Annotated in this window: 57 protein-coding genes and 1 tRNA gene (1 of these 58 cut by a window edge); 51 read left to right on the top strand and 7 right to left on the bottom strand. The window is 44.8% G+C overall.

The window, feature by feature from the left end:
* The 11 genes from B3L97_RS08505 to B3L97_RS08455 form a co-directional block, all read left to right on the top strand.
* On the top strand, window positions 1–1,792 hold the 3' portion of the coding sequence (locus tag B3L97_RS08505) for a DUF5693 family protein (protein WP_286934829.1). Its footprint begins 128 nt before the window's first position; 1,792 of the gene's 1,920 nt are visible here — the last part of the coding sequence; its start codon lies off the left edge, out of view; it ends in the stop codon at window positions 1,790–1,792.
* Window positions 1,789–2,808 carry a polysaccharide pyruvyl transferase CsaB gene (csaB, locus tag B3L97_RS08500; RefSeq protein WP_286934828.1) on the top strand — a complete coding sequence of 340 codons (1,020 nt, stop codon included), beginning with the start codon at window positions 1,789–1,791 and terminating at the stop codon, window positions 2,806–2,808. The genes B3L97_RS08505 and csaB overlap by 4 nt, the downstream gene beginning before the upstream one ends.
* Window positions 2,792–3,634, top strand: coding sequence for a transketolase (locus tag B3L97_RS08495; protein WP_286934827.1), 843 nt, complete (start codon window positions 2,792–2,794; stop codon window positions 3,632–3,634). The genes csaB and B3L97_RS08495 overlap by 17 nt, the downstream gene beginning before the upstream one ends.
* A complete protein-coding gene (locus tag B3L97_RS08490) occupies window positions 3,631–4,584 on the top strand; it encodes a transketolase family protein (RefSeq protein WP_286934826.1) in 954 nt (317 codons plus the stop codon). The genes B3L97_RS08495 and B3L97_RS08490 overlap by 4 nt, the downstream gene beginning before the upstream one ends.
* Window positions 4,585–4,586: 2 nt before the next feature.
* The gene (locus tag B3L97_RS08485; RefSeq protein ID WP_024821801.1) at window positions 4,587–5,282 is read left to right on the top strand and encodes a cell division ATP-binding protein FtsE; all 696 of its coding nucleotides are present in this window, start codon (window positions 4,587–4,589) and stop codon (window positions 5,280–5,282) included.
* Window positions 5,269–6,153 carry a cell division protein FtsX gene (locus B3L97_RS08480; protein WP_286934825.1) on the top strand — a complete coding sequence of 295 codons (885 nt, stop codon included), beginning with the start codon at window positions 5,269–5,271 and terminating at the stop codon, window positions 6,151–6,153. The genes B3L97_RS08485 and B3L97_RS08480 overlap by 14 nt, the downstream gene beginning before the upstream one ends.
* A gap of 99 nt (window positions 6,154–6,252) precedes the next feature.
* Window positions 6,253–7,479, top strand: coding sequence for a murein hydrolase activator EnvC family protein (locus B3L97_RS08475; protein WP_286847325.1), 1,227 nt, complete (start codon window positions 6,253–6,255; stop codon window positions 7,477–7,479).
* Window positions 7,480–7,518: 39 nt separating this feature from the next.
* Window positions 7,519–8,727 carry a S41 family peptidase gene (locus B3L97_RS08470; RefSeq protein WP_024821804.1) on the top strand — a complete coding sequence of 403 codons (1,209 nt, stop codon included), beginning with the start codon at window positions 7,519–7,521 and terminating at the stop codon, window positions 8,725–8,727.
* 13 nt (window positions 8,728–8,740) lie between these two features.
* A complete protein-coding gene (locus B3L97_RS08465; protein WP_286847329.1) occupies window positions 8,741–9,640 on the top strand; it encodes a divergent polysaccharide deacetylase family protein in 900 nt (299 codons plus the stop codon).
* 13 nt (window positions 9,641–9,653) lie between these two features.
* The gene (locus B3L97_RS08460; RefSeq protein ID WP_286934824.1) at window positions 9,654–10,940 is read left to right on the top strand and encodes an adenylosuccinate synthase; all 1,287 of its coding nucleotides are present in this window, start codon (window positions 9,654–9,656) and stop codon (window positions 10,938–10,940) included.
* Window positions 10,941–10,958: 18 nt separating this feature from the next.
* Entirely contained in the window at window positions 10,959–11,408 is a 450-nt protein-coding gene (locus B3L97_RS08455) for a GNAT family N-acetyltransferase (protein WP_286847334.1), read from the top strand.
* A gap of 217 nt (window positions 11,409–11,625) precedes the next feature.
* On the opposite strand, the gene B3L97_RS08450 is transcribed toward B3L97_RS08455, so the two are convergent.
* Window positions 11,626–11,700 (bottom strand) — tRNA-Val (locus B3L97_RS08450).
* Window positions 11,701–11,808: 108 nt separating this feature from the next.
* Between B3L97_RS08450 and B3L97_RS08445 the strand changes: the two genes are divergently transcribed.
* Together B3L97_RS08445 and B3L97_RS08440 are read left to right on the top strand one after the other, a co-directional pair.
* Window positions 11,809–12,252: a hypothetical protein gene (locus B3L97_RS08445; protein WP_286934823.1), complete on the top strand. Its 444-nt coding sequence runs from the start codon at window positions 11,809–11,811 to the stop codon at window positions 12,250–12,252.
* A gap of 71 nt (window positions 12,253–12,323) precedes the next feature.
* Window positions 12,324–13,949 (top strand): carbon starvation CstA family protein, encoded by a 1,626-nt coding sequence (locus tag B3L97_RS08440; protein WP_286934822.1) that lies wholly within the window; start codon window positions 12,324–12,326, stop codon window positions 13,947–13,949.
* A 65-nt stretch (window positions 13,950–14,014) separates the two neighbouring features.
* On the opposite strand, the gene B3L97_RS08435 is transcribed toward B3L97_RS08440, so the two are convergent.
* Entirely contained in the window at window positions 14,015–14,188 is a 174-nt protein-coding gene (locus B3L97_RS08435) for a hydrogenase expression protein HypA/HybF (RefSeq protein WP_024821810.1), read from the bottom strand.
* A 137-nt stretch (window positions 14,189–14,325) separates the two neighbouring features.
* On the opposite strand from B3L97_RS08435, the gene B3L97_RS08430 reads away from it, so the two are divergent.
* Genes B3L97_RS08430 through B3L97_RS08420 form a run of 3 tightly spaced genes read left to right on the top strand, consistent with a single transcriptional unit; the run spans window position 14,326 to window position 17,535 of the window.
* On the top strand, window positions 14,326–16,065 hold the full coding sequence (locus B3L97_RS08430) for a 2-oxoacid:acceptor oxidoreductase subunit alpha (RefSeq protein ID WP_286934821.1): 1,740 nt from the start codon (window positions 14,326–14,328) through the stop codon (window positions 16,063–16,065).
* Window positions 16,065–16,925, top strand: a complete 861-nt coding sequence (locus tag B3L97_RS08425; RefSeq protein ID WP_286847342.1) for a thiamine pyrophosphate-dependent enzyme — start codon at window positions 16,065–16,067, stop codon at window positions 16,923–16,925. Before B3L97_RS08430 ends, B3L97_RS08425 begins: the two co-directional genes overlap by 1 nt.
* Before the next feature lie 31 nt (window positions 16,926–16,956).
* Complete coding sequence (locus B3L97_RS08420; protein WP_286934820.1) at window positions 16,957–17,535, top strand: redoxin domain-containing protein; 579 nt, start codon at window positions 16,957–16,959, stop codon at window positions 17,533–17,535.
* Between the two features lie 32 nt (window positions 17,536–17,567).
* Here the strand turns inward: B3L97_RS08420 and B3L97_RS08415 are convergent, their stop codons facing one another.
* The 4 genes from B3L97_RS08415 to B3L97_RS08400 all read right to left on the bottom strand — a co-directional run bounded on the left by B3L97_RS08415 (window position 17,568) and on the right by B3L97_RS08400 (window position 20,794).
* Window positions 17,568–18,323, bottom strand: a complete 756-nt coding sequence (locus B3L97_RS08415; RefSeq protein ID WP_286934819.1) for a hypothetical protein — start codon at window positions 18,321–18,323, stop codon at window positions 17,568–17,570.
* Window positions 18,324–18,346: 23 nt separating this feature from the next.
* Window positions 18,347–18,838 (bottom strand): 2-amino-4-hydroxy-6-hydroxymethyldihydropteridine diphosphokinase, encoded by a 492-nt coding sequence (gene folK / locus B3L97_RS08410; protein WP_286847495.1) that lies wholly within the window; start codon window positions 18,836–18,838, stop codon window positions 18,347–18,349.
* A complete protein-coding gene (folP, locus tag B3L97_RS08405) occupies window positions 18,838–20,055 on the bottom strand; it encodes a dihydropteroate synthase (RefSeq protein ID WP_286934818.1) in 1,218 nt (405 codons plus the stop codon). Before folP ends, folK begins: the two co-directional genes overlap by 1 nt.
* A gap of 88 nt (window positions 20,056–20,143) precedes the next feature.
* Complete coding sequence (locus tag B3L97_RS08400) at window positions 20,144–20,794, bottom strand: histidine phosphatase family protein (protein WP_286847348.1); 651 nt, start codon at window positions 20,792–20,794, stop codon at window positions 20,144–20,146.
* A gap of 190 nt (window positions 20,795–20,984) precedes the next feature.
* On the opposite strand from B3L97_RS08400, the gene hrcA reads away from it, so the two are divergent.
* The 31 genes from hrcA to B3L97_RS08245 all read left to right on the top strand — a co-directional run bounded on the left by hrcA (window position 20,985) and on the right by B3L97_RS08245 (window position 52,357).
* Window positions 20,985–22,001 (top strand): heat-inducible transcriptional repressor HrcA, encoded by a 1,017-nt coding sequence (hrcA, locus tag B3L97_RS08395; protein WP_024821818.1) that lies wholly within the window; start codon window positions 20,985–20,987, stop codon window positions 21,999–22,001.
* Between the two features lie 19 nt (window positions 22,002–22,020).
* Window positions 22,021–22,671: a nucleotide exchange factor GrpE gene (locus tag B3L97_RS08390; RefSeq protein ID WP_024821819.1), complete on the top strand. Its 651-nt coding sequence runs from the start codon at window positions 22,021–22,023 to the stop codon at window positions 22,669–22,671.
* A 44-nt stretch (window positions 22,672–22,715) separates the two neighbouring features.
* Window positions 22,716–24,545, top strand: coding sequence for a molecular chaperone DnaK (gene dnaK / locus B3L97_RS08385; RefSeq protein ID WP_024821820.1), 1,830 nt, complete (start codon window positions 22,716–22,718; stop codon window positions 24,543–24,545).
* A gap of 13 nt (window positions 24,546–24,558) precedes the next feature.
* Window positions 24,559–25,701: a molecular chaperone DnaJ gene (gene dnaJ, locus B3L97_RS08380; protein ID WP_024821821.1), complete on the top strand. Its 1,143-nt coding sequence runs from the start codon at window positions 24,559–24,561 to the stop codon at window positions 25,699–25,701.
* A gap of 107 nt (window positions 25,702–25,808) precedes the next feature.
* Window positions 25,809–26,675 (top strand): 50S ribosomal protein L11 methyltransferase, encoded by an 867-nt coding sequence (locus B3L97_RS08375; protein ID WP_024821822.1) that lies wholly within the window; start codon window positions 25,809–25,811, stop codon window positions 26,673–26,675.
* A complete protein-coding gene (gene mtaB / locus B3L97_RS08370) occupies window positions 26,672–27,973 on the top strand; it encodes a tRNA (N(6)-L-threonylcarbamoyladenosine(37)-C(2))-methylthiotransferase MtaB (protein WP_286934817.1) in 1,302 nt (433 codons plus the stop codon). Before B3L97_RS08375 ends, mtaB begins: the two co-directional genes overlap by 4 nt.
* Window positions 27,974–28,064: 91 nt before the next feature.
* Window positions 28,065–29,627, top strand: a complete 1,563-nt coding sequence (locus tag B3L97_RS08365; protein ID WP_024821824.1) for an Hsp70 family protein — start codon at window positions 28,065–28,067, stop codon at window positions 29,625–29,627.
* Complete coding sequence (locus tag B3L97_RS08360; protein WP_286934816.1) at window positions 29,624–30,592, top strand: J domain-containing protein; 969 nt, start codon at window positions 29,624–29,626, stop codon at window positions 30,590–30,592. The genes B3L97_RS08365 and B3L97_RS08360 overlap by 4 nt, the downstream gene beginning before the upstream one ends.
* A gap of 29 nt (window positions 30,593–30,621) precedes the next feature.
* Window positions 30,622–30,963 (top strand): histidine triad nucleotide-binding protein, encoded by a 342-nt coding sequence (locus tag B3L97_RS08355; RefSeq protein ID WP_024821826.1) that lies wholly within the window; start codon window positions 30,622–30,624, stop codon window positions 30,961–30,963.
* Window positions 30,964–30,997: 34 nt separating this feature from the next.
* Window positions 30,998–31,186 carry a 30S ribosomal protein S21 gene (gene rpsU / locus B3L97_RS08350; protein ID WP_084043861.1) on the top strand — a complete coding sequence of 63 codons (189 nt, stop codon included), beginning with the start codon at window positions 30,998–31,000 and terminating at the stop codon, window positions 31,184–31,186.
* Window positions 31,187–31,192: 6 nt separating this feature from the next.
* Window positions 31,193–31,657 (top strand): GatB/YqeY domain-containing protein, encoded by a 465-nt coding sequence (locus B3L97_RS08345; RefSeq protein ID WP_024821827.1) that lies wholly within the window; start codon window positions 31,193–31,195, stop codon window positions 31,655–31,657.
* A 67-nt stretch (window positions 31,658–31,724) separates the two neighbouring features.
* A complete protein-coding gene (gene nrdR / locus B3L97_RS08340; protein WP_024821828.1) occupies window positions 31,725–32,189 on the top strand; it encodes a transcriptional regulator NrdR in 465 nt (154 codons plus the stop codon).
* Window positions 32,190–32,354: 165 nt separating this feature from the next.
* The gene (locus tag B3L97_RS08335; protein WP_024821829.1) at window positions 32,355–33,488 is read left to right on the top strand and encodes an ABC transporter substrate-binding protein; all 1,134 of its coding nucleotides are present in this window, start codon (window positions 32,355–32,357) and stop codon (window positions 33,486–33,488) included.
* A gap of 98 nt (window positions 33,489–33,586) precedes the next feature.
* The gene (locus tag B3L97_RS08330) at window positions 33,587–34,480 is read left to right on the top strand and encodes a branched-chain amino acid ABC transporter permease (RefSeq protein WP_024821830.1); all 894 of its coding nucleotides are present in this window, start codon (window positions 33,587–33,589) and stop codon (window positions 34,478–34,480) included.
* Window positions 34,480–35,526, top strand: coding sequence for a branched-chain amino acid ABC transporter permease (locus tag B3L97_RS08325; protein WP_024821831.1), 1,047 nt, complete (start codon window positions 34,480–34,482; stop codon window positions 35,524–35,526). Before B3L97_RS08330 ends, B3L97_RS08325 begins: the two co-directional genes overlap by 1 nt.
* Entirely contained in the window at window positions 35,523–36,314 is a 792-nt protein-coding gene (locus tag B3L97_RS08320; protein WP_024821832.1) for an ABC transporter ATP-binding protein, read from the top strand. The genes B3L97_RS08325 and B3L97_RS08320 overlap by 4 nt, the downstream gene beginning before the upstream one ends.
* Window positions 36,307–37,026 (top strand): ABC transporter ATP-binding protein, encoded by a 720-nt coding sequence (locus tag B3L97_RS08315; protein ID WP_286934815.1) that lies wholly within the window; start codon window positions 36,307–36,309, stop codon window positions 37,024–37,026. The genes B3L97_RS08320 and B3L97_RS08315 overlap by 8 nt, the downstream gene beginning before the upstream one ends.
* A gap of 122 nt (window positions 37,027–37,148) precedes the next feature.
* Complete coding sequence (gene pgsA / locus B3L97_RS08310) at window positions 37,149–37,718, top strand: CDP-diacylglycerol--glycerol-3-phosphate 3-phosphatidyltransferase (protein WP_286934814.1); 570 nt, start codon at window positions 37,149–37,151, stop codon at window positions 37,716–37,718.
* A gap of 24 nt (window positions 37,719–37,742) precedes the next feature.
* Window positions 37,743–38,966 carry a M20 family metallo-hydrolase gene (locus B3L97_RS08305; RefSeq protein WP_286934812.1) on the top strand — a complete coding sequence of 408 codons (1,224 nt, stop codon included), beginning with the start codon at window positions 37,743–37,745 and terminating at the stop codon, window positions 38,964–38,966.
* Between the two features lie 134 nt (window positions 38,967–39,100).
* Window positions 39,101–41,779: a preprotein translocase subunit SecA gene (gene secA, locus B3L97_RS08300; protein ID WP_286934810.1), complete on the top strand. Its 2,679-nt coding sequence runs from the start codon at window positions 39,101–39,103 to the stop codon at window positions 41,777–41,779.
* Window positions 41,780–41,797: 18 nt separating this feature from the next.
* A complete protein-coding gene (locus tag B3L97_RS08295) occupies window positions 41,798–43,624 on the top strand; it encodes a hypothetical protein (protein WP_286934809.1) in 1,827 nt (608 codons plus the stop codon).
* A 19-nt stretch (window positions 43,625–43,643) separates the two neighbouring features.
* Entirely contained in the window at window positions 43,644–45,320 is a 1,677-nt protein-coding gene (gene argS / locus B3L97_RS08290) for an arginine--tRNA ligase (protein WP_286934808.1), read from the top strand.
* Window positions 45,321–45,326: 6 nt separating this feature from the next.
* Entirely contained in the window at window positions 45,327–45,632 is a 306-nt protein-coding gene (locus B3L97_RS08285) for an FtsB family cell division protein (protein WP_024821839.1), read from the top strand.
* Between the two features lie 76 nt (window positions 45,633–45,708).
* The gene (rpsF, locus tag B3L97_RS08280) at window positions 45,709–45,993 is read left to right on the top strand and encodes a 30S ribosomal protein S6 (protein WP_024821840.1); all 285 of its coding nucleotides are present in this window, start codon (window positions 45,709–45,711) and stop codon (window positions 45,991–45,993) included.
* A gap of 12 nt (window positions 45,994–46,005) precedes the next feature.
* Window positions 46,006–46,497: a single-stranded DNA-binding protein gene (locus B3L97_RS08275; protein ID WP_024821841.1), complete on the top strand. Its 492-nt coding sequence runs from the start codon at window positions 46,006–46,008 to the stop codon at window positions 46,495–46,497.
* A gap of 15 nt (window positions 46,498–46,512) precedes the next feature.
* Window positions 46,513–46,785 carry a 30S ribosomal protein S18 gene (gene rpsR / locus B3L97_RS08270; RefSeq protein WP_024821842.1) on the top strand — a complete coding sequence of 91 codons (273 nt, stop codon included), beginning with the start codon at window positions 46,513–46,515 and terminating at the stop codon, window positions 46,783–46,785.
* 101 nt (window positions 46,786–46,886) lie between these two features.
* Entirely contained in the window at window positions 46,887–47,840 is a 954-nt protein-coding gene (locus tag B3L97_RS08265; RefSeq protein ID WP_286847387.1) for a YybS family protein, read from the top strand.
* Between the two features lie 2 nt (window positions 47,841–47,842).
* The gene (rplI, locus tag B3L97_RS08260) at window positions 47,843–48,289 is read left to right on the top strand and encodes a 50S ribosomal protein L9 (RefSeq protein ID WP_024821844.1); all 447 of its coding nucleotides are present in this window, start codon (window positions 47,843–47,845) and stop codon (window positions 48,287–48,289) included.
* A 2-nt stretch (window positions 48,290–48,291) separates the two neighbouring features.
* Window positions 48,292–49,644: a replicative DNA helicase gene (dnaB, locus tag B3L97_RS08255; protein WP_024821845.1), complete on the top strand. Its 1,353-nt coding sequence runs from the start codon at window positions 48,292–48,294 to the stop codon at window positions 49,642–49,644.
* A gap of 39 nt (window positions 49,645–49,683) precedes the next feature.
* Entirely contained in the window at window positions 49,684–50,616 is a 933-nt protein-coding gene (locus tag B3L97_RS08250) for a ParB/RepB/Spo0J family partition protein (RefSeq protein ID WP_024821846.1), read from the top strand.
* A 91-nt stretch (window positions 50,617–50,707) separates the two neighbouring features.
* On the top strand, window positions 50,708–52,357 hold the full coding sequence (locus B3L97_RS08245; RefSeq protein ID WP_286934806.1) for an O-antigen ligase family protein: 1,650 nt from the start codon (window positions 50,708–50,710) through the stop codon (window positions 52,355–52,357).
* A gap of 32 nt (window positions 52,358–52,389) precedes the next feature.
* Here B3L97_RS08245 and B3L97_RS08240 read toward each other — a convergent pair whose 3' ends face one another.
* Window positions 52,390–54,504: a glutamine synthetase III gene (locus B3L97_RS08240; RefSeq protein ID WP_286847394.1), complete on the bottom strand. Its 2,115-nt coding sequence runs from the start codon at window positions 54,502–54,504 to the stop codon at window positions 52,390–52,392.
* Between the two features lie 335 nt (window positions 54,505–54,839).
* On the opposite strand from B3L97_RS08240, the gene queD reads away from it, so the two are divergent.
* From queD to B3L97_RS08220, 4 genes are all read left to right on the top strand, one after another.
* On the top strand, window positions 54,840–55,208 hold the full coding sequence (gene queD, locus B3L97_RS08235; protein WP_024821849.1) for a 6-carboxytetrahydropterin synthase QueD: 369 nt from the start codon (window positions 54,840–54,842) through the stop codon (window positions 55,206–55,208).
* Window positions 55,201–55,974 carry a GTP cyclohydrolase FolE2 gene (gene folE2, locus B3L97_RS08230; protein ID WP_286934804.1) on the top strand — a complete coding sequence of 258 codons (774 nt, stop codon included), beginning with the start codon at window positions 55,201–55,203 and terminating at the stop codon, window positions 55,972–55,974. The genes queD and folE2 overlap by 8 nt, the downstream gene beginning before the upstream one ends.
* 39 nt (window positions 55,975–56,013) lie before the next feature.
* A complete protein-coding gene (locus B3L97_RS08225) occupies window positions 56,014–57,006 on the top strand; it encodes a 2-hydroxyacid dehydrogenase (protein ID WP_286934803.1) in 993 nt (330 codons plus the stop codon).
* The coding region (locus B3L97_RS08220; protein WP_286934802.1) for a hypothetical protein at window positions 56,996–57,671 on the top strand (676 nt) is incomplete at its 3' end. The genes B3L97_RS08225 and B3L97_RS08220, both read left to right, overlap by 11 nt.

Raw genomic sequence — 57,671 nt, 5'->3', positions numbered from 1 at the left:
TCGAGATGTCCTTTCTTTGGCTTCTAAAGGTCGCCAGACCCCGGAGGCAGTTTTTAATCGCTTAACTAATGCGGGAGTGTCTGGCTTAATAGTGGCGGAAATGACAGGTAAAGATCTGTCTGCAGGACTTGTTCCTCTTTATTACGGAACAGTGGCGGATCTCCCTGACTCTTTAGGAGAGGGACTGGATGAGCCGTATGGTTCGGCAACTATTTGGCTTGCTAAAGGTATGAAGGGGATAGAGTGGTACGATACGGCCCTTCAAACTCGTTTCCCAGATAGCCGACGATATCAGAAAGAAAATGGCATTCTTTATGTTCTCCCTCATACTATAGACGAGTTGCTGGAGACTGGTGTTGTGCCTGATTTTGCGGGACTCCTCTTTGCTCTCTCCGCAGGGATTCCTGTTATGTACCGCGTAGCGCCGGTTGCTGTGAGTGATACTGAAAACGAGATGGCTTTGCTTGAGGCTCTTCTCGATGATTTCCCTTCGGTAATTCGTTGTGTATCTCCTTCGGGTCTTTTTGCTGCTGGATATCCAGATATGCGTCCTTTAGCGAATGTATTGAAGGAGGCAGGGATTCCTGTGGCTATGGTGGAGTTTTCTCGGCAACTTGGGGCCCAACAGTTAAACTGGCTCCTGTATCCGGATCTTTTACCTCTCCATAGCGTAACAACAGAAGAGATGATCAGCAGGAATATTTCTCGATACACGCTGTATGAACGGATGGTTCGGGCAGCTAAAGAGCGGGGGGTTCGATTGCTTCTCATGAGGCCGACCCTCTATGAAGCTTCTTCCGATCCATTAGGCGATTTTGAGAAAGAAGTACAAAGCCTCTCTCAGGGGCTTTCCGAGCGGGGGATAGTTGTCCAATGGCCGGAAACATTTTCAGGTTGGAAGATGTCGTTTCTAGGAGCCGTTGGATGTGCTTTGATATTCCTTCTTCTTGTCGCTCGTTTAGCAGATCGTTTTCTCTTGCTAAACCTCTCTTTCTTAGGTAGTGTGCAGAGCGTTGCTTTTATAGTTATCGGGGCCTTTCTTGGCGTAGGGATGTGGAAAATATCCTTTGCTGCACGCTTGGTAGGTGCCTTAACTGCTGTCTTTTTAGCTGTGGAAGCTACTCTTATTGCTTTGGAAGAATGGAAGAAGCCCCTTCGCGGGATATTGGGAGGATTTATCGTTGCTGTTATAGGAGGTCTTGCTTTAGCGGCTCTTTTCAGTTTCCCTGTCTTTATGCTGCGGTTACGGGCCTTTTCTGGAGTGAAGGCTACTCTTTTTTTGCCGCCTCTCATTGTCTTGCTCTATGATTTAAGAAGAAGAGTGCATCCCGAATCTTTAGGACAAGTACTGGCAAGGCCTCCTCTATGGGGCGAGCTCTTCTTAATAGGTGTTTTGCTTGTAGGGGCAGCAGTGACCCTTTTGCGAAGTGGAAATGCTCAATTTGTTCCTGGGTGGGAAGTGACATTGCGAGACACTCTTGAGCGTCTTCTTGTAGCTCGCCCAAGAAACAAGGAGCTCTTTGCTGGGTATCCAGCCCTTTTGTTCTGGTATTATTTTAAACGTCGTAATTTATGGGAGCGATATCGGGAGATTTTCAGACTCGGGGCTACCTTGGCTTTTTGTTCCCTTGTAAACAGTTTTTGTCATTTCCATACGCCACTTTATTTTATTTTATGGCGTCAATTTAATGGATGGTGGACTGGCATTCTCCTTGGGGCTATTTTACTTGCGCTCTTTCATTGGGTGTGCATCCCCTTCTGGAAGCGTTGGCGAGGAGTGATTATGGATTGAGTCGGCAATACGCTGTAGCATTAGCTGGATATTATGGATTTGGGAACCTTGGAGACGAGCTTTTAGCTGCGTCTATGGTTGCTCATCTCGAAAATATAGGCATTGCTAGAGAGCGTATCGTTGTTCTATCGGCAGATCCAGAGAATACCTCTGCTACGCTTTGTGTTCCGTCTGTAAATCGTTGGGATATTTTAGATGTTTTTAATGTGTTTCGTAAAAGTTATTCCTTGGTTTTTGGAGGGGGAGGGCTATTCCAGGATTCCACAAGCCTTCGTTCCTGTTTTTATTATTGGGGCCTTCTGAAGTTAGCTCGGTTAGCAAAATGTCGAACAGGAGTTTTTGCCCAATCTATAGGCCCTTTCCGTACGCGAGTTGGACAATGGCTGGCTCATAATGCCATAGCCGGGTGTTCTATGCGTACTGTTCGTGATAAGAGATCCTTAGAGATTCTTCAAGACTGGAGGCTTACTGCTCAACTTGTTCCTGATCCTGTTATGGGGCTTTCAGTGTCTTTTGAGAGAGAAAAAACTGATGCTTTGCTCGTCAATATCCGCCCATGGCCTGGGCTTTTACCAGAAAAGACAGCTCAGGTTGCCGCTCGCTGGGCAGCAGAGAATAATCTTCCAGTGATAGGCGTGGCTTTGGCGCCTGAGGACTTGAACGTAATAAACTCTTTTGTTTCGCGAGGAATATTGTCGTGTAAAGAAGTGCATTTAGTACGTTCATGGCAAGATGTGCAGAAGGTTTGGAGCCTTGGTAATATAGCTATAGGTATGCGTCTCCATTTCTGTATGTTGTCGCTTCTTTTCGGTTGCTCTACTTTAGCTGTTCCTTATGACCCTAAAGTGGAAGCTTTTGCTTCTCAATGGGGAATGGCTATTTTTAATGGAGAAGACATCCCTTCTTTTCCATGGCCTGTTGTGGATCGTCATTCTGTTGAAGCAGCGACAAAAGAGAGTTGTCAATCAGTAGAAAAAGCTTGGGAGGAGTTGAAGCGTAGTGCCAGTTCTATCTGAACATGAAGAGACTTTGCTCAAAGAAGCTGCTGCTTCTATCCGTAAAGATGTGGTGCGTATGATAGGAGTCGCCCGTTCCGGTCATCTGGCATCTTCTCTTTCTATAGTTGAGATTATGGCGTGGTTATACTGGCATATCCTTAATGTGAAACCAGAAGATCCTATGTGGGCGGAAAGAGATCGTCTGGTTTTGAGTAAAGGGCATGGATGTCCTGCTCTTTATGCGGCTTTGGCGAATCGTGGTTTCTTTGACCGCGAGGAATTATGGAATTATAGACGGTTAGGAACTATGTTGCAGGGTCATCCTTTAGTAAACCGAACGCCAGGGATTGATGCATCCAGTGGATCTCTTGGCATGGGGCTCGGAGTAGCTAATGGAATAGCTCTTGGGTTGAGAATGAGAGGTCTGGATAGCCGAGTTTTTTGCATTACAGGCGATGGGGAATTGCAAGAAGGAGCCATATGGGAGTCAGCCATGACCTCAACTCATTATAAACTCAGTCAGCTTACAGTTATTGTAGACCGAAATAATACCCAGATGGAAGGCTCTGTAGATCAGATAATGTCTATTGAACCTCTGAAAGACAAGTTCATTGCTTTTGGTTGGCAGGTAGCAGAGGCTGACGGTCATGATTTTCAAAGTCTGGAAAGAGCCTTCGTAAAGAAAAATGCAGAAAAGCCCTTGGCTATTATTGCACGGACTGTTATAGGTAAGGGGGTTTCTTTTCTAGAAGGACAAAGATATAAAGCCTCTATGGTTCTGACTCGAGATCTAGTAGATAAAGCTCTGAGAGAATTAGATTCAGGAGGGGCTCTCTTGCTATGAATAATATAACAATGAAAAGCACGCGCGATGCCTATGGGGAAGCTTTAATCGAACTCAATACTGTATATAATGATCTTGTAGTTGTGGATGGGGATGTAGGGTCGTCCACACGAAGTGCTTCTTTTAAAAAAGCAAACCCAAAACGATATGTGGATGTGGGGATTGCAGAGCAGGATATGGTCCTTACGGCAGCAGGTCTTGCGTTGGCTGGTTTTAGAGTATATGTCTCATCTCTTGCTTCTTTTTTGGTAGGGCGAGCTTACGACGAGATACGAGAGACTATTGCTATCCCGGGACTGCCTGTAAAACTTATTGCTACTCATAGCGGAGTTACCGTTGGAGAAGATGGGGCTACTCATCAAATGCTTGAGGATATAGCACTTATGAGGGTATTGCCTGGTTTAGGAGTTCTTGCTCCTGCGGATTTTTATTCGGCTCGGGCTATCATTAAGATGGCGGCAGAGGTTAAACGCCCTATATATATTCGTTTAGGGCGTTCAAAGTTACCGTTGCTGTATAAGGAAGATGACGTGGATTTTTCGTTGGGTGGCGGTAGGGTTTTAAAAGAGGGGACTGAAGTAACCATCTGTGCTTGTGGTATTATGGTGCACGAAGCTCTTAAAGCCGCGCGCATTTTGGCCCAACAGGACCTTTGCGCAGAAGTCATAGATTGTTACAGCATCAGTCCCTTACCTGCTCAACAGATTCTAGAATCTATACATCGTACTGGTTGCTGTGTAGTGGCGGAAGAACATCTGGCTCATGGTGGATTGGGTGAGGCTATAGCTGGACTTGTGTGTCGCAGCTACCCTGTTCCTGTAAAGTTTGTAGCTGTAGATGACAAATTCGGACAGAGTGGGACGTCCGAAGAGCTACAGGAATATTATAGCCTTACGTCAAGTCAGATTGTCAGTGCAGCCGTGCAGGTGTGGACGATGCGCAGGAGGTAGCAATGGATATACGCCTGGCAGGAGTCTCTAAATACTTTCATCCCGACATTGTAGCCTTGGAAGATGCTTATCTTTCCATAGCACAAGGGGAGTTTGTCTACTTTGTAGGAACTACTGGCTCGGGGAAAACAACGCTAATGCGTCTCATTACCCGCGAGCTTATCCCAAGTAGAGGACAGATCACAGTAGGGGATAAGAACTTGCGAAAAATTCGCAACTCTCAGCTCCCTTATTTCCGGAGAAATATAGGGGTAGTCTTTCAAGATTTCAAACTCCTTCCTAATTTGACGGCATGGGAGAATGTTGCTTTTGTGCTCGAATCTATGGGTATGCCTTCCCGTATGGTAAAAGGTCGTACCGATGAAGTTATAGATCAGGTGGGGTTGTGGAGACGACGTTTTCTGTACCCCCCTCAGCTTTCAGGGGGAGAACAGCAACGGGTAGCTATTGCACGTGCCATGGCTAATTCGCCCTCTATTTTTATAGCTGACGAGCCGACTGGAAATCTCGATTTACATACGGCGGAAGACATTATGCGCCTCCTTCTATCTCTGAATGCTGCAGGAGCCACTGTTATTATGGCTACCCACGATCAATATCTGGTAGATGCCTATCGACAGAGGGTTATAGAGCTCCATGAGGGCAGGATAGTTCGAGACGAAGAAAAAGGAGGGTATCTCATCGATGGCGAGCTTTAAATATACCTTACGTGATACCTTCAGGTTGATTTTCCGCCATTGGGGATTGAGCCTTCTTACTCTTATTACCGCTTCTGCTGTCATATATCTCCTCGGCATGTCCAGCCTTTTCTCTCTTAATGTAAGGGCCATGGTTTCCCGTGTTGAAAGCGAACTCGTTGTTCAGGCGTACTTAAAAGATGACAGTAAAATCCAGGAAACGGTGAATCAGATAAAAAAAATCCCTTATGCAGCTCATGTGGTTTCTGTGTCTCCTGACGAGGCGCTAGAAAGATTGCGAGCCAAACTAGGCACTAAGGCGCGAGCTGTTACGTTGCTTGGCGAAAACCCTCTCCCTTGGAGTATAGAGATCAAGGTTAAACGAGCGGGGGATGTGGCTCCTTTGGTAAGGGAGATCACGTCTATGCCAGAAGTGGATGAGCTTGTTTATGCTGGGAAACTGGCTGAAAAACTTTCTCGGATTTCTTTTTTAGTTTCGAAAATTTCCGTTGTCGTTCTGGGATTGGCTCTTGTTATTAGTGCTTTAGTGGTTTATAACACCATTCGTATATCTTTATATTCTCGAAAAGAAGAAATACAAGTGATGCTTTTAGTAGGAGCCACGAGAACCTATATTTCTCTTCCATTTGTGTTACAGGGGATGATTCTTGGTTCTATGGGAGCCTTGCTGGCAGTGCTTGCTGTCGCTGGTTCCTATTTTTCTGCTCAGGAGGCAATATTGACAACCCTTCCCTTTATCCACCTGGTTTCTAACCATGATTTTTTGTTGCGTTTTTATCTCCTGCTCGTCGGGATTGGAACAACTCTTGGGTGGATTTGCAGTTGGTTTGCAGTCAGTCGTTTCGTTCGGGAGGCTGGGAAACCTCTTTAGTCTGGAGGGATTAGAAGCTTCGACAGGGGGTGCGATTACAGCTGGTTGCTTGGCAGGGAAACCCCTTTAAATGGAGAGATCGGAAGGGAGGATGTACAATTGAGGAGCTTCACAAAAAGGTGCTTATTAGGTATCCTTCTAGCGGTTTCCTGTTTTTTCTCCTTCCCTTCTTTGTGTGCATGGTCGGCTCCAGATGTTGCGGAGTTAGACCAGCAGATTGCGGCCGAAGAGAATCGCATAAAAATAATAGAGCGTCAAACAGCTCACTATGAGCAGCTTATTAAAAAAACTGGGCAAAGGGAACAAGGGGTTTTATCTCAAATTACCCAGTATGACCAGCAAAAACAGAAAGCTGAACGAGAAATAAAGCTTTTGGAACTCAAACAAGCCAGGGCTCAGAACAGAATTAAGGAATTACAAGGAAATATTAAAAAGACTGATGCCCAAATAGAGGAAATAAAAGGGTATCTTAGGGATCGTTTTGTCGCTATTTATAAATATGGTGGCATGGCAGAGCTAGACCTTCTCCTCACTGCTTCTACGGCACATGAAGCAATGGCCACGTCCTTGTTACTAGGGAAAATAGCTCGTGAAGATGAGCGCATGGTTGACTCTCTTTCGGAGAGTAGAGAGAAACTGGAAGCTGCGAAAAAAGAATTAGAAGAACAGAGAGCTCTTTTAGTAGCCCAGGAAAAGAAACTCCGGTCTGAGCGAGAAAAGTACAAGGCAGAAATAAAAAAACGGAACGACCTGTTAGCTTCATTACGAAAAGAAAAGGCTCTTCATGAAAAAGCTGCTCGGGAATTGCAACAAGCTCAGGAAGAGATAGGGAACACCATTAAAAATCTTATGAGAAAGAAACAGGAAATTATTGCTCGTGAAAGAGAAAATCGAGATAAAAATAAATCTCATTTTGGCAATATAACGTACATGCCCTCAGGAGGGCGGTTAGGATGGCCGGTACGAGGAGAGATTTCTCAATCTTTTGGGAAACGAGTACATCCTGTTTTTAAAACTACGAGTATGCATACAGGTATAGATATTCGAGCTTCAGGAGGGACCCCGGTCCAAGCAGCTGGGCCAGGAGAGATTTTGTATGTAGGGTGGCTTAGGGGATATGGACAGGTTGTTATTATCGATCATGGAAACTTACTCAGCACTGTCTATGCACATCTTGCTAATGCGACAGTAGAAGAGGGACAAGGGGTTTCTCGTGGTCAGGTGATAGGGCATGTAGGAAATACTGGCGTTACTACAGGGTATCATCTTCATTTTGAAGTACGAGTTAACGGAGATGCGCGGGATCCTATGCGTTATTTGCGGTAAAAAAGACATGGCGAAGGGAAAAGGAGCACAGGTTTGAGCATGTGGAAAAAATCAAGGGGCGTTCTGTTTGGGCTAATACTAGGAGTTGTTTTAACAGGTGCATTTCTGGGGGCTGGTGGTGCCTCAGAAATAGAGGATATTGTTCGTTTTGTCCCATTTAAATTGGAGAACCTGTGGCTCATGAAGCAGGCAAGGGCCATTATAGAAACCTATCAGGTGGATAGCGGAGAGAAACCTGTGGAAGAGACGAAGCTCGTCTATGGGGCCATGAAAGGTTTTGTACAAGCGTATGGAGATCCATATACTCGTTTTGTCGACCCAGAAGAACTCAAAGAAGAAGAAATAGAAATGGAAGGCGAGTATGGTGGATTGGGTATCTATCTAGGTCACAGAGACGGTAAAACTCTTGTTATCAGCCCTATAGAGGGAACACCAGCTGATCGTGTCGGTCTTAAGCCTGGAGATGAGATCGTTAAAATTGGCGATGAAGTGATTATAGGTTGGGAATCACAGCAGGTTGTTAAAAAATTGAGAGGACCGGCGGGAACGTCAGTAACTATTTGGGTACGCCGAGATAAAGAAGATAAACTTTTGCGCTTCGATATTCAAAGAGAGAATATAAAGCTTTTTTCTGTTCGTTCTGAAATGATCGATAAAGATACAGGCTATATCCGTATCTCTCAGTTCAAGCAGAAAACTGGAGAGGAAGTAAAAAACGCCATTATTGATCTAGAGCAGAAGGGCGCAAAGGGACTTATAGTGGATTTGCGCAATAATGGCGGAGGCCTTTTAAGTGCGGCTGTCGATGTGAGTGACCTCTTCTTGGATGGAGGGCTCGTAGTCAGCATGGAAGGGCGGGTAGATCGTGCGAATGACAAACTTTATGCAAAGCCGGGGCAACAAACAACCCTTCCCCTCGTAGTGTTGATAAATGAGGGGAGTGCCAGTGCCTCCGAAATTGTGGCTGGAGCCTTAATGGATCGGCAAAGAGCTATTCTCGTAGGGAAAAAGAGTTTTGGAAAGGGATCAGTGCAAACGCTCTTTAATCTCTCAGATGGGTCTGGTCTCTACGTGACTATCGCTAGATATCATACTCCATCGGGTGTTACTATAGATCATGTAGGATTAACTCCGCAACTTACTGTGGAGGGGGAGTATAACCCTGATCGTAAAAAAGATCCTCAGTTAAAACGAGCTATAGAAGAGCTTGCTAAAATTGAAAAAGGAACATCTTCTTTTTTGAAATGATTTGGAGGCCAGTATGACTAAAAAGAGAGTAAAGAGGAGGCCCAAGGGGCTCTTCTTACTCCTGTTCGGTGGGATAGCGTTGAGTGTTGCTATTTTAGCGATGGTGGGGAGGAGCACTCCACAACAGGAACATGTGGAGGTTTCTCGAGAGCCATACCCTGAAATAGTCTGTGAGGAACAAAAGGATCGAAGTACTCCTCCCCACCATACAACTCAACCTGAACCTGAGCCCCAAGCTGAGTCGTGCCCCCTTTTAGCCATTGTCATTGATGACTTTGGTTATTCTTACTCTTTAGCTCAAAAAGTAGCTGCTATTGATTTGCCTGTAACATGGGCTATAATTCCCTACCGGCCCCATAGTCAGGAGACAGTGAAGCTTGCTGTATCCAAAGGGGTTCCTTATCTTGTACACATGCCTATGGAAGCTATTATAGATAAGGGGAAAGGGGATTTTCTCATAGGAGTGTCTATGTCGGCTCCTGCGGTTAAAAAGGCAGTGCAGGATGTTTTCCAAGCTTTCCCTGAAGCTGTGGGGATGAATAACCATAGAGGATCTAAAGCTACTAGTGACCCACATGTTATGGAAGCTGTAATGGAAGCCTTAGTGCCTTTAGGAAAAGTCTTTATAGATAGTCGAACATCAGCGGCGTCTGTTGCATATAAGACTGCTTTAAAATTTCAGGTTCCAACAGCCTACAACTCGGTTTTTCTCGATCATGAAAAAGATATAAGGTTTATGAGAGAGCAGTTCAATCGAGCAGTAACTATAGCGAAACGAAGGGGATGGGTTGTGGCTATTTGTCATAATAGACCTGATACTATCCCTTTTTTACAAGAGCTTCACGATTCTGAAATAAACGATGTAAAATTTGTGACCGTTCCAGAGTTACTTGGTGTTCAAACGGCACGATGAGGAGGCCTTGAAAGTGAAAGGACGAGTAGAGATTATTATAGGAGCCCAATGGGGGGACGAAGGGAAAGGAAGAGTGGTAGATGCCCTTGGGAATCGGGTTGAAGTTTTTGCCCGATATCAAGGTGGTGCCAACGCTGGGCATACAGTTATAGTTGAGGGAGAGAAATATGTCTTCCATCTCTTGCCTTCCGGAATGCTTTATCCCTGTAAGCTTTGTGCCATAGGAAACGGCGTGGTTGTTGATCCAGAACAGCTTCTACAGGAGCTTTTCACTCTCCAGGAGCAAGGAAAAGACAGGGCTCGACTTATTATTAGCGGGTCTGCTCATGTTGTTATGCCTTATCATAAAATTCTCGATAAAGCTGAGGAACAGTTCCGTGGAAAAGGTAAAAAAATTGGTACCACAGGTAGGGGTATCGGCCCTTGTTATGTAGATAAATTTAATAGATGTGGTATTCGTATAGAAGATCTTCTAGACGCTGATGTTCTTCGAGACAAGCTCTCTTTCAACCTTGATGCTAAAAACCTCTTGCTAACGAAAGTTTATGGAACTGAACCAGTAGCTTTTGATGAAGTCTATAGCAAAGCTTTAGCGTGGGGGCAGAGTTTAGCTCCTTATGTAGCAGATGTCTCTTTAGCTCTGCATGAAGCTATTACATCGGGGAAGGGTGTTTTGCTGGAAGGGGCTCAGGGAACCCTTCTGGATGTGGATCATGGGACGTATCCTTTTGTAACGAGCTCCTCTCCTATTGCTGCTGGCGGATGTGTAGGTCTTGGTGTTGGACCGTCAGATGTGGACCGAGTTATTGGGGTAGTAAAAGCTTATTGTACTCGAGTTGGAGAAGGCCCCTTTACTACGGAAGATTTAGGTAATGAAGGGACTCGGCTGAGAGAGCGAGGAGGAGAGTTTGGTGCTACTACCGGACGCCCGAGACGATGTGGTTGGCTCGATATGGTAGCACTGAGATATGCAGCAAGAGTCAATGGCATGGGAGCTATAGCTTTAACGAAGCTTGATGTTCTTACAGGATTCGACAAAATTAAAGTCTGCACAGAGTATGAGATAGAAGGTAAAAAATACGAACATTTCATGACCAATACCGCGTTACTTGAGAAGGCTGAACCAGTGTACACTCTCATGGATGGCTGGAAAGAAGATATTTCTAAGTGCAGGTCTTTTGATGAACTTCCTGTGGCTGCCCAGAAATACGTAGAGTATATAGAGAAAGAGGCTCAGGTTCCAGTGCAGCTTATAGGAGTAGGTCCTGACAGAGATCAGACAATAATTAGGGGGTTGTAAGCGCTGTCCACACTTCTCGTGGATATACATTTTTGCTCCGTTAATGATTGTGATGAAATATATGAGCTTGAAAGAAAAAAAGGTGGACCTTTTTGGCCTCAAAATATAATATATGAAGATCTTTCCAGCGGGCTGTCTGTATATATGGCAGCTCGCTGGAAAAATCTTATGGTTGCGTTTCTTGTCCTCTCGCGGGAAAAGAATTTTTTTGTACTTACCAACCTCTATGTGGCTACCTCTTTCCGGCGAAAGGGAATAGCTTCTCAGCTTATTCTTTCATCTGGCGAGTTTTGTGTTCATGAAGGATATAATTGTTTAAGACTTCATGTTCGAGAAGATAATGGACCAGCACGTAGACTCTATGAAAATTTAGGTTTTTCCCTTATAGGAACAATAAAAAATTATTACGAAGATACGGGCACAGCTTTCTATATGGAAAAACGCCTGCCATTTCTCACCTCGTCTTAAAAAGTTATAGTTTTCTTATGAGGAAAGATTAGAGTTATAATTTTAATATGAATTATGGAGGGTCCCTTGGTGACGTTATTCATAAAAATGCCCTCTTTTTTTACATTCAAGAGAGCAAATGCCAGCCTTTAGGCTATGAAAAAAGAGCGTTTTATGACTCCTTCCCAATAACAAAAAGGCTTTCAGGGAAGAGCCCTGAAAGCCAGTAACCATCATATGGTGGGCGACACAGGGTTCGAACCTGTGACCTCTTCCGTGTGAAGGAAGCGCTCTTCCACTGAGCTAGTCACCCATAACAAGGGGTATTATAGCTTCCCCAAAGAATTATTTCAACCCTGTGAAATTCCTTTTCTAATGTGTAATGTGTGTTGTATAATATTTTACACAGGGGTGATATTGTATGGTTGACCTGTCTATTATAGGCAAAGCTTCAGATTTATGGACCTATTGGGGTTTTGAAAGCTGGTCCTTCGACCATATGCAAGGAGTATCACGCCGGGTCACTTTCGTTAAGGATAGCATTCTTGGCGAAATAGGCCGTTATTATGCTTATGACTTTGTTATTTGGATTCATAATGGTTGCACCGATGCTGAATATATCTTCGCAAATTGGGAACCTCTCCCCGATGTTATGACACAACGTTTTGTCTTCTTAGAACCTTTTCCCTCCTTTGATAAAAAAATCAAAACTTTTTTTTGGGGTTTTAAAGGGTATTTGGAGCTTTATTCTTATACTCCGCTTGCTCCTTGGAATTCTAAAATCAAAGACCTTGCTCCTCTGGTGAATAAAGCTCAAGAGTTAGAGGGTTCTTTGTGCCAAGGGGGTGATGATATTAAAAAATAAAATAGTTTTCCCAGCTTTTATATATCTATTGGATCTATAGGAGAGTCATATTTTAATAGGAGGTGAAAGAAATGTTGGCAATGTTGTTCCTTGTTGCAATAGCCTTTTTTGCAATAGTCTATCGCGTTCATGGCCGCTATATGGCTCGTATTTATGCCCTTGATGATAGTAACCCGACCCCCGCTGAAACTATGTACGACGGAATAGACTATTGTCCTGCCCATCCAGCAGTACTCTTAGGGCACCATTTTGCTTCCATCGCTGGAGCCGGTCCCATTGTAGGCCCTATTGCTGCGGCGAGTATGTTTGGTTGGTTGCCTGCGTATCTTTGGTGTCTTCTCGGCTCTTCTTTTTTGGGTGGTCCACATGATATGGGGGCTCTTGTGGCATCTATGCGACACGATGGCAAGTCTGTTGGAGAGGTGGTAGACCACTGGGTAGGAAGGCGTGGAAAGCTTTTTTTTCTCATGTTTACCATCCTGACTTTAATTTTAGTCGTAGCGGTTTTCCTTCAATTATCAGCGAATACTTTTGAAGCTGACACGGCAGTGGCATTTTCAAGTACTCTTTATATATTTCTTGCCGTTATCTTTGGAGTGCTGGTTTATAAATATAACACGCCTCTTTGGCTCATGACAGTTATTATGGTTCCTATCGTCATTGGTGCTTGCTGGTATGGGAACTATGCAGACTGGGTTGCTCGATATTTTGTTTACTCGATGCCTACGTGGCGATGGCTCTTGGCAATTTATATTCTCTTTGCTTCTGTCTTGCCGGTATGGTTGTTGCTGCAACCGAGAGACTATCTAGCGTCCTACTTTCTTTATTTTGCAGTTATTGTTGGTGCTATTGGCATGATACTCGGCGGTAAGTTCGAAGTACAGCTTCCGGCTTTTAAGGGGTTTGTTGCAGGAGACCAGTTTTTATGGCCTATGCTTTTTGTTATTGTGGCATGTGGTGCCATTTCGGGATTCCACTCACTTGTAGGAAGCGGAACGACATCAAAGCAGCTTCGACGAGAGACAGATAGTACCCTTGTTGGGTATGGCTCCATGCTTCTGGAGGGTATAGTTGCGGTTATTGCCATTGGCACCATTATGATTAGCGGAAAAATCCTTCCTGGAGGGCCAGTTGTAACATATGCTCAGGGATTTGGGCAATTTGCCGGGCTTCTCGGGATCGATCCAAAGCTTGGGGCTTCCCTTGGCGGTTTGGCAATTAATACCTTCCTTCTCACATCCTTAGATACAGCTACCCGTCTGACCCGCTACCAAATTCAGGAAATTACGAACATGAAGGTAGACAAGTATACTGCTACCATTATAACTATAGCGGCAGCTATGGCTTTGCTTCTTGTAAAAACAGTTGGACCCGACGGCAAACCCGTTCCGGCATGGGCTGCGATTTGGCCTATGTTTGGTGCTGCAAACCAGCTTGTTGCGGCGTTGGCCCTTTTGGCAGTGGGGGTTTGGGTTACGAAGGGACTTAAGAAGAACAACAAATTCCTTATGGCCCCCATGTGGTTTATGTTGGCTACTACAGTAGCAGCCCTACTCTTTATGATCAAAGAAAAACTTACGGGAGTTCCTAACTATCTGTTGGTTGGTATCTCTATTGTCCTTCTTCTCTTTGCACTGTTGATGGTGAAGGAGTCTTTCCACGCCTTGAAAGTAAAAACTGAAGAGGAATATAAATAGTTTATGTTTGTAGATGTTGACTCTTTAGCAAGAAGGCCGGAGCATTTTTTCTCCGGCCTTTCTTTTTAAGATTGAGGTCCTCCGACACTGAAGGATTTGCTATTCCACGATTTCCCTCTTTTAAGCTCGCCTTCAATTTTAGAGAGGTAACGACTTCCGCAAAAAGGACATCGTAGAATAATATCTTTTACCTCCAGTTCAAACTCCTTTTTACACTCAATACACTGAAACGTAGCCACGCATATACACCTCCGTCTAGATATATCATGATGGCATTTACTATTATAATATATTTTTTATTTTTATGTCCTATTTGTTTTAAAAAAACACTTTGTATAATAAAATAAAAACAACAAAGAGAGAAAGGAGGAATTGCATGTCTTCCCTGTTGCGTGTATCTGGAAAGGATGTCTCATTGGTTCTTTGTGGAGCAGCTGGACAAGGTGTTCAAACAGTAGAAGAATTGCTTGTGAAGGCTATTCGTCATCTTGGCTATAGCGTTTTTGCAAGTCGTGAATATATGTCTAGAGTCCGTGGCGGAAACAATTCCACTGAAATACGTTTTTCCCCCTGGCCTGTTCGAGCTTTTGTTGATCGTATCGATGTCCTCGTGCCTTTAAACGAGGGAATTCGAGAGAATGTAAGAAGGCGGATCTCTTCTCAAACTCTTATTATTGGTGATAGAAATGTTTTTCACACCGAAGGAGAAGAGTTGGGAGGACGTTACTTTAACGTAGAGTTTTTAAAGATAGCGAGTGAGATAGGCGGAGTTGTTTTTGCTAACTTTGTTGCAGCAGGGATGCTTCTGGGTATGGTAGGCGGAGGACTGGAGATAGGATATTCCTTTTGCGGCGAAAAATTTGCCCCCAAGGGGCAATTAATAGTCGATAAAAATAAAGAGGCTCTAGATAGAGGATTTAAGATTGGGCAGACTCTCACAGAAGGTACATTGCCCTTTATATGTGGGGATAGTAAAGGTCGGCCCCTTCACCGCAGTGTTTTGAGTGGAACAGAAGCTCTATCTTTAGGAGCTTTGGCTGGAGGATGTACGTTTATTGCAGCGTACCCCATGTCACCTGCTACAGGAGTTTTATCTTTTATGGCCCAATGTGCTTCTCAGCTAGGAGTAGTGGTAGAGCAGACAGAAGATGAGCTTGCTGCCATTAATATGGCACTTGGAGCTGGTTACGCTGGAGCGCGTGCGATGGTTACAACCTCTGGTGGTGGTTTTGATCTCATGACAGAAGGGGTAAGTCTTGCTGGTATTATGGAAGTTCCTGTAGTAATCCACGTGGGGCAGCGGCCTGGTCCAGCTACTGGAATGGCCACACGTACAGAGCAGGGAGATTTACATGCGGCTCTATATGGAGGTCATGGGGAATTTCCTCGCGCTGTTTTCGCTCCGGCTACACTGGAAGAAGCCGTTCGCATTGGAGCAAAATCTTTTTATATTGCGGAAAAATACCACATTCCAGTTATTATCTTGACAGATCAATACTTCCTTAACTCTTATTATGACATGACTATTCCTGATCTAGAGTCCCTCTCTTTCCCTTCCATGATTGTTGAATCAGAAAAAGATTATTGTCGATATAAATTTTCTTCCAACGGAATCTCTCCTCGCAGTGTTCCTGGCAATGGGAAAGGGCTTATAGGGGCCGACAGTCATGAACATGACGAAGAAAGTCATGTGTATGAAGACTTTGACCTTCGTAAATGTATGGTTGATAAACGTTTCAGAAAACTTGCGTTAATGAGATGTGAAGCTGAAGAACCTTTATTTGTCGGGGCACAAGACTATAGGATCCTTATTATTGGCTGGGGTTCTACATTCCACATACTTGAGGAAGCGTTGGAATTTATAGGACATTCCCAAGTAGCATTAATGCATTTCCAACAACTGTATCCCTTGCCCGCCTCTTTGGGCGAGCGCTTAGAACAGGCACAGAATATTATAGTAGTGGAAGGGAATAAAACCGGACAGTTTGCTCATTTACTCAGGCAAGAAACAGGCAGGAAAGTGGACTCTATTATTACTAATTACAATGGCCTTCAATTTTCAGTAGAGCAGGTAGTGAGAGAATTAGCTGCTTGCCTTAATGAGGGGGTATATTGATGAATTCTGGAATATTCGATCTAGCAAACGCTGATTTGGCTTGGTGTCCCGGTTGTGGCGATTTTCAAATTCTTGAAGCATTGAAGAGAGCTTTGGAGGAACTAGGATGGACCCCTCTAGATGTAGTCGTGGTGTCTGGTATAGGGCAGGCAGCTAAAACTCCTCATTTTATGAAGTGTCATTTTTTTAATGGACTTCATGGTCGAGCTCTTTCCAATGCCACAGGCATAAAAGCCGCAAATCCTTCTCTCAATGTAGTAGCGATAGGGGGAGATGGAGATATGTATGGAGAAGGTGGAAACCATTTTATCCATACGATCAGGCGTAATCCAGATATTACTAATTTGGTCTATAACAATATGGTGTATGGTCTTACCAAAGGGCAAGCGTCACCTACGAGCTTTAGGGGGTTTAGAACTTCAGTTCACGTTGACGGGGTGATGTCTGAGCCTTTCCCGCCACTGGCGGCTGCTATTGTTTTTGGAGCTACTTTTGTAGCTAGAGCTTTTTCCGGGGATGTTGAAAAAACTGCGAATCTCATAAAACAGGCAATCCTTCATAAAGGGTATGCCCTTGTAGATATTTTTCAGCCGTGTGTGTCTTTCAATCGTGTTAACACGTATAAATGGTATAAAGAAAATACGTATTATCTCGATGAACACTATAATCCAGAAGATCGAACAGCTGCTATTGCCCTAGCTTTGAAAACAGAAAGATTCCCTTTGGGAGTGCTCTATAAAACAGAGAGTCGACCTACTTTCGAGGAAACACTAGGAGCCTATCGCTACGATAAAACTCCCCTTTATAAAAGAAAACGAAAAATTCAAGATATTGAAACTTGTATTGAATCTATGACATAATAGGTTATCTTGTTATGGGGGAGGGGATGTGATGGGAGGGCTTATTCAATTAGGGTATGAAGGACCTGATTTCTGTTTGAAGGATCAAAAGGGAAATTCCGTTACACTCTCCACGTTAAAGGGGCATAATGTATTGCTTTCTTTCCATCCGCTGGCGTGGACTCATATTTGTCAGGCACAGGTTAACACCATTGACGCTCATCTAGGTCTTTTTGAGCGACTTAATACAATTCCTCTTGCCATTAGCGTAGATTCTGCCGCAACGAAGAGAGCATGGGGCGAAGCTATTGGAATTAAAAAGCTCCAGCTTCTTTCCGACTTTTGGCCTCATGGTTCTATTGCTCGTCAGTATGGGGTTTTTCGCGAAAAAGATGGTTTTGCATCCCGAGCAAGTATTCTTTTAAATGAAAAATTGGAAGTTATTTTCGCTAAAGAATATGAGCTCGACCAGATTCCAGAACTTCGAGAAGTTATTTTTATCCTAAGAGACTATACAAAATCAGAAATCCCCAACTTGGAGATAGAAATACAACGTTGTCTCAAAGATGCGGCAGGGCGTACTGTTTGCATGGAAGACAGTCGGGCGAAAGGTATAGACGCCACTAATTAAAAAGGCTAATCCCCCGTAAGTTATTTGGGGGATTAGTCTTGCCAGTTGATATTTAAAATTTTCTTCCAACAGAAATTGATAATGGCTTCTCGAGAGGGAGCTTGTCCCTTCCCCATTTTATCGAAATCTTCCTGAAGTTTTCCATAGGCGTTCTTTATAGTCTCGTCTTCTTCTGCCTTTTGAACTAATTCCGCAACAGGTTGTAACTGGCGATATACCTCAGGTATAAGGACAAAGTTAGGACCATCCATAGTGAGTCCCACCGTATAAATAAAAGAAAGAAGGGACTCTGATTCTCTTTTGGTGCTGCTTATATCTATATAGGCAGGGAGATTTGGAGACACATATAGAAAAACATCAGGGGGAGTGGATATATTTAGAGGCAGAGTATCCCATCGAGATGGTCCAGCTGGCGTTACGGCTAGCCAGGCACGAGGAGTTTCTGTGAGCGCTGTAACCCAGAGATAATACTTTTTTGTGGTTTCTGGATCATTAAAAGAAAGTCGCCATATGAGATCTGGCCTTAAATCTTTATCGGCAAATGGTAAATGCCACGTATTTTCTGTAATACGCTTCCCCTCTAATACTTTTAGCGGGTGAAGACCGGCTGGAGAACGCAGCCAAGCTTCTTTTATAACTCCATCATTGCTCTGAGTAGTCAAGGTAAGTGGATGTCCTGGCGCGGCATAAACCTGAAGAGAGCCTGTGGCTCCCTGCAAGGGGGCAGGAAGTATTGCTGTAATTGCGACGAAAACTATTATGAAAATGCGGATCTTCTTCAGCGTCATAAGGTCCATCACCTCCTATGATTTTATAAGCTGGATATTTTTATTAACGTTTTATCCTTATCTTTTAGAGTTTCTACTAAAGAGCTTATAGTTACCCTAAGCTGTGGGTGAACCCAATTTGCAGCTATTTGGTTCAGTGGAACTAAAACGAAAGATCTGCGGTGCATTTCAGGATGAGGAATACGAAGTCTTTTATCATCAATGCACTCACCATTTTCCAACAACAACAAATCGATGTCGATTTCCCGAGGCCCCCATCGCCACCTTTCAATCCTTCCCATGTCTTTTTCTATCTGTTTAACGAGGTCAAGAAGAGCAAAAGCGCCCATAGAAGTTTCTACGAGAATGCAGGCATTAAGGAAACGAGTTTGTTCAACCTCCCCTAAAGGAGCTGTTTCAAAAATGTCACTTTTCGCAACGACGTGGACACCTTTACTATCTAAAATTTGCACGGCTTTCCGCAGATTATTCATGCGGTCCCCCACATTACTACCAAGAGCCAGTGCAACACGCATCACATCCCTGCCTCCCTTATAGCCTTAATGATGGTAATCACATCGTGAGTTGCTTTTACATCGTGAACTCGTACAAGTTCCACTGCTTCTTTGGCGCAGTAAGCAGAAACGGCTAAAGTTCCATAGAGACGGGACGCAGTGTCTTCTGTTTCAAGCAGAGTTCGTATAAAGCCTTTTCTGGAATGACCGATCAAAATAGGACGCCCAAGACTCCTATATGATTGGATAAACTTTAATACCCGCATATTATCTTCGAGCCTTTTCCCAAAACCGATCCCTGGATCAATAATAATTCTGTCAGGAGCGACTCCTGCTTCTGCTAGCATATGAAGGCGCTGGTGAAAATAGTCGATAGACTCTCCAATTACATCGCAGTATACAGGGTTGTTTTGCATGGTTTTAGGTATTCCTTGTATATGGGAGAGCACATAGACAAGATCGGTTTGAACAGTTGCTGAGAACATATCTTGGTCAAGTGTAAAACCAGACACATCATTTATTATATCAGCGCCACAATCCGACGCTATTCGGGCTGTCTCCCCTCTATATGTATCGACAGAAATAACAGCGTCTTGAAACTCCTTCCTAACGGCGGAGAGGGCGGGTATAAGACGATCTTGCTCTTCCTTGGCAGAAATGGGATCTGAGCCGGGGCGGGTGGATTCCGCTCCTATGTCGAGAATATCAGCTCCTGCCTCTAACATTTGACGGGCTCGTTTTACAGCTTCATCTGCTGTAGAAAGTCGACTTTCGCTATAAAAAGAATCGGGGGTTATGTTGAGAATCCCCATTACTTTTGTTTCACCACCGCCAAGAGACAGGGTTCGATGACGAGGCAAGGAGAGATTCCAAGAGCGTTGTGCCATAGCTTTGAATGTGTTGCTGAGTTCTTCACGTAATTGGTCAAGGCCCCAGCAAGAGAGGGCTTTCAGTTTCAAAAGCAGCGCTTTATATTGGCCCTCTGTCCCCAGAAGAAGCACATCGCTTTTTTCGGTTCGCCCGTCAATAACATTTTTATGGACGATAGCATCACCGCCACGAGCCAAGAGTTCCTGCTTTACATAGGCTGCTGCCCGAAAATCTACTTGGGAAACCCAAATGGGCAAAATTTCTCGCTTTGGCAAAAAATATGCAGCCGAGCGGGGATCTGCTCCAATTTTATGTATGAGAGATACGAGCTCGCTATTGGAATGAACGTGCACAGAATATATAGTCACTTGTATTATCCCTTTCTTAGATACCTAATGAAATGATATAAGAGCACAAAGATAATAAGACCTCTCTGTTAGGAGGTCAAGAAAGAGACTAAATCCATTCAGTGGAGACTTTTTTCAAGTGAGCAGTTTGGTTCAGAGAGAAGAGGCCGTATCCTCTTTGATAGTCATATGTCAAGATGCTATAGGATGCGGTGTCCATATGGGTTTTCCAGAAGTAGGGTTCAGGAATATTGAGACAGCCGGCTATAAGGGGTTTCAGCACAGTACGATGAGAAACAACGACTATAGTGTCTCCGTAATGTTTTTCAACCAGTTCTTTAAGAGCACGTAATGCCCTGCCTTGCACTTCTTGTAAGGTTTCTGCTCCGGAAAGGCGCAACTTTTCTGGATAGGTGAGCCATGTTTCCCAGTCACTCGGGTACTCTAGAGCGATTTCTTTTTTAAGGCGCCCTTCCCAAAAACTGAAATTAATATTGTTTAGGCCTTCGCATTCAAAAAGATGTTTATGGCTACATGCTCTGGCGATGGCTGTAGCCGTTTGTTTGGCTCGTAGCAGAGGGCTTGTATAAATAAAGTCGGGAACCATGGGGGCGATGGCTTTGCCTAAATCTTCTGCCTGTTCCAGCCCCCTTTCGTTGAGAGGATAGTCCACACGGCCGCGAAATCTCTCTTCTCGATTACCTTGACATTCACCGTGTCTAGCTAAAATTATAGTCGTGTGTTCTCGATCAGTAGCCATGATTCTCACTCTTCTTTCTCTTGTATCATATTAATGAATGTTATCATTATATATCAGAGAAATAATGAAATAAAAAGATTGACCAGTCTTGACAATAATTCTAAGGATTGATAATCTACCTTCTGTAAATGGATAGATTAGCACTCAACAAGAGAGAGTGCTAATACATTGAAAAAAGGAGGGGAGGTTCGTGCTTACCGAACGGCAACTAGAGATCGTTTTAGCCGTTGTGTATGAATATATTCAGACTGGGGAACCGGCAGGATCTCGTACTATTGCCCGTAAGTATTTAAAAGGTTGCAGTGCGGCTACGATACGTAATGAAATGTACGATCTTGAGCTGATGGGCTATTTCTATCAACCTCACACATCGGCAGGACGCCTTCCCACATCAAGGGCTTACCGACTTTATGTCGATTCTATTCTACATCGAAGAAGAGTCCCTCCGGTTGGATTTGAGTATTGGAAAGATGGCATTCGAGAACAGAAGCAAGGCATCGAATCTCTTTTATCCTATGTCTCCCAACTTCTGGGGCGGGTAACAAACTATGTGGGTGTTGCTGCTATATCCTCCCTTCATGAAGTGGAAATTCAACATGTGGATTTTGTTCGTCTTGGCGGAAATACGGTTCTTGTAATTATGGTACTTAAAGGCGGCCTTGTTCACCATAATATAGTGGCTTTGCCATGTGATTTATCTCAGGATTCCCTTGAGGAGTTGGCTCGTCGTATCAATATGATATGTGTTGGACATCCGTGGTCAGAAGTGCGGGAAGTCCTCTATTCTTATGTTATAGAGGGCCTTGAAAGATTTTCTGATGCGTGTTCAGAAGCCATTATACAAATAGACGGGATGTTGCAGAAGTATAACTATAGGCTATTTACAGGGGGGGCGCAGCATATCCTCAACCTCCCTGATTTTCAAGATATAAGTAAACTTCAGGCTGTTCTCTCGCTGCTGGAAGAGGAATCTTCTCTGGCAGAGGTTGTAGATCGTTGTTCTCTTGAACGCGGCGTTAATATTTCCATTGGAGATGAAAACCCGGAAGAGGAAATGCAAGAGTGTTCCATATTGATGGTTCCTTCAAGAAAGCGCGGTCGAAGAACAGTTTTAGGTGTAATTGGACCGATGAGAATGGATTATGAAAAAACGATTTCCATTCTCGAAGCCATGATGGCAGATCTGGAAGAAGAAAACGTCGATTAATATAAGGAGGTTCGATTCCATGGCCCGAGAAGAACAGGAAATGTGTCGTGAAACGAACTGTCAGCAGGGACAGGAAGCTCCACCTGAGGGGAAAATGGAGGAAGCAGGGCAGGAGGTTCTTGAGGTGCTGATTCAGGAAAAAAAGGAATTGGAAAAGGTTATAGAAGAAGTAAAAAAAGAAAACGAGATCCTTCGTACCGCTGCTGCATCTGCTCGTGCAGATTTTTATAACTATAAAAATAGAGTGGAACGAGAACGTGAAAGGTATATCCGCCTCGCGGAAGAAGATTTGGTAATGCAGCTGCTACCAGTTCTAGATAATCTCGACAGAGCTTTGGCACAACCTGACAATACAGAAGAACAGAATATTCGAGAAGGAGTATCTATGGTCCGGCGGCAGTTTTTGTCGGTGTTAGAGAAAGTGGGAGTCTCAGAAATACTGGCTGAAGGAGAGCCTTTTTCTCCAAGTTTTCATGAAGCAGTAGGTATAGAGCCAGTGGAAGAACCGGAAAAAGATGGCATCGTGGTTTTTGAACTACAACGGGGCTATAAAATGGCAGATAAGGTTATTCGCCCATCTCGAGTAAAGGTTGGAAAATACGTAGAACCCCAAAAAGCTCAAGAGTGTGAAAAAGATATTGTAAACGAAGACGATCAGTCTAAGGCATAGAAATATCTTAAATTGATTCTTTTTATTTTATAGAGGTGATAGGAATGTCAAAGGTAGTTGGTATAGACCTCGGAACAACAAATAGCTGTATAGCTGTTAAAGAGGGAGATAACGTAACTATTATTCCCAATGCGGAGGGAGCTCGGACGACTCCTTCTGTCGTGGCTTTTACAAAAGATGGAGAGCGTCTTGTAGGACAGCTTGCGAAACGACAAGCCATAGTTAATGCTGACCATACGATTATGTCTATCAAAAGAGATATGGGGTCTGAGGAAACAGTAAAAATTGACGGTAAAGCATATACACCCCAAGAAATATCGGCCATGGTTCTACAGAAACTTAAAAGAGACGCAGAAGATTATTTAGGCGAGCCAGTAACAAAAGCAGTTATTACCGTGCCCGCCTACTTTACCGATGCTCAGCGTCAAGCTACGAAAGATGCAGGAACTATTGCTGGTCTTGAAGTTCTTCGTATTATTAATGAGCCTACTGCAGCGTGTTTAGCCTATGGTGATAATAAACAGGGAGAGAGTAAAATTCTTGTTTTTGACCTTGGCGGGGGAACTTTTGATGTTTCCATTCTTGACGTAGGCGAAGGAGTATACGAAGTTCTCGCTACTTCTGGTGATAACCGCCTTGGCGGTGATGATTGGGATAATCGCATAGTGGAATGGATGGTAGCAGAGTTTAAAAAGACTGAAGGTATTGATCTCAATAATGATCGGATGGCTTTGCAGCGTTTACGTGAAGCGGCAGAGAAGGCGAAGATTGAATTGACATCTATGCCGGAAACCACTATCTCTCTTCCATTCATCACAGCTAATGAAACTGGACCTAAACATTTGGAAATGTCCTTGTCACGGGCTAAGTTTGAAGAGCTGACAAGAGATCTAATGACTCGCGTAGAAGGGCCTGTAAAACGCGCATTAAGTGATTCGGGGCTTTCTACGAACGAAATTAACAAGGTGTTGTTGGTCGGTGGCTCATCCCGTATGCCTATGGTTCAGAAAAAAATTCAGGAGCTTCTGGGGAAAGAGCCTTCTAAGGGGATCAATCCTGATGAATGTGTAGCTGCTGGAGCAGCTCTGCAGGGAGCAATTCTTTCTGGAGATCATAAAGATATTGTTCTAGTGGATGTAACCCCCCTATCTCTTGGAATTGAGACTTTAGGTGGTGTCTTTACAAAAATAATAGAGAGAAATACGGCTATTCCTGTTTCTCGAAGCCAGGTTTTCTCTACTGCCTCTGATAATCAGAACCAGGTGGAAATAGTAGTTTTACAGGGAGAGCGGCCTATGGCCGCAGATAACGTGAAGTTAGGCAGCTTTACGCTTGATGGAATTCCGCCAGCACCTCGCGGTATTCCCCAGATTGAAGTTACGTTTAATATAGACGTTAATGGAATTTTAAATGTTTCCGCTAAAGATAAGGGTACAGGGAAAGAGCAGAAGGTTACGATTCAGTCGTCCAGGCTCTCTGATGATGAGATTGAAAAAATGAAAAAACAGGCTGAAGAGCACGAGAAAGACGATCTTCAGCGTAGAGATGCGGCTGAAGTGAAGAACGAATCCGATGGTGTTGTCTATCAGGCTGAAAAGCTGATGAAAGACCATGGAGATAAAATGTCAGCTGAGGAAAAGGGAACAATCAACTCTGCCGTTGATAATTTAAAGAAAGCTATTGAAGGTGACGATACAGAGAAAATGAAAGCCGCCAAAGATGCTCTCCTCAAAGAAGTTCAGGAATTTTCGGCACGACTTTATAGCCAGGCCGAATCTGCTGATTCAACGAGTGGGCAGCAGAGTGAAAATTCTCATAGCCAAGAAACAGGGGAAACAGTTGACGCTGAATTCAGCGATCATGGTCAGGCGTAAGGAGTGATCTGAGGTGCCATCTCCCGGCGCGCAGGAAGATTTTTACGAGATACTTGGCGTTCCCCGGGATGCCTCTGCAGCTGATATAAAAAAGGCCTATCGGCGGCTTGTTCGTAAGTACCATCCCGATGCGAACCCTGGGAATATGGAGGCCGAAGAAAAGTTCAAGAAAATTAATGCGGCCTATGAAGTGTTGAGTGACTCGCAAAAGCGGGCACAGTACGATCAGTTTGGAACAGTAGGAGACATGCCTCCAGGCGGGGGTCCCTTTGAGGGCTTCGGCGGGATGGGCGATATGTTTGGAGATATTTTTGAGAATATCTTTGGTGGGGGAATGGGGCGGCGAAGGGCTGACCCTCGAGCCCCTCGCCGTGGTGCAGATCTTGAAATGGCTCTTTCCATTTCTTTGGAAGATGCAGCTCGCGGCATCGAGCCGGAAGTGGAAATACCTCGATGGGAGAATTGTAGCCGTTGTGGCGGCTCTGGAGCAGAACCTGGAACAACTCCGGAAACATGCTCTCGTTGTGGTGGCACTGGGCAAATAGAGACGCGCCAGCAGACGCCTTTTGGTCAATTTGTATCCGTTACTACGTGTCCTCAGTGCGGTGGATCTGGACAGTTTATCAAACAAAAATGCAGCCAGTGTGGCGGTCAGGGACGGCAGAAAGTTCCCCACCGTCTGAAAGTTCGCATACCAGCTGGCGTAGATACAGGCACAAGGCTGCGTATTCATGGAGAAGGCGAAGTTGGCTTTAATGGAGGTCCTCCAGGGGATCTTTTCCTTGTAATTCAGGTGAAAGACCATCCTGTTTTCAAAAGAGACGAGGGGGATCTCCATCGGAAGACAGTGCTAGCCTTTCCTATGGCTGCTCTTGGGGGCTCAATTGAGGTTGAGACGCTCATTGATGGAGTGGAGAAACTTGAAATTCCAGCAGGGACTCAGCCAGGTAAGGTTTTTAGACTTCGGGGTAAAGGGATGCCCAGGCTTCGAGGTGGACGAGGAAGAGGGGATTTATTTGTTCATGTAACGATCGATATTCCCACTCGTTTAACTGAAAAGCAGCGGGCTCTCATTGAAGGATTAGCGAAAGAGATGGAATTAGATGTTAAGGATGAGGGGCTCTTCTCTAAATTCAGAAACATCTTTGGTTCTTGAGGTATAGCTGTAAAATCCTTCCATACGTGATAGACTCGACGTCAATCGGGGAGGCTTGAAGCCTCCCCGATTTTTCACAGGATTTTTCTAAAAGAGGAGGACACATCATGACCAAGGGAGATAGCTTTTGGTGGTACATTACCCTTGAAGCTACATTAGAGCTTGAAGAAGTGTTGTCTTCACTTGCCGATCTTTCTGGAGGTATTGGTTCTGAAGAGCATGAGAGTTCTGGCAGCGTCAGAATGAGGATTTATTACCGCACCTTCCAAGATTTAGGCTATTGGCTTGAAGAGTTGAATAGATACTTAGGTTCATGGCCAGGGGTATCTGTTGTAGATATGGGAAAAATAGAGAACAGACAATGGCATACAGAGTGGAAAGAGGCTTTTCCTCCTCTCCCTGTGGGGGAGCGGTTTGTGGTTTTAGCTCCATGGCATAGAGGAAGCGAACCTCAGGATAGAATCCCTCTCTATATATATCCAGGCTCCGCTTTTGGTACTGGATATCATGAAAGCACGCAAATAGCGTTGTCCCTCCTTGAGAAATATATGCGGCCTGATTTTGATGTAGCAGATATTGGCACAGGGTCTGGCATCCTTTTTATTGGAGCTGTTCGGCTTGGTGCCCGTCATGTCTATGCTCGAGATTTGGATCCGGCGGTGCTGGATGAGGTCTTGAATAATATGGAACTTAATGGCGTCTATAAAGAGGATGTAGACTTGCAGGAGGGGGATCTCCTTAAGGGGTTTCATGAAACAGTGGATATCCTTATGGCTAATATAGTTATTGAGCCTCTTCTCACAATGCTTCCAAGCGTACCTGCCGCATTGAAAGAGGATGGGATAGCTATCTTTTCCGGTTTATTACTGAAGGAAAAGGAAACCTTCATAAAAGCGTTGAAAGAAATAGGTCTTGAGATTATTGACGATGTAGCTTGCAATGATTGGTGGGGGGTAGCAGTAACGAAAAAATGAAGAGATCGTTAATAAACAAGCGAATAGTCATAATAGCCATGGGGTGCAGAACAAATCAGTCTGAAGCCGATGCCCTAGCATCTATGCTCGAGGCTTTTGGCGCTCATATTGTCTCTTCGCCTCCTTATGATGGAGCTATTCTGGTTTCTTGTACTGTTACTTCTATGGCAGATAAAAAGAGCCGCCAGTTTGCAAGACGGTTGCGACGTGAATCGAAAGATGCTGTTATAGTGGCGTGCGGATGTTGGGCTCAGAAAGTGCCTTCTCAGATAGCTCAAGGCCTTGGTGTGGATATTCTTGTTGGCACGAGACAAAAAGCGAGTATCCCGACCCTTATGGAGGAAGCCTTCGAGAAGAAAAATAATATCTTTACTGATTTACGCAGTGATGTTCTTTACGATTCCTCGTGGGATCCTCTTTTTCAAAGGCATCCTCTCTTGCATACTCGGGCTTTCGTCAAAGTACAAGACGGATGCAATCATTTTTGTTCGTATTGCATCATCCCTTTCGTGCGAGGCAAACCAGTGAGCCGTCCATGGCAGGATGTACTGAATGAGGTCCATTCTATAGTGGATTCAGGATGTTCAGAGGTAGTCCTTACTGGTGTCCACCTTGGCTTATATGGTACTTATGGCGAAATTTCTCTGGGAGAGCTTGTCCGTCGGATTGGTTCTGTTCCAGGTGTTCGTCGGATACGCTTCGGGTCTCTTGAACCTTTCGGTATTGATGACACCTTGTTATCTGCCCTTGCTGAGACTCCTCAATTTTGTCCTCATTTGCACCTTCCGTTACAGAGTGGGGATGATGATGTTCTCGAAAGGATGGGAAGAGGCTATACTGTCTCCGATTTTATGGCGTCTGTAAAAAGGATCCGCTCTTTTCTGGGCGAGCGAGTTCATATCAGTACTGATATCCTTGTAGGATTTCCTGGAGAAAGCGACAGGGCTTTTCGTAATACCCTCCGTATAATGGACGAGATAGGTTTGGGGAAAGTACATGTCTTCCCTTACTCTATTCGACAGGGAACGCGAGCTGCATCTTTTAAGGAGCAAATTCCTCGGGAGATTGCTCAGGAACGAGTTCATCAAACCATAACAAAAGGTGAGGAATTGTTGAAATCTTATTGTAGCCAATGGCTGGGAAAAGATATCCCAATTCTTGTGGAAGAAGTGTCGGATGGCAGATCTACTGGCCTTACTCCCTTTTTTGTAAAAGTAGAAACTGCCCAAAAATTTTCTATAGGAGATATTGTGACAGTTCGCCCTTTCTCCTACGCTTCCGAATCTCTTCGAGCATAACTCTTACTCTCTGAAAATAAGATGTTTGGCTGGTATAATAAACTATGTAATATGAAATATATTGTTGTTTTTTGGAAGGCGGTCTGTAGGTATGAAGTATCCGATGCTTGGAATAGACCTTGGCACCCGTTATGCCATGACAGCCTGTAATATTGATGGGAATGTGGAGGTTTTGCCTAGCCGGTGGGGGATGAAACGCACCCCTTCAGTGGTTTCCTGGAGTCCCTCTGGTTGGGTTGCCGGCGAAGAGGCGGCGCGAAGAGAGATAGCCCATCCTGAGGTAACCTTTTGGGATATGAAACGGCAAATAAGCCGACAAGGAAAAATTCGCTGTGGTTGGCGTTGTTTTGCGCCAGAAGAAGTTTTGGTCCCTTTACTTGTTTTATTGCGAGAAGATGCGGAAGCGGTTCTGAACCGTTTTGTAACTGCATGCGTTCTAACCGTCCCTTCTGCTTTTAGCTTTGCGGAACGCCAGGCGATTGCTCGTGCTGCCTATTCTGCAGGGTTTGAGTCTTTGCGTATCATTAACGAACCTACAGCAGCAGCTTTTGCATATGGGAAAGAAGGAGTTTCTCTCGTTGTAGATTTTGGAGCTGGAACTGTAGATGTTTCAGTTGTAGAAATGGAAAAGGGAGTTTGGCAAGTGTTGGAAAGCGTTGGAGATTCTACTATCGGTGGCCGAGAAATTGATTTTTTGATGGCCCGGCTTTTAGAAAAACGACTTCTTTTGAGCACAGAGGCGCTTCCTGCAGATGATAGCATGTGGCGTTATCTTTTAGGAGAGGCTGAAAACATAAAAATAGCCCTCTCTTCATGTTCAAACTATACGTGGCAACCAACGCAGGCCCTTTCTCGTTCCTCTCATTCTATAAATATATCTCGTCATGAGTTCGAAGAGCTCATTCGCCCCATGGTCCTTCAGGTGGCTACAATAGTTTTCCAGCTTTGGGAAAAATATACTCCAAGTCATTTGCTGCTTGTTGGGGGAAGTAGTCGCATCCCTTTTTTCCGATCTGTTTTAGAGTCGAAAGTGGCTCATCCAGAGTATGTGAGTCAATGCCCAGACGAAGCTATCGCCATGGGAGCAGCTCTTTTTGGCTCGGCAACAGAAGGACGTTTCCTTATAGATGTTCTCTCTCAAAGTTTGGGGATAGTTTCTGCGGAGGGGAATTTTGTTCCTGTTTTGGAAAAAGGCCTTCCTTTGCCATGTAGAGCTACCCGCCATTTTGTTAGCGTTGGAAATGGACGTATAGATTTGGAAATAGTGCAGGGTGAAGCCGAGAGCCCTGGATGGATGGTTCTGAATCGAGTTTTTGTCGATTCTCTCAAAAAAGGTGAAGAAGTGGATCTTTACTTCTCTGTAGATTCTGGAGGACTCCTTTCTATACAGCTGAGACGAGAGTCTGGAGAGTTGTTCGATATCCCTCCCTTCTCTGTGGATGAGTGTCTGGCACATAGTGAAGAAAATCCTCCCGAACTTAAAGAAATAGAGAAACGATTGGCTAGATTGGCCCTCCCCCTATCAGCCTCGCAGCAGAGTAGGTTGATGGCTCTTGTCGGATCGGCTGGAGCGCTGGTGGAGCAGAGTTGTTACGGAGAAGCGGTGGAGCTATTGTCTCACCTAGCTGACAATATGGAGAGGATCTCTTTATGATGGACGCGTCTATTCGGCTCGAGGAGAGTCTCGCTGTTCTTGGTCTCATGTCTGGGGCTTCAATGAAAGATATCCGCTCTGCTTTTCGACAATTGGCCAGAACTTGCCATCCAGACATAGCTGGACCTCAGGCAGCGCCTCAATTTGAAAAAATCACAGCGGCTTATATGTTTCTTAAATCTAAGGAATCTGATGTAGCTACGCTGAGACAGGGAGGAGGGGCCTGGAAACAGGGCAGGGCGCGCAATACGCAGCAACAACCTGAGAGAGAGACAGCTCAGAACACAAAAAACTCCGAACGAATCCGTCAGCTGCGGTTAGAAAAAATTCTTGTGGACACGGAACTAAAGATGGCTCATTTGCTTGAACGTGCACAGGAAGTTGATGGTAAAACAGATCTTGTGAGATCGCAGCAAAGACTTCTAAGTACTCATCCTGCAGTGCGTCGTTTAGCGGCGGGATTTTTGATAAAATATTTCGATCAGCCTGGCGTAGCAGAAAGTTTTGTCAACATGGCGGATAGATATCCAGAAGACGAAGATTCTTTGACACTGATTTTTGAAGGGATATTTTATCAGCCGGTACTTCTGACTTTTGCTGAAGCTGTTTCAGCTAAAGCCTGTCAGGTTTCTGAAAAAGCGGCTTTATCATATTTACGATGGATAGGCAATGTGCCTTGTAGAGAATCTCTTTTACAGCGGTTTCTCTCCCATCCTTCTGTAGAAGTTATAGTGAAAGCACTCAGCCGCTGGCCTTATAATGGAGAAGCTCCTGATGAAATCAGCGTATTACGATTGTTGAGAAGCGATGATGAAAGGATCTTGGTGCCACTCTTACAAATTTTAAAGAGAAAAGGATGTCCCGAATGGGCAATGGGAAGGGTTTGCCTTTTGGCTCGTTCTCATAATGCTCCAGCTGTACGAGTTTGGGCGGGGTCTATTGTCCGGAAGAAAAATCTGGTATAGAATAGCCTGAAGTTGAGAGGTGGGTTGTAGTGGACAGGAGTTGCATTTTTTGCAAGATTATTGAGAAATCAGTTAAAGCGGATGTTGTTTACGAAGATGCCCATGTTCTTGCGTTTAGGGATTTAAATCCTCAAGCTCCTGTACATGTGTTAATTGTTCCTAAACAGCATATCAGCTCTGCGGCTATGGTTAAAGAAGATGGGATGTGGGGCCATCTTATGGGGGCTGTAACTCTAGTAGCTAGAAGCCTTGGGCTTGAGGACAATGGTTATAGATTAGTAATCAACTGTGGTGCTCAGGCTGGACAGACAATCCCCCACCTTCATGTTCACCTGTTGGCGGGACGGTCGTTCCGCTGGCCACCAGGTTAGTTGATGTGGGTGGCACAGAAAGGGGGGATCCAGTATGACGACGATCATTCGGAGAGAAAATGAGTCCCTTGAGGATGCGCTAAGGCGTTTCAAGCGGGAGGTCTCTAAGGTTGGAACCCTTCGCGAAGCTCGGAAGCGAGAGCACTATGAAAAACCTAGCGAAGTTAAGAAAGCTAAAAGAGCCGAAGCTGCAAGAAAACGGCGGAGTAGATCCAGGGGGTAAGATAAGGTGAGCGAGCTGTTGGAACGTATTCAGAAAGATATTGTAACGGCGATGAAAGCTAGGCAAGAAATGGAACTTTCGACGTTACGTATGTTGAAAGCAGAAATACAGAAAGCCCAAACTGAAAAAGGGCGTTCCACGGAGCTTGCCGACGAGGATGTAGTTGCCCTTATTCAGCGGCTTATAAAACAAAGGCATGAATCAGCAGAGCAGTTTACAGCTGGCGGCGCTTCAGATCGAGCAGCGGAAGAGCTAAGGGAAGCGGCGTTCCTTGAGACGTTTCTTCCAGAACAACTGCCTGATGATGAATTGGACAATATGATCGAAAAGGCTGCAGCGGCGGTAAAGGCAACGGGCCCGAAAGATATGGGGCGCGTCATGGGGCGGATTATGAACGAGGTCCGAGGACGCGCCGAAGGGAAACGGGTAAAAACAAGGGTCCAGGCATATTTGCAGTCCCTAGTAGAGTAGCGTTCCAGAGTATAAAAGCCGGGTGACTGCCCGGCTTTTTCTTTTATGTATCTGGGGGAAGAAGAGAATGAGATGCCCAAAATGCAGTGCCATGGAGACGCGAGTTATAGAAACACGTACAGCCGATGAAGGTAGAGTTGTTCGTCGTCGTCGAGAATGTCCTGAATGTTTAGCCCGTTTTACCACTTATGAAAGAATCGAGGAGAAACGAACCTTACGGGTAGTCAAAAAGGACGGAAGACGGGAAATTTTTGATAGAGAAAAGATTACTCGCGGCATCAGTAAGGCTTGCGAGAAACTACCAGTTTCCTTAGAACAGATAGAAGAAGTTGTATCAAGGATTGAAGAGGGATTCCGTGCAAGTGGTGTTGGTGAAATCCCAGTCTCGATCATTGGAGAACGGGTAATGGAAGAATTAAAACACCTCAACAAAGTGGCATATGTTCGTTTCGCTTCCGTATACAGGGAATTCACAGATCTTTCGAGCTTTCAAAAAGAAATAACACGTCTTGTGACAGAAAGAGAGCCATAAAACCGGCTCTCTTTCTGTGTATTTTCTGGTCCTTAATCTTTCCTCCACAAGCTTGCCATGTAGCTATTGTCATTCAAAAGAGAATTTACGTCATTGTCAGATTCGATCTTCGTGTATAATAGTATTATCTTTCTGGATCTTATTTTTAAAGGAGGGGTACTGTTCATGAAGTTGAGAAGGGTAGCATTGGCATTGATGGTAGTGTTGCTTCTTGGCGGTGTGGCGTTCGCAGAGGATACTATTCGTATCGGTGTATATCTTCCTCTTACAGGGCAAAATGCCTTTGGCGGGCAGTTGGAACTGGACGGTGTGAAGATGGCTCACCAAGAGTTTCCAGAAATTCTAGGGAAAAAAGTGGAACTCTTTGTGGTGGACAATAAGTCCGATAAGGTAGAGTCAGCTAACGCTGTAAAAAGGCTGATTGAGAAGGAAAAAGTTGTAGCCATTATCGGAACCTATGGGTCCTCTCTTGCCATGGCTGGTGGGGAAGTTGCGGAAAAAGCCAGCATACCTGTTATGGGAACTTCTTGTACGAACCCCCTTGTAACTCAAGGTAAAAAATATTATTTCCGCGCCTGCTTTATTGACCCCTATCAGGGCGCTGCTGCTGCCACATATGCTATACGGGAATTGGGAGCTAAAAAAGCAGCTCTGCTTGTGGACGTTTCTAACGATTATAGCGTGGGTCTGGCTGGTTTCTTTAAGCAGTCTTTCCTCAAACTTAATGGAGAGATAGTATCTGAGCTGAAATATAATACTGGTGACCAAGACTTTACGGCACAGCTTACTGAAATAATCAGCAAAAAACCTGATATTATGTTTATTCCTTCTTATTTTGCAGAGGGAGCTATTATTATGAAACAAGCTGCGGAGCTCGGTGCTGAATTTAGAATTATGGGTGGCGATGCCATGGATAACCCGGAAATCGTTAGCATCGGCGGAGAGGCAGTAGAAGGATTCATGCATACAACTTTCCCGTACGATCCTTCTATGAAAGATATGAGCCCCATGGCACAAAAATTCACAGAGAATTGGAAAAAGCTCCATCCTGATAAGGATCCCAACGTAAATGCAGCCCTTGGTTACGACTCGTATCTTCTCGTCCTTGATGCCATAAAACGAGCTGGTGTAGCAGAACCCGAGGCCATAACAAAGGCCTTGACGGAGACCAAAGACTTCCCCGGCGTAACGGGCAATACCACGATTAATGAAACTCATGATGCTGAAAAAGAAGTGGGTATTGTAATGATTAAAGAAGGGAAGAAAACCTTCATCGGAACGGTTAAACCCGAAATGTAATAAGCCCTTTACTCCTCTTTTCGTATGATTCCATTTATACAGACGCAGAGGCAGGAGAACGCTAGTTCTCCTGCCTCTTAAACAAGGAGGAAGCTGCTGTGAGCCTGAATATGTTTATTCAGCATTTATTTAATGCCATTACTCTCGGGTCTCTGTACGGCCTTATTGCCATTGGCTATTCCATGGTTTATGGCATCTTGCGGCTTATCAATTTTGCTCATGGTGATATATTTATGCTTGGTGCGTATTTTGTTTTTTTTGCTATAGTACTTGCCAAATTACCATGGGGAGTAGCCGTAATTGTGGCCGTATTACTTTCCACTCTCTGCGGAATATTGGTGGATCGCGTGGCTTATAGGCCTCTACGGGATGCTCCTCGTATCTCCGCGCTTATTAGTGCTATAGGAGTTTCGTTTTTTATTGAGAACTTAGGCCTTGTAGTTTTTACGGGATTGCCTCGGCCTGTTATGCGCCCTGATTGGCTTGTGCGCATTATTAAGGTTGGTCAAATCAGAATTTTGCCTTTAGCTATACTTGTCCCTTCGGTTACCTTTCTTCTTGTCTTAGCTCTTCTTTGGGTTGTATATAAAACGAAACCGGGATTAGCCATGCGAGCAATTTCCAAAGATATAGAAACCACCAGACTTATGGGGGTTTCTGTAGATAAAGTTATTGCTTTCACATTTGCACTTGGCTCAGCTCTTGCTGCTGCTTCTGGCATTATGTGGGCCCTTCGATATCCTCAAATTAACCCTTTTATGGGGGTTGTCCCGGGTTTTAAGGCTTTTATCGCAGCTGTTTTTGGTGGCATTGGTTCTATTCAAGGGGCTGTGATAGGGGGCATGCTATTAGGTCTTATTGAAATTATGGTTGTCGCTTTTTTCCCGGCTCTTTCCGGGTATCGCGATGCTTTTGCTTTTATTCTTCTGATCGTAATCCTCCTCATTAAGCCGACAGGTCTTATGGGGGAGAAGCTGGAGGACAAGATCTGATGGATAAAAAAAGAAGGAACTTCATTTTGAACGTATGCGCTATAGGATTATTAGCTCTTGCACTTTACTGGGCTCAGGGAAATCTTGACGGGTATAAAATTCAGGTTATTAACTTAGTAGCGGTAAATGCAATTCTTGCACTGAGTCTTAACCTGATTTATGGTTTTACAGGAATGTTTTCTCTTGGACATGCTGGTTTTATGGCTATAGGGGCGTATGTGTGTGCAATCCTCATTCTTTCTCCGGCTCAAAAACAAGCCTTGTGGATTTTAGAGCCTATCATATGGCCCTTTTCCGTAATACGCGCTCCTTTCCTTATAGCTGTTTTAGCAGGCGGTCTTATTGCCGCTTTCTTTGGGTTGCTCATTGCTCTTCCAGTTCTTCGTCTCGGTGGTGACTATCTAGGTATTGCGACACTTGGCTTTTCAGAAATTATTCGTGTTGTATTAACGAATATAACACCAGTTACGAATGGTGCTTTGGGCATTAAAGGCATTCCGTCATATGCGAATATTTGGTGGAATTATGGATGGTTACTCTTTGCGTTGTACTTTATAGTTAAATTTATGAACAGCAACTTTGGAAATGTGTTGAAGGCTATTCGAGATGACGAAATAGCTGCCAAAAACATGGGAATTAATACGTTCAAATATCGGGTTATTTCTTTCACGATAGGAGCTTTTTTCGCAGGTATTGGCGGTGCTCTCATGGGAAGCCTTATTACCACTATAGACCCTAAAATGTTTGTTTTTACCCTTACTTTTAATGTGTTGATGATCACTGTCGCCGGCGGCTTAGGTTCTATTACCGGCAGCGTTATCGGGAGTATTATTATTACTATTCTTCTTGAATGGCTTCGTTTTGTGGAGAACCCTCTTACAATTGGCTCTTTTGAAATACCCGGCATTCCCGGCATGCGTATGGTCATTTTCTCTCTGGCCCTTATTTTCATTATCCTCTTCAGACGCGAAGGAATAATGGGGATGAGGGAGTTTGGATGGGACACAATGATATCCCGTTTTTCCAAAAGGGGGGAAACTAAGTGAATCAGCAGCGTGAGGTAGCTCTTCAAACTCAGAATATCACTATCCGCTTTGGTGGCCTTGTTGCTGTCAATAATTTTAACATGTCTGTCCCTCAAGGAAGCATTGTGGGGCTGATTGGTCCCAATGGCGCGGGAAAAACCACAGTCTTTAATATCATTACAGGTTTTTATAAACCTAGCGAGGGGAAGGTCTTTTTTCATGGTAAAGACATAACAGGACTTCGACCTCATACAGTTTGTCAGAGTGGGATTGCAAGAACGTTTCAGAATATTAGATTATTTAATAATGAGACGGTATTGCAAAACGTTATGATTGGATGTCATGTACGCCAAAAAAGTAAGTGGTGGATGGCGCCTTTTCCTGTCCCCTCTCTTATCCATGAAGAACAAGAGATCCGTGAAAAATCTCAAAAGCTCTTAGAAGCTGTAGATTTAGCCGAACAGGCTGAGGAAATATCGAGTTCCCTACCTTACGGAGATCAACGGCGTCTTGAGATAGCTCGAGCTCTCGCTACAGAACCGCATTTCCTTTTGCTTGACGAGCCAGCTGCAGGAATGAATCCCCAGGAAACGCAAGATCTCATGACTTTTATACGACGTATCAGGGACGAATTCAATGTGACAATTCTTCTTATAGAACATGATATGAGGGTTGTTATGGGCATTTGCGAGTATATTTGGGTTTTAGATTATGGGAAGCTCATTGCAGAAGGCGACCCGGAGGCTATCCAGTCGAATCCTCGAGTTATAGAAGCATACCTCGGAGAGGAGTACGGGAAAAATGCTTAAAATAGAGGATCTTCACGTCTATTATGGTGGCATTCATGCAGTGAAAGGAATTAATTTGACTATTCCTAAAGGGCAGATAGTAACCCTTATCGGAGCTAACGGTGCTGGGAAGAGCAGTACTATTCGCAGCATTGCTGGTTTAGTGAAATCGGCAAAAGGAAATATTCTTTTCACCGATACAGCTGGAAAGGAAGATAACCTCCTCGGTAAAACGCCAGAGCAGATTGTTAAACGAGGCATCGCCATGAGTCCGGAAGGCCGCCGGATCCTCCCTCAACTCACAGTGGAGGAAAATCTTCTTTTGGGAGCATACATTCGAGATGATAAAGATGGGATACGAGAGGATATAGAACATGTCTACTCGCTTTTCCCTAGACTGAAAGAACGGGCCTGGCAAAAAGGCGGCACTCTTTCTGGTGGCGAACAGCAAATGTTGGCTGTTGGGCGGGCTCTTATGAGTCGCCCTGACCTTGTGATGATGGACGAGCCTTCTCTTGGGCTTGCCCCGATTTTGGTAAGGGAAGTTTTTGATATTATTAAGGAAATTAATGCTCAAGGGCGAACAGTTCTTCTTGTCGAGCAAAATGCGTATGCTGCGTTGAAAGTTGCTCATTATGCGTATATTCTGGAAGTGGGGAGTATTGTTCTGGAAGGAACAGGCGAAGAGTTACTGAAAGATCCTAAGGTTAAAGAGGCTTATTTGGGAGGGTAAGGAAGACTCAAAAACTTCTTTTTGTAAAGTCTCAGGGGACGGCGACTTGCCGTCCCCTTCGTTGTGTCATAATATGAGAGAGTTCTAGTTACTATATTTGTTTAAGGAGGCGGCACGTCCAAATGTCGGCCCTAAATGTTCCCAATATGCTCAGTCTCTTACGAGTGTTTCTTACTCCGTTAGTAGTGATTTTTCTAACTCTTAAAATAAGTACTCCGGTACTTGCTCTTGAAAAACTGGGAGTTCAGGTTAATTATGGAGATCTTATCGCTGGTTTTGTTTTTATACTCGCAGCTATTACTGATACAGCAGATGGATATATAGCGCGAAAGAAGGGGATTGTTACAAATTTAGGGAAGTTTATTGACCCTCTTGCCGATAAGATTTTGGTTGTGGCAGCGCTTATTTCGTTGGTGGAACTTCAACGGCTTCCTGCGTGGATTGTAGTGGTCATTATTTCCAGAGATTTTATAGTCACCGGCATTCGTTTGGTAGCTGCTGTGGAAGGAATTGTAATAGCGGCTTCTAAAATGGGGAAAATCAAGACGGTGAGCCAGATTATAGCTATAACCCTTCTCATCTTTAATGTCCAAGGAGGGCTGTGGGCCATGTGGATTGCTATGATCCTTACTGTATGGTCTGGCATGGAGTACCTTATCAAAGGTAAGGATATCCTTTTTGATGCATCTTAATCCCAATAAAGGTGGCGTTTGGGTATGAAAACACAAATAATGCAATGGGTGGATGACCAGAAAGACGAGATAGTACAAAGCGTAGCTGTGCTGGTACATTATCCTTCAGTTTCTCCCCACGAAGGAGGGACTGGGGAGGTAAAAAAAGCTCAATATATAGCCCAGCTCGTCGAAAAACTAGGTTTGCCTCAGGCGGAATGGCATAATGCTCCCGATGAAAAAGCTCCTGAAGGATACCGTCCCAATTTGATCGTTAGGATCCCTGGCGCAACTTCAAAACGCTTATGGATTATTTCTCACATGGATGTGGTTCCAGAAGGAGATTTGGCGTTGTGGCATACAGATCCCTTCACGGCTGTAGTAAAAGATGGTCGGGTTTATGGTCGGGGCAGTAATGATAATGGGCAGGAACTTATAGCAAGCCTTTACGCTGCATCTCTTCTGACCAAACGAGGTATCCAGTCAAAGTATGAAGTCTGCCTTTGTTTCGTTGCGGATGAGGAAGTTGGCAGTGTATATGGAATTCAGCATTTGATTCAAGAAGGCATTTTTCAAAAGGATGATTGTATTGTTGTCCCCGATGGGGGTAATGATAAAGGGGATTTTATAGAGGTTGCGGAGAAGAGTATTTTATGGCTAGAGTTTTCTGTTGAAGGAGAGCAGGTCCATGCCAGTCGTCCTGATTTGGGGCTCAATGCATGTCGGATTGCCAATATATTTGCTGTCGAATTAGATCGAGCTCTTCATGAAGCCTTCCCTGATAAGGATAGCCTTTTTAATCCTTCAGTCTCTACCTTCGAACCTACACGGCGCAATAGTAATGTAGGGAATGTAAACACTATCCCAGGGAAGGAAACTTTCTGCTTTGACTGTCGCATATTGCCATCTGTGAATGTCGATGCTGTTCTGAATGTCGTGTCTCAGGTCAAAAAACAGGTTGAGCGGGCGGAAGGTGGCAGTATCTCTTTTTCTATTCTACAACGTACCGATTCTACGTTGCCTACCCCCTCAGATGCTCCAGTGGTACGTTTGCTAGCGTCTTCTTTACGCGAAGTATATGGTTTTGAACCAGTGATTGGAGGTGTCGGTGGTGGTACGTGTGCTGCTTTTTTTAGGAAGGAAGGTATCCCGGCCGTAGTGTGGGCGCATGAAGCAGATGTAGCTCATATGCCTAATGAATATTGCGAAATAGAACACTTGCTTAATGAAACGAAAGTTTTTGCTCTTATGATGGCGGGAATGGAATAGAAAAAACAGGGCGGGATCTGGAAGATCACCGCCCTGTTTTGCATCAGTGAAAATACTTTTGACCCATCCCTTCTTTTAAGCATATAATACTTTTTCGTGGAACAACGACCACTTTTTTAGCAGAGGTGAAATATATGTTCAATGGCCTTAAGCGCGTTCTTGGGCTTGACCCCAACGAACGAGCATTGAAGCGGTATCGCCAGATCGTCGGCGAAATCAACGGTCTGGAACCGGAAATGATGGCCAGGAAAGACGTGGAGTTACAGTCTCTGGTTTCTGATTTCAGGCAACGAATAGCATCAGGAGAAAGTCCTGATGACCTTTTAGTTGAAGTTTTTGCCCTCGTTAGAGAGGTATCCCGCCGAACCTTGGGACTTCGCCATTTTGATGTTCAGCTTATGGGCGGAGTTGCTCTTCATGAAGGGAAAATTACAGAAATGAAGACGGGGGAAGGCAAAACGCTGGTAGCGACCTTAGCTGTTGTTCTTAATGCGCTATCAGGTAAGGGTGTGCATGTTGTGACTGTGAACGATTACTTGGCACAACGTGACGCTGAGTGGATGGGGCCTATTTATAAATTCCTGGGCCTTTCTGTTGGGGTTATATATGCATATATGGATCAGGAAGAACGTAAAAAAGCATATCTTGCTGATATAGCCTATGGAACGAACAGCGAGTTTGGTTTCGATTATTTGCGAGACAATATGGCTGTCTCTCGTGAGCAACTTGTTCAGAGAGGCCATTACTACTGCATTGTTGACGAAGTGGACTCTATTCTTATAGATGAAGCCCGTACTCCTCTCATTATTTCTGGCCCTTCTGAAGACAACGTGGAAATGTACGCTACAGCGGATCAGATTGCTCGTCAGCTTCGAGAGGGCAAGGATTTTGAGAAAGATGAGAAGGAGCGGAACGTATCGATTACCGAAGAAGGAATAGCTCGGTGTGAACACCTTCTGAAAATGCCGGGGCTTTTCTCTGATGCCGCTCGCTCCGATTTGGCCCATCGTATAGTTCAGGCCATAAAGGCCCATGTCCTCTTCCAAAAGGATGTGCATTACGTTGTTAAGGATGGGGAGATCGTTATAGTAGACGAATTTACCGGTCGTCTTATGGTTGGCCGACGCTATTCTGATGGTCTCCATCAGGCTATAGAAGCGAAAGAAAAGGTGAAAGTTGGCAGAGAGAGCCAGACGTTAGCTACTATCACTCTTCAGAATTATTTCCGTATGTATCGAAAACTGGCAGGTATGACTGGTACGGCAGTAACTGAATCGGAAGAATTCAAAGAAATTTATGGACTTGAAGTCATCGTTGTTCCTACAAATAAACCCATGATTCGAGAAGATCTTGCCGATGTAATTTACCGTACGACAGTTGAGAAATTCCATGCGGTAGCAGATGAAGTTGCTGAGACATATGCAACAGGAGAGCCTGTTCTTGTAGGAACCACGTCTATTGATAATTCTGAGCGTGTCAGCAAACTACTCAAGGCGAGGAAAATACCTCATCAAGTTCTGAACGCAAAATATCATGAAAAAGAAGCTCAGATAGTAGCTCAGGCAGGCCGTTTGGGATCTGTTACTGTAGCTACTAATATGGCAGGACGAGGAACAGACATAGTGCTCGGGGGGAATCCGGAGTTTTTGGCAAAAGAGGCACTTAGAAGAGAAGAAAAAGACGAAAGGAATAATCCGGAGCGTTATAAGGAACTGCTGGAAGAGTTTCGAGAGCAATGTTCCAAAGAGCGAGAGGAAGTGTTGACGTACGGAGGACTGAAAATTATTGGAACAGAGCGGCATGAATCTCGTCGAATTGATAATCAGCTTCGTGGCCGATCTGGAAGACAGGGGGATCCTGGATCAAGCCGTTTCTATCTTTCATTGGAAGACGATCTGTTAAGACTTTTCGGATCAGATCGTATCCAGGGGCTTATGGAGAAATTAGGCATGGAGGAAGGGGAAGCCATAGAGCACAACCTTCTCACCAAAGCTATAGAATCAGCCCAGAAAAAAGTAGAAGAGATGCACTTTGATATTCGAAGACAGCTTTTAGCTTACGATAATGTGATGAACCAGCAACGCGAAGCTGTCTACAATGAGCGGCGCCTGATTTTGGAAGATGAAAATATTATTGAGCATACGTGGGAGGTCATCTCAGGTGTTGTGGATGACGTTCTTGACCATTATTTCCCTGAGGAGGGGGAAGCGGAGCCTCAGAGAGCGGCGTCTAAACTTCGTTCTCTCTTTGGAGCCGGGCTCGATATATTCCTTGAGGGAGTAGACAGTCGTCGACTTTTGCCTGAAGCTGTGGAAAAGCTTAAAAAAGAAATCGGGAATCGTTTCCATGAAAAAATGGAGACGTTGGGAACAACTATTGCTGATGAACTCATGCGTTTTGTTGTTCTCCATACTCTTGATACGAGTTGGAAGGATCATCTTTTGGCCATGGACGAGCTTCGACGAGGGATAGGTCTGCGGGCTATTGGGCAAAAAGATCCCCTTCTCGAATACCAGTTCGAGTCGTATAACCTTTTCCAGGCCATGATGGAGAGAGTTCGCGAATCTGTTGCGGAGCTGGCCTTCCGAGTGACAGTTGTATCACAAGATGTTCGTAGAGCTTCAGATCGTCAGGGAGTAAGAGAAAGCCGGGATTTTGCTTTGCCTTTTGCTTCCGGTGAAGATGTTCACTCAGAGCGTTTTGGAGATGAAAAACCACAGCCAATAAGGAAGGGGCCTAAAGTAGGTCGAAACGATCCCTGCCCTTGTGGGAGTGGCAAGAAGTATAAACATTGTTGTGGTAAAAACGCTTAAAAACGAGGAGGTAAAAATATGGGCCTACGTTTTCGTAAAATAGCCCTTTGTGTTGTCATCTCCTGTTTGCTTTTTGGTGGAACAAGCGAAGTGAGAGTGGCGCATGCTGCGCAAGATTTTGATATCCAACGGATGATACAGGAAGCGCCGGGTTTTTCCCTCTACGGGAATGCCTCCGGCATTGTTTGGCTGAAAGATCACCAGTACGCTCTTTTAGCTGATGGAAGTATGGAAAGTACTGTTACTTGGGTCATCTTGGCCCGAAGTTCTATTGATCCGCGATGGCTGAATTGGGCTATTCCTGTCCCTGAAGGTGGAAACGTGGATGTTATAGCAGCAGATATATATGATCCAGGTACTGGCCTGAAAGAATTAGAAGCCGATACTTCTTTTTTAGAAGTTGGCGAGAATAAGATATGCCAGGTGCAATTCCCTGTGCGAGATGAAATGATTCTTGCCCTTTCTTATAAAGTCCTTTCCCCAGGGAAAGTGGGTGTGGATGGGTATATTAAGACAGGGCTGGATTTGCCTCAGTGGGAACAGCGTATCTCTGTGGATGTTCCGTCGGGGGCCAACTTGGCGTGGATATCAAGTGAAGGGATAGAGCCGTCGGTGGAAAAAGTAGGAGGGCGAGATCAGTATAAATGGTTAGTGGTCAACCATCCCACATGGTCTGGACGCTCGCTCCTGAGCTCTTTTGAACCCTTTATAGCTTTTAGTTTGCAACAAGGGAGGGATTCCTTCTATCGTCTGCTCAAGGCAATGGAAGGTGTTTCTACCCCAAATGCGCCAGAAGCTGTTTCCACGTCAGCAAAAAATGCAAATAAAGTAAAGGCTGGGAATGAAATTATACGATATGTAAAAAATATTCCTTCCTTCCCAGTGTCTGTCCCTGCTCAGGCATTGAGATCTTCTATCCCTGCTGAAGGTCCATGGTCTGATTGGGAAAAAACAATAGTACTGTCTCGGTGGCTTCCTTTAGCGGGATGGCAGACGCGAATTAAGTGGGTTACGGCTACGGAAATAGCCGGTGATACCCCTGTAACTAAAGGCCTTCTGCTGAAGCCTGTTATAGAAGCTTCGTACCCTGGGGCAGGAGTATTCTTTTTCGATTTGCAGCAAGGTATTTCTCTTGGAGAAACTCCCCCGGCTCTTTGGGGGAATCGGGTGTATGGACTTGTAGATCAAGAAATAAAAACAGATGTTATACAGGGCGGCGGAGCTGCTGATCATCGCCTTTCTCTTCGATGGAATATGACTCTGAATGAGTCGGGAGTTCTTTCGGGGAAAGTCTCCTTTTTTGTCAGGAATGGATGGACGGGACTTTTCTTTGGCGGGGATATTCCTGACGGTCCGAAAGCTGCAGATGTATTATCCGCCTGTACAGGTGTTCCTTTTGACGGGAAGAAAGCGGAGATCCGTCAATTGAAATATGGGTATGAAATCTCCTTCCCTATAGAGATATTAGGAGCCATTACTGGAGCTACAGGACAGCAGATGCTGGTAAAATTGCCCTCTTTTTTCCCTATGTGTCTCAAAGAAATAGGTGGAGTTCGTCCTCCCTATTCGCTGAGATTCCCTTTTGCTGTGGAAATGGAGTACGATCTTCGCATTCCCTCCACTATGGACGTGGTGATGTTGCCTGGAACAGCGAGTAGGGATATGGGAAAGGTGAAGTATTATGAAAAAATAGACTATCGACAGAGAAAAAATCTTATTAGCGGTAGCGCGAAGGTTGTTGTGTCTGTGGATCGTATTGATGAGTCCATAGCGTCGGCTTTGAATGAATCTGTTCGTCGGTTCGCCGACTTTAACGCAAAAACACTGCCTCTGCGTGCCAAGTAAAGATCTTGGAGGTGTACAAATGGCCGATGTGTTACAGACCCTTCGCGGTCTTTTGGATAATGCAGTTCAGTCAGCTGCGGAGGAACGGGGAATACCAACAGAAGAATTACCGGAGTATGTTATCGAAAAGCCTAAAAAAGCAGAACATGGCGACTGGGCTACAAATATTGCCATGCAACTTGCCAGGGTGTTCAAGGAAAAACCCAGAAAATTGGCAGAAGATTTGGTGACCCGCCTTGCCGATTGTGATTATTTTACGTCTGTGGAGATAGCAGGGCCAGGATTTATCAATTTCCGCCTTTCCCAGAAATGGATGGGGGAAGCCGTGCGGACTATTATAGAAGAAGGCGATGAATATGGCCGTTCCAATCTTGGAGGGGGAGAAAAAGTACAGATAGAGTTCGTAAGTGCAAACCCTACCGGACCTCTTCATGTTGGTCATGGACGTGGGGCGGCTGTTGGTGACATCATTGCCAGAATTATGGACTTTGCTGGCTGGGAAGTAGAAAAAGAATACTATATTAACGATGCAGGGCTTCAAATGCAGATATTGGGGCGTTCCGCCCAATCCCGATATTTTGAGCTTTTAGGCCAGGGGGGGATGGCGCCTTTCCCAGAGGATGCCTATAAAGGTGATTATATATACGATATCGCTCAAGAGATTATCGACAGGGAAGGCGATGTCTTTCTTAAAGAACCTTTGGAGGAAAGCCTGCCCTTCTTCCAGCGTTACGCAGCAGGCCGAATTTTAGAGGGAATAAAAAAAGATCTCTCTGATTTCGGGGTTCGTTTTAATGTCTGGTTCTCCGAAAAGAGTCTTTACGAACGAGATCTTGTGCCTCAAGCAATGGAAACCCTTAAAGCACGGGGCTATGCTTACGAAGAAGACGGAGCTCTCTGGTTTAAGGCAACGGCTTTTGGCGACGAAAAGGATCGTGTCCTTATCCGTACCAACGGTGTCCCTACATATTTTGCGTCTGATATTACATATCATATGGAGAAATTTAGTCGGGGATTCCAAAGAGTCATCGATATTTGGGGTGCAGACCATCATGGCTATGTGCCCCGTATGAAAGCGGGCATAGAAGCTCTTGGAAAAGAGCGAGACAGCCTTGAAATAGTGCTCATTCAGTTTGTGAACCTCCTTCGAAGCGGAGAGCAAGTTGCCATGTCCACCCGCTCGGGGCAATTCGTTACTCTACGGGACGTGATGGATGAAGTAGGGGTTGATGCAACTCGATATTTCTTTGTAATGCGACGAAGTGATAGCCATCTCGACTTTGATTTGGAGTTAGCCAAACAGTCTTCTAATGAAAATCCAGTATATTATGTGCAGTATGCTCATGCCAGAATCTGTAGCGTCTTGAAAGAAGCTGAAACTCGTGGGATAGCTATCCCTGGAATGGAAGCCCTGGATCCGTCACTTCTCCTTGCTGAAGAGGAGAAAAAGTTGGTGAACAGGCTCTCTCTTTTCCCTCAGGAAGTGGAGAAAGCGGCTTTGGAGCGGGCTCCCTATCTTATTGTTAATTATGCTTACGACTTGGCTGGAGATTTTCACTCTTTTTATAATGCCAATCGTATACTTGGAGAACGTTTACCAGTAATGAATATGAGGCTCCTACTCGTTCAAGCCTCAAAGACAGTTTTGTCTCTCTCTCTCTCTCTCTTGGGTGTGCGGGCTCCTGAAAGGATGTAGTGCGGTATGCCTCGGCTTCGGTGGGTCTTCCTTGCAGTAATGCTGGGGCTTATTGTGGCCATTATGGGGACAGCATATGTCTTCGAGTTTCGAGAGATACATCGACTATCCGAGATGGTGGACTCTCGTATGGTTCGCTTAACGTCTCTCTCCCGCAAACTTCAAGAATATCAGGAGAAGATAGACTTTTACAAAACACCGGAAGGATTGGCCCATCTCGCAAGAGATCAATATAATCTTGTTTTTCCGGGGGAACGCATCTATCGTATTGTTGTAACGTCGGACGATGTCTTGCCGCAAAAACAACAGTAGCGTATAATACTCGAATGTTTCCCTGTCTCTTTCGTAGAAAAGAGACCATAATGTCCAAAGGGAGGAGGTGAAGAACGTGCGACCCTACGAAATGATGGTTCTAGTAAGTTCTGAACTGGAAGATCCAAAGGAAGAGATCGGTAAGATCGAGGAGGTCGTGCGGAGCCTTGGTGGAGAGCACTCTAAAACCGATATATGGGGGAAGAGAAAGCTGGCTTATCCTATCGATAAGCACACCGAAGGTTTTTACGCAGTGATGACATTTAAGCTCGATTCTGATGAGATTGAAGAGCTTGAACGTCTTATGAGTTTACGGCCTAATGTATATCGGCAGATGATCGTCCGTCTTGACGAAGAGTAAGGAGGAGATCTTTTGGCCAGAGGATTTAATAAAGTCATTCTCATGGGGAACCTGGCGAGAGACCCTGAAATACGATATACGGCATCAAAGCAAGCAGTAGCCAGGTTGACAGTAGCTGTAGGACGCCAGTGGAAAGGGCGAAACGGAGAATTGCAGAATCAGACAGATTTTATTCCCATTGTCGTGTGGGGGAATCAGGCTGAAAATTGCGAGAGATATCTCCGGAAGGGGCGTCCGGTCCTCGTCGAAGGGCGGATGCAGGTCCGAAGCTACGAAGATAAATCGGGAGAGCGTCGTTGGATCACGGAAGTGATAGCTTCGTCGGTAACTTTCCTGGGCAGCGCCTCGCGAGATGATGAAGATGTGAAAGAAAGCCCCTACAGCGGAGGCAGCGATGATTTTGGCAGCATCCGGGATAAGGGGTTCGATGGTGAGGAATTTCCTCTGGATATCTCCGAAATGGGAGATTCTGAAGCTGGAGAAGAAGCAGACATTCCTTTTTAGGGAGGAGGTACATTCATGGCTGAGAATAATGGCCCCTCAAGAGGACAGAGAGGGGGCGGCGCCCCTAGACGGGGTGGCAAGAGACGGCCTAAAGTTTGTTTTTACTGTGTCGATAAACTCGACAACGTAGATTATAAAGATATAGAGCGTTTACGGAAATATGTAAGCGAGCGAGGTAAAATTATGCCTAGACGGGTAACGGGGAATTGCGCCAAACATCAGCGCCAGCTGACAAGGGCTATAAAGAGAGCTCGTTATATGGCGCTTCTGCCTTACTCTGTAGAATAGGCTCTAGCTGTTGAAATAGGTATGTATGAGTACAGGGGGAGTGGCTACGGCTTCTCCCCCTGTTTTTTCGGCACAACCTGTGCAGGAAAGGATGTTCACATGTGACGCCAACGAGAAGTCTTGTCGAATCTTCTCTCCTCGTGGGACTGGCGGTAGTTCTTTTTTTAGCGGCTCAGTTTTTACCAGTTGTAGGTATTGCTTTTTCCTTTCTCTGCCCAGCACCTCTAGTTGTTATGGGGTTGCGGCATGATCTGAAGAAGTCTATTCTCGGAGCAGGTGTAGCGGCAGTTTTAATAATGTTTTTTATGGGCCCTATAGGAGCGCTCTTTTTTATTTTAGGTTTTGGAATATTAGGAATCGGTTTAGGATATTTGTCGAAGAGATTGGATCACGGAGTGGAGATACTTCTATATGGAATCCTTATCTCTCTTGGCAGTAAACTGGTGCTTATGGTTGTGGCGAGTAAGGTTATGGGTATGAACCCCTTTTCTATCGACCCTGTAGAGATAGAAAACACCATGAATAAGGTTTTTGAATTTTATGCTGGGAAAGGATTATCTCCTGAGACCATAGAATCTATGAAACAACAAATGATGGTAACATTGAAAATGTTGCCCATGGTGTTCCCCGCCATACTGACTTTAGCTGCTTCTGTCGATTGCTACTTAAGCTATGTTATTAGTCGAGCTGTGATCCACCGCATCGGCAGCGGTACGTTACCATCTCTTCCTTCTTTTGATCAGTGGCGGTTCCCTAAAAGTATATTCTGGGCTTTTGTAGTCTCCATTGTGTTCTCTTTAGTTGGAATACAGCTTGGACAATCGAGTCTCGTTTTTCGAGTGGGAATGAACCTTAAACTTCTTGTCAACATGCTTTTCTTGCTCCAGGGCCTATCTGTTATCTGGTATTATCTTTCTTTGAGAGGTGTAGGGAAAGTTCTTCGATGGATTGTTATAATATTTGTGATGTTCATCCCTTTCCTTTCCACAGTTGCTTTGGGTATAGGGATAGGGGATATGTGGTTTGATTTCAGGTCACGAATCAGGAGGGAGTAGCAATGAAAGTAATCCTAAAACAGGATATAGCGAAATTAGGAAATAAAGGAGATCTTATAGAGGTATCTGACGGATATAGCCGAAACTACTTGATCCCACGAGGTTTGGCGGAAGAAGCGACTCCTTCGAGGCTGAGCGAATGGAAGCAAGATATGAAGGCTCGGGAAAAGAAAGAAGAGAAGATGCTGGCGGAGGCTCAGGAGATGAGTCGTCACTTGCAGGGGAAACAGGTAGTAGTTAAAGCGAGTGCAGGTGAGTCAGGAAAGCTTTTTGGGAGCGTTACAAATGCTCATGTAGAAGAGGCACTAAAAAAACAACTAAAGGTTTCTATCGATAAAAAAGATATAAAGCTTGATGAAACCATTCGGAATACGGGGGAATATTCTTTCACGGTTAAGCTCTATCAAGGAGTGGAAGCTCGAATGACCGTAAAAGTTGAGGCGGAATAGCGGTGGCAGAAAACATATATGATCGAGTACCCCCTACAAGTCTCGATGCGGAGCGTGCTGTTTTAGGAGCTTGTCTCGTAGACAGGGAAGCATTGAACCAGGTTATGGAGGTCTTGGTCCCTAACGATTTTTATGATCTTGTGCACCGATTGGCGTTTGAGGTTATCTGCGATATGGCTCAGCGTGGCAAACCGGTTGACCCCCTTACCTTTCTCGAAGAAGTTGCCAAACGGGAGTTCGATAAAAAAATAGGGGGACAACCCTTTATCGCTGGATTGGTAGATGGCGTCACCACTACTGCAAATGCTGAATATTATGCTCTTATCGTTAAAGATAAATCTATTCACCGTCGGCTCATTTCTGCAGGGAATAAAATAGTTCGGCTAGGCTATTCTGAAGAGCTGGAAATTGATGAGATTCTGGAAGAGGCGGAGAAATCTGTCTTTGAAATAGCTCAGAACAGGAACAGAACAAATTTCAGGGCTGTTTCAGATGTTCTGGGCAAGACCTTCCAAATGATAGAGGAACAGTATCGGAAGTCAGACCAGGATGTAACAGGGTACAGCACTGGCTTTTATCAATTCGATCGAATGGTTGGAGGGCTCCAGCCAGGGAGCCTCAATATTCTTGCAGCCCGTCCTTCTATGGGAAAAACAGCTCTTGCTCTGAATATGGCTCAACATGGAGGCGTGGAGCAAAAAACCCCCATTTTGATCTTTAGCTTGGAAATGAGTGCAGAGCAGTTGGTGCAGCGAATGCTAGGTTCTGAGGCTAAAGTGAATATCCACGATATACGAAACGGATCTTTTTCAGATGGCGATTGGGAAAAATTGGCAGATGCTGCCGGGCGTCTGACCCAGGCTCCCATCTTTATAGACGATAGTTCCATGCTGTCTACTTTAGAGTTTAGAGCACGGGCACGACGATTTAAAGCTCGTTTTGAGAACGTGGGGCTTATAGTAGTGGACTACTTGCAGCTTATGAGCTTTTCCCGGCGTATTGACAGTAAACAGCAGGAGGTAGCTGAAATATCCAGAGCTCTGAAGGGTGTAGCTCGAGAGCTGGAGGTACCTGTTCTAGCCCTTTCACAGCTTTCGAGAGCTGTGGAGCAGCGAACAGATAAAATGCCTCAACTATCAGACCTTCGAGATAGTGGAGCCATTGAGCAGGATGCGGATCTGGTTCTTCTCCTTTATAGGCCGGGGTATTATGATAGCGCTGGTTCACCGGAAGAGGAGGATAATCGGGCCACTGTACGTATCGCTAAGCATCGTAATGGGCCTACTGGAGATGTGGACTTAGTATTCCTGAAGGAATATACACGATTTGTTAATGCAGAGCGAACCTTTATTTAGAGTTATTGTGTTATGTCTGATTTGTGGAGGAGCAGCGGAATGGCAGGTATGATGAATTTCCTTCGCAACGAAGCACTGTTACGTGGCGGGAAAAATGAAGAAAAGCCTCGTGGAGGAGAAAAGAAATTTTGTGAATTGCCTGTAGACCTTATTCGGCCTAACCCTATGCAACCTCGTCTGTATTTCGATGAGAACGAGCTTAACGAACTGGCATCGTCTATAGCTGAACTTGGTGTGATCCAGCCGATTGTTGTATGTGAAGTGGATAAGGGATATGAACTTATAGTTGGAGAGCGTCGTCTGAGGGCTGCCAAAAAAGTGGGGCTCTCTACAATTCCAGCTATAGTAACTCAGATTACTCCCACTGACCAGCAGGTCTTGGCTCTCGTTGAAAATGTCCATAGAAGCAATCTTTCCGCTATAGAAGAAGCCCAGTGCCTTCGAAATATTTTAGATCGCACAGGATGGAACCAATCTGTACTTGCTTCCAGACTTGGTTGTTCCCAGTCATCTATAGCGAACAAACTTCGTCTTCTTAAACTTGATGAAGGCGTGCAGAATATGATTATGTTTGGGAAGATTGGAGAACGGCAGGCTCGATCCCTTGTAGGGTTGGCTTCTGAACAGCAGGTGCTTCTTGCACAACAGATTGCAGAAGAGAAGCTCAATGCGAAAGAAGCGGAAGCGTTAGTTCGCAACAAAAAACAGGCTCTTCGCCCAAAAGATCATGAATCTGTTTCTCGAAAGAGTCGAAGCAAAGGACTTTCCTTTACAGGCCCAGAAGGTCCTACAGGGGAGCTTTTGAAGGATCTGGCTGTTCTTGTGGAAAGCAATAGGCGCAAAGGGATCCCTGTCATCTGGAAAGTTAAAGAACTTGCTCAAAGAGAGCTTATAGTTGAAATTACAGTAGACCTCAAAGGACATATAGTCCCAGAAAAAGACAAGGTACATGAACATGGGCTCCCTGAGTAACGGATTTATAGAATATAACAAGAACAAGCCCTCGTTCAAAACAGAGGGCTTGTCTTTTTGTTGTTTTTTAATTCTTCTCGTAGTACCCAATATGGTTTTTTCGGGAGAGTTCTGGTATCAGACCCTTCATCCTATGAAGTGGGTCGTAACTCTTGTTCCTCTCTGCATAATGCTTTTCTTTGCTTTTATAAAGAGCTTTGCCGAGAGGGCAAGAGGTTTCTTATGGGATTCTTTTTCTCTTATTGCGACATTTTTTCTTATATTTTTGTCCCTCCAGCCCCTTTGGATCCCTATCTCTTCGTGGTCTACATACCTTCTTGCCTGGTTTTCCTTTGCCGCCCTATGGCTTCTTTATATCATAACGTTTAACATTTTTAATGAGACGTGGCTTCCGTGGATTTTTTTAAGCAGCGGCTTGGCAGGGGCCGTAAGTGTTTTTTTTGCAGAACTTCAAATTCACTCGTTACATAAACCCTTCTTTTTTATTCTTCAAACCCCAGGACATTACATAGCCAATACAGGACAACAAAACATGCTTGCCTTCTGGTTGGCTATTTGCTCATTGAATCTCATGTTCCTTTTTCTCTACGTACCGGTTTTTTCAAAGAAGGGATGGGATTTACCACGAGACGGCATTCTAATCCTTCTTTTGGCTGTAACAGAGTGGGGGCTATGGAACACTACTAGCCGTTCCGCTATCTTCGGAATCATATCGGGATTGTTGTTTATGGCCATAGGGGTGTGGTGTTCTGGAAATAAGGATATAAAACGAAGGGCGTTATGTATTATTTTGATTTTCTTCGCTATTATGACAGCCACTGTGGAATTAAATGAAGGGCGCATTGGAACATTAAAAGATAAATTTAGAGATATAGTTGAAAACCCCGCATCTGTGGGGCAAAGAGACAGCATTTGGCTTACATCGTGGTATATGTTTCGTCAACATCCCTTTCGCGGTGTAGGGTTGGGACATTATAAATGGAACTATCTTAAAGCGCAGGGGGCGATGCTAGAAGAGCATCCAGAGAAGAAATGGCAGTATACATATTGGGCTCACAATGAATTTCTTCAATGGTTATGTGAAACAGGAGTTGTGGGAGGTGCTCTTCTTTTTACCGTCGTTTGTTGGTGGTTTTGTCACTTTGTTTCTGTGCTTTATAAAAAGGCTCCCCTTTCCTTAGAAGCATTATGGGGATCGTCCCTTGTGGTTCTTTTTGGAGGGACTGCTTTGTGGACCCGTCCCTTTCATCGTATTGAGGATGCTGTCTGGCTGGCTGTGGCTTTAGGAGTTGCGAACAGAGATATTCTACAGGAAGAATTTTGTGTTCGTTTTTCTCTGGAGAAAAACCGCTTTATTATGGCCTTGTTCAGTGGAGTGGCTGTAGGCGGTCTTATCTTTTTGGGGCATGGACTTTATAGTGATAGATTAATAGCAAAGGCTTTTGAAGAAAAAAACATGGCTCTTCAGATGGATTGCCTGAATAGAGCCTCCCAATCTCTTATGGTTCGTTCCCTGGCTCAAAAAGAGCTTGCCCATCTTCTCCTTGCCTGCGGTGAAGGAGGGCGAGATCCGGAACTTCTTGCCGAAGGACTCAATAGGATGTATGCCCTCTTTCAAAAGGAACCTCATGTAAAGGAATTTCGGGTTCTTTTGGATTGGGGTATAAAGCTGGGGAAAAAAGATCTAGTATTTGAATTGTCTCGCTATCTTCACCCGTCAGTTCGGGGCACGGTGCCGTAGGTGGCGCCGTGTCTCGAACTGTGAGGTTCTTCTTAGGGAATATAGAGAAGTTCCCTATATGTAGGATATGGCCATACGCTGCCGGCCGTTATGGATTCCGCCGCATCGCACATCCCTCTGATAGCAGCATCTAGAGGAAGCCCCTCTTCTGTCAGCACTTTAGCTTGTTCTTCAAGAGGCATGGAAAGAATTTTTTGCCTTAAATTATCTAAGTGCTCTACTGCCGTATGAAGGCCTGTTTTGAGAGTGCCCAAACGCCGAATGAATTTTTTCCATGGCTCGTCAGCATTATCCATAAGACTTGGATCGATAGCGCTGAAAGCTTGGCTTTCTAATACGAGTTGCTTTGAAAGGGCGGGTAAAACCCCCTCCCAAACCATAGAGTGTAAAATACCCATCTCGATCTCTACTGTTTTTACATATTGCTCCAGCCGAATTTCGTAATAGGCGGTAATTTCACGATCGTTCATAATATGAAGATCTGAGAGAAGCTGGCGATGCTCAGGGACCAAGTAAAGAGCGAGGGCCTCTTGAGTGTTATGAGCTATAATGAGTCCTCTCTTACGAGCTTCCTCATACCATTCCTGGCTATAGGCGTTCCCTTCAAATCGAATATTACGGCTTTCCCGAGCCGCATACCGCACTGCTTCCAGAGCTGCATCTATCACATCACCATTGCCAATTCTCGACTCGATCATAGAGCAGATTTGGTCGAGCCCCCAGGCCCAGATGGCCAAAATCATCGTAAGAGGCCCTGCTATAGATTGGGAGGCGCCAGGTGCTCGAAATTCAAATTTATTCCCTGTGAAAGCAAGGGGAGCCGTTCTGTTGCGGTCAGTGTTGTCTGTTGTAATTTCAGGCAGACGGCTGAGTCCCAAATCGATAAGTCCCTTGCTGGGGAAAGCATCTGGCAAGCCCTGTTCGATGCGGTCCAAAATCATAGAAAGGGTATCGCCCAGATAGGCGCTTATAATTGCAGGTGGCGCTTCGTTTCCCCCAAGGCGATGCATGTTCCCGGGAGAAGCGATAGAGGCTCGCAACAGGCCACTGTATCGTGATAATCCGAGAAGAAAGGCCGAAAGAAATGTAAGAAATTGAATGTTTCTTCTCTGATTAGACGATGGCTTCAGGATGTTTTTCCCATCACTATCCTGAATGGAGAAATTTATATGTTTTCCACTCCCGTTCAGTCCGGCGAAGGGTTTTTCGTGGAGCAGAAGCATGAGGTCATGGCGGCGGGCCATCTTTCTTAATGTTTCCATAATAAGCTGATTTTGATCGCACGACAAATTTGCTTCCGCATGTTGAGGTGCAAATTCGAACTGGCAGGGGGCAGCTTCGTTATGGCGGGTAGTAATAACGACACCGAGACGATACAGGTCTCTCTCCACGTCTTCCATATAAGAGAGAACTCGAGGAGGAATAGCTCCCAGATAGTGATCCTCCATCTGTTGCCCTTTGGGAGGTTGGCAGCCTATAATTGTTCGACCGCAGAATTGGAGGTCAGGACGTTTTCTTGCCCCTGCTCCGTCAATAAGAAAAAATTCTTGCTCAGCCCCTACAGTTACCTTGGCCCATTTAAGTCCCCGATTCCCGAAAAGCTTAAGGAGGCGCAACGCTCTGGTTTCCACAGCGTCCAATGCTTTCATCATGGGAGTTTTCAAATCTAATGGCGTACCGTCGTAGGATATAAATACTGACGGAATACAAAGGGTACCACCTTTTTTACTTGTTACAATGAAGGCCGGGCTTGTAGGGTCCCAGGCGCTGTACCCTCTGGCCTCGAAGGTAGAACGAATTCCTCCTGATGGGAAAGAAGACGCGTCAGGCTCGCTTTGTACAAGTTCCTTTCCCTTAAAAGACTCCATGGGAAGCCCATTTTCGTCCGCAACCAAAAAGGCGGTATGTTTTTCTGCCGTCAATTCTGTGCGGGGATGGAACCAGTGAGTGTAGTGTGTAGCGCCTTTAGATAATGCCCATTCTTTCATGGCGGCAGCGACCATATCGGCAATGCTTGAATCTAATTTTTGTCCCCCCTCAATGGAAGCGATAAGGGCGTCGTAGACATCCCGGGGGAGGCGTTCTCTCATAGCCCGTCGATCAAATACGTACATTCCAAAAATATCCCGTGGCTTATCGTATGTCATGTCCTTTCCTCCTTAAGAAACAAAAACATGTCCGGATAGAAAAAATAATGGAGAAGTTATAGCACTTTATGGGAGTGGTCGTCAATAGTTTTTATAAAATTAATGTTTAGAATGCAGATATAGTTGCTAAAAAGATCTTAAAATAGTTTTTTTGCATATATATTGTCGGTCAGAAGCAGTTTTTATGGGGTTTTCTTTGAATGGAGTCGTAAAAAAGAGGGGTAGGATCTTTTCATTCTATATACTTCATTTTTTCGGGAGAGAAGAAACTTTTGGTGTAAAATCAAACAATATATATTTCGTTTTTTGGAAGAATGAAAGGAGATGGAGATGCAATGTTTCTGAAGAAGGAATTCACCTTCGATGCAGCTCATAACTTGGTTCACTATAAAGGGAAGTGCGAGAAGCTCCATGGGCATACATATCGCCTTGTTGTGACTATAGAGGGAACTCCAGATCACGAAGGGATGGTTATAGATTTTTGTGAACTCTCGTCTCTTGTTAAGGAACGAGTGCTTTCCCGTCTCGATCATTCGTATATTAACGATTTTATCCCTCAGCCTACGGCAGAAAATATTGCCTTGTGGGTGTGGAACCAGTTAGAGGAAGTGTTACGCTACCCACATTGTTGTCTTGTTGAGATAGAGGTCTGGGAGACGGCTACCAGTGGCGTTATTCTGAGAAAGGAAGATGTCTATGCGTGATGTGCAGAGCGAGCGAGACTCTCGTCGTATCCCTATCGACCTTGTAGGAATAAGAGATTTATCATACCCTATTGTTGTTTTGGATAGAGAGCAGAAAGAGCAACATACAGTAGCCAATGTTTCTATGGCTGTTTCTCTTCCAGAACATTATAGGGGGACCCATATGAGTCGGTTTATTGAAGTTCTTGAGGAGTTTCAGGGGAAAGTGACTCTTTCTCAAATGGAGCATATTACGGAACACCTTCGACAGACACTTCGTGCCGATCGGGCCGAGATAACTTTCCAGTTCCCTTATTTTATCCGACGCCATGCACCTGTAACGAAAATCCCCAGCTATTCTCGTTATGATGTCATTTTTTGGGCACAGAAAGATTCATCTTTTGATCTCATCACTACTGTTATTGTGCCTGTACAGACCTTGTGCCCTTGTTCAAAAGAAATCTCTGAATTTGGAGCTCATAACCAACGTGCTCGAATTGAAGTAGCGGCGCGTATGAAAAACTTTGTATGGATAGAAGAACTTGTAGAAATTGCTGAGAGGTGTGGTTCTGCGCCTCTCCATTCGTTATTGAAGCGTGAGGATGAAAAGTATGTAACCGAACAAGCGTACCAGAATGCAAAGTTTGTAGAGGATGTTCTTCGTGATACAGCGTTGGAACTAGAGGCAGAGTCTCGAATTTCTTGGTATCGGGTACGAGTGGTGAGCTCTGAAAGCATTCATAATCACGATGCTTTCGCTGAACTGGAGAGACATGTATCAGGCTAAACACCCCCTATGCTAAAGGGAGAAGAGAGGAAGATTCCGATGCATATACTCTTTGCTGGGAAATCATTTTTACGATTATGGGATCTTTTGCTCCCAGCCTTTCAGGGACATGAGATGGATGTGGCAGATGATTTGGATCTGAAAGACAAGCTTCCGTGGGCGGATGTCCTCATTATTCGTCCTATGAGTGTAACGTACGAGCTTCTCAGTAAGGCTCCCCGTTTAAAAATGGTACAGCAGTGGGGAGTGGGAGTGGAGGGGCTTGATATAGAAGCATGTACCAAGTTAGGAATTTTTGCGTGTAATATTCCTTCCAGGGGGACTGGCAATGCAGAAGGGGTGGCGGAAATAGCCTTACTCCATATGATGCTTTTAGCGAGGAGATATGCTCGGTCCCAGGAAAAAATATCGGAAGGGAAAATCTTTACTCCTCCAGGCATAACTCTTTGGGGAAAGAGGGCATGTGTCGTAGGATTGGGGAATTTAGGGCACTGTGTAGTAGAACGTCTTATAGCTTTGGGAATGTCTGTGGTGGGGGTTAACCGAACGTATCGTCCTGAGTTTCGAGAGTGGGGAATTAAAAGTTTCTACTCTCTGGCGGAAATGGAAAAAGCCCTTCCCGGATGCCATTTTGTAGTGGTAACCCTAGGGCTGACTCCAGAAACGCAAAATAGTATAGCTGAACCTTTCTTTCACGCCATGGACCGCAATGCTTTTTTTATTAATGTAGCTCGTGGGGGATTAGTTATACGAGAGGCCTTCGAGAAGGCTATAGAGGAAGAATGGATTGCAGGGGCAGGGTTAGATGTGTTTTGGACAGAACCTCCGTTAGTGACTGACCCTATCCTTCATCATCCACGCATTACCGTCACCCCCCATATAGGCGGGGTAACTGATGCCTCCTTGAAGGGGGCTTTACATTTTGTTGCGGGGAATGTGGAAAAACTAACGAAAGGAGAGATTCCGCTCTCCTGCCTTAACAGAGAGACATTTCTTACAAAAGAGGGCGTAGCTGAGACAGATGAATTATAGTAGCAAACGCAAGGTGGTCGTTTATACTGTTTTTGTGCTCTGTGCGTTAGCTGGCGCTGTATGGTTGTATGGCCTTTGGTGGCACTATTATCTCGTAACTCATCCGAGAATAGCTCAAGCGGTGCCTTACTCCTATGAAGAAGAGCTCCCTTTCCCGGGGATTCTTTTGTGGAATGAATTCATTCTCACATCACCGTCCCACGGCCGTCTTCAATATGCTGTGGAAGGATACGGTGGAAGGGTCGCTCAGGGGGATAAAATAGCTATTTTAGAAAATAATGGCTCTCAACAAATACTTCGAGCACCGCAGACAGGTTATTTTATTCCTGGGCTTGATGGATTGGAAGGGCAGGTTTGTTATCCAAACGTTTGGCCCGGGATAGAAAAAATCCCGAATACGCCGGAACTCTCTCTCTTTCCACAAGGAAAAACAGTATCAAAAGGAGATCCCATAGGGAAATTTCTTCCCATGCCTCAAGATCTTCGGATTGTAGGTTATGCTGATATGACTCCAGCACTTGAAAGGAGGATAGATAGGGGAAATGTCCTTTTAAGACGAGATAAGAATACATCTTTATATCAGGGCGAGGTTAGAGTGGCGAAAAAGCTAGGATATCGGTGCAAACTCTACCTTACTCTCCCTTTTTTCCCTATTAATATTGTTA

Source organism: Aminobacterium sp. UBA4834 (assembly GCF_002400205.1).
Classification (GTDB): Bacteria; Synergistota; Synergistia; order Synergistales; family Aminobacteriaceae; genus Aminobacterium; species Aminobacterium mobile.
This window is presented reverse-complemented; position numbering and strand designations above follow the sequence as displayed.

Excerpts from the sequence above, each read along its gene's own strand:
- rpsU (WP_084043861.1), top strand. The coding sequence starts at position 30,998 with ATGACGACGATCATTCGGAGAGAAAATGAGTCCCTTGAGGATGCGCTA.
- nrdR (WP_024821828.1), top strand. The coding sequence starts at position 31,725 with ATGAGATGCCCAAAATGCAGTGCCATGGAGACGCGAGTTATAGAAACA.
- B3L97_RS08315 (WP_286934815.1), top strand. The coding sequence starts at position 36,307 with ATGCTTAAAATAGAGGATCTTCACGTCTATTATGGTGGCATTCATGCA.
- B3L97_RS08250 (WP_024821846.1), top strand. The coding sequence starts at position 49,684 with ATGGCAGGTATGATGAATTTCCTTCGCAACGAAGCACTGTTACGTGGC.
- dnaK (WP_024821820.1), top strand. The coding sequence starts at position 22,716 with ATGTCAAAGGTAGTTGGTATAGACCTCGGAACAACAAATAGCTGTATA.
- B3L97_RS08420 (WP_286934820.1), top strand. The coding sequence starts at position 16,957 with ATGGGAGGGCTTATTCAATTAGGGTATGAAGGACCTGATTTCTGTTTG.
- queD (WP_024821849.1), top strand. The coding sequence starts at position 54,840 with ATGTTTCTGAAGAAGGAATTCACCTTCGATGCAGCTCATAACTTGGTT.
- B3L97_RS08445 (WP_286934823.1), top strand. The coding sequence starts at position 11,809 with ATGGTTGACCTGTCTATTATAGGCAAAGCTTCAGATTTATGGACCTAT.
- B3L97_RS08365 (WP_024821824.1), top strand. The coding sequence starts at position 28,065 with ATGAAGTATCCGATGCTTGGAATAGACCTTGGCACCCGTTATGCCATG.
- B3L97_RS08490 (WP_286934826.1), top strand. The coding sequence starts at position 3,631 with ATGAATAATATAACAATGAAAAGCACGCGCGATGCCTATGGGGAAGCT.
- folK (WP_286847495.1), bottom strand. The coding sequence starts at position 18,838 with ATGCGTGTTGCACTGGCTCTTGGTAGTAATGTGGGGGACCGCATGAAT.
- rplI (WP_024821844.1), top strand. The coding sequence starts at position 47,843 with ATGAAAGTAATCCTAAAACAGGATATAGCGAAATTAGGAAATAAAGGA.
- B3L97_RS08375 (WP_024821822.1), top strand. The coding sequence starts at position 25,809 with ATGACCAAGGGAGATAGCTTTTGGTGGTACATTACCCTTGAAGCTACA.
- folE2 (WP_286934804.1), top strand. The coding sequence starts at position 55,201 with ATGCGTGATGTGCAGAGCGAGCGAGACTCTCGTCGTATCCCTATCGAC.
- pgsA (WP_286934814.1), top strand. The coding sequence starts at position 37,149 with ATGTCGGCCCTAAATGTTCCCAATATGCTCAGTCTCTTACGAGTGTTT.
- secA (WP_286934810.1), top strand. The coding sequence starts at position 39,101 with ATGTTCAATGGCCTTAAGCGCGTTCTTGGGCTTGACCCCAACGAACGA.
- B3L97_RS08240 (WP_286847394.1), bottom strand. The coding sequence starts at position 54,504 with ATGACATACGATAAGCCACGGGATATTTTTGGAATGTACGTATTTGAT.
- rpsR (WP_024821842.1), top strand. The coding sequence starts at position 46,513 with ATGGCTGAGAATAATGGCCCCTCAAGAGGACAGAGAGGGGGCGGCGCC.
- B3L97_RS08325 (WP_024821831.1), top strand. The coding sequence starts at position 34,480 with ATGGATAAAAAAAGAAGGAACTTCATTTTGAACGTATGCGCTATAGGA.
- B3L97_RS08470 (WP_024821804.1), top strand. The coding sequence starts at position 7,519 with ATGTGGAAAAAATCAAGGGGCGTTCTGTTTGGGCTAATACTAGGAGTT.
- B3L97_RS08440 (WP_286934822.1), top strand. The coding sequence starts at position 12,324 with ATGTTGGCAATGTTGTTCCTTGTTGCAATAGCCTTTTTTGCAATAGTC.
- B3L97_RS08245 (WP_286934806.1), top strand. The coding sequence starts at position 50,708 with ATGGTTTTTTCGGGAGAGTTCTGGTATCAGACCCTTCATCCTATGAAG.
- B3L97_RS08480 (WP_286934825.1), top strand. The coding sequence starts at position 5,269 with ATGGCGAGCTTTAAATATACCTTACGTGATACCTTCAGGTTGATTTTC.
- B3L97_RS08295 (WP_286934809.1), top strand. The coding sequence starts at position 41,798 with ATGGGCCTACGTTTTCGTAAAATAGCCCTTTGTGTTGTCATCTCCTGT.
- B3L97_RS08485 (WP_024821801.1), top strand. The coding sequence starts at position 4,587 with ATGGATATACGCCTGGCAGGAGTCTCTAAATACTTTCATCCCGACATT.
- B3L97_RS08425 (WP_286847342.1), top strand. The coding sequence starts at position 16,065 with ATGAATTCTGGAATATTCGATCTAGCAAACGCTGATTTGGCTTGGTGT.
- B3L97_RS08360 (WP_286934816.1), top strand. The coding sequence starts at position 29,624 with ATGATGGACGCGTCTATTCGGCTCGAGGAGAGTCTCGCTGTTCTTGGT.
- argS (WP_286934808.1), top strand. The coding sequence starts at position 43,644 with ATGGCCGATGTGTTACAGACCCTTCGCGGTCTTTTGGATAATGCAGTT.
- B3L97_RS08415 (WP_286934819.1), bottom strand. The coding sequence starts at position 18,323 with ATGACGCTGAAGAAGATCCGCATTTTCATAATAGTTTTCGTCGCAATT.
- B3L97_RS08225 (WP_286934803.1), top strand. The coding sequence starts at position 56,014 with ATGCATATACTCTTTGCTGGGAAATCATTTTTACGATTATGGGATCTT.
- B3L97_RS08390 (WP_024821819.1), top strand. The coding sequence starts at position 22,021 with ATGGCCCGAGAAGAACAGGAAATGTGTCGTGAAACGAACTGTCAGCAG.
- B3L97_RS08430 (WP_286934821.1), top strand. The coding sequence starts at position 14,326 with ATGTCTTCCCTGTTGCGTGTATCTGGAAAGGATGTCTCATTGGTTCTT.
- B3L97_RS08335 (WP_024821829.1), top strand. The coding sequence starts at position 32,355 with ATGAAGTTGAGAAGGGTAGCATTGGCATTGATGGTAGTGTTGCTTCTT.
- mtaB (WP_286934817.1), top strand. The coding sequence starts at position 26,672 with ATGAAGAGATCGTTAATAAACAAGCGAATAGTCATAATAGCCATGGGG.
- B3L97_RS08465 (WP_286847329.1), top strand. The coding sequence starts at position 8,741 with ATGACTAAAAAGAGAGTAAAGAGGAGGCCCAAGGGGCTCTTCTTACTC.
- B3L97_RS08285 (WP_024821839.1), top strand. The coding sequence starts at position 45,327 with ATGCCTCGGCTTCGGTGGGTCTTCCTTGCAGTAATGCTGGGGCTTATT.
- B3L97_RS08305 (WP_286934812.1), top strand. The coding sequence starts at position 37,743 with ATGAAAACACAAATAATGCAATGGGTGGATGACCAGAAAGACGAGATA.
- B3L97_RS08400 (WP_286847348.1), bottom strand. The coding sequence starts at position 20,794 with ATGGCTACTGATCGAGAACACACGACTATAATTTTAGCTAGACACGGT.